We start from the raw sequence: 42,333 nt of genomic DNA, 5'->3' as shown, positions 1-42,333 counted from the left end.
AACTTTTTCAGATAGTGGGGGGCTAGCCCCCCACTATCTGAACTAACATCTATAGAATTATCAAAGAACAATATTTTAATTGGAAATTACCTCGAAAGAGGACTATAAACTTACTATACGAGGAGATGATAAAATGAATATTTATGATTTTGAAGTTAAAACAATGAATGGAGACTTACAATCATTAAGTAATTATAAAGAGAAAGTATTATTGATTGTAAATACAGCTAGTAAATGCGGCTTTACACCTCAATTTAAAGAATTACAAGAATTGTATCAAACGTATAAAGATAAGGGATTTTCTGTATTAGGATTCCCAAGCAATCAGTTTTTAAATCAGGATCCAGGAACAAACGAGGAGATTATGTCGTTTTGTGAAATAAACTATGGTGTAACATTTCCGATGTTTGCTAAAATCGATGTAAATGGAAAAACGGCTGATCCACTATATCAATATTTAACAAAAGAATCACCTGGTACGCTCGGAGTAAAGGCGATTAAGTGGAATTTCACTAAATTTTTAATTGATCAGGATGGAAAAGTTATTGGGCGATATGCACCAAATACAAAGCCATCCGAATTAAAAGAAGACATTGAAAAGCTATTGAATCATTAAAATAAAAAAGGGATTCTGCTCGAAATTTAGTGGAGACGTAATTTTACTTCAAGAAAGGCAGAACCCCGTTTCTTATACATATTTTTACTCTATTAACGATAAGAAAATAAGCGGATAAAACCTGATTTTTTTTGTTTCGTTTCCTTTTCGTTTATGAAATTTTGTTTTGTTTTTCTTGATTTAGCAGGATTATCTTCTTTATCTTGGTGGATAATCGGATTTTCTAATCGTGTTATTTTTTTTTCTTGGCTGACAATATGTTCTTGCTGAAGTTCAATATGCTCCTGTTGTTTTTTTAATTGTTGCACTAATACTTGATTGAAATTTTTTTGAAGTTCTAATTCTTCTTTGATTGTTTGTAAATCTTGAAGAATTTTTTCCGTGGCATCGGTGGCAATTGGGATAGAGGTAGGGACAGGGCATGTAAGCTCATCTTCAATTTGTCTTAAAGACAGTTGCTTTTCATTTCGCAGTTGTTTCACCTTTACTAAAATATCCAAGCTTTTTTGATCAAAATAGCGATAGCCATTTTCTCCAATAATAACTGGGATAAGGGTTTTTAACTCTCTTAACCAGTTTCTTAGAACCCCAGGACCTTCATCAATATATTCCGCTGCTTCTTTCACACTTAATAATTTTGTTTGTTCATCCTTAATAGAAAGTTCTTTTGTTTGTACACTTAACATTCTACACACCCCTCAATAATCATAATCAAAGCAAAACCATTGGCAAGAAGGACGTTTAAAGGCCTTGTCTTTATATCTTTCGAGAAAAGAGAAAAATATCCTTTGACGAGCTTTGTCTAGTTTTGTTGGATATCATATTTAATTATCAGAAAAATTATTATTGCAATATCTTTACAAACATTCTTAATAATAATACGATAAGAAAGGAACGTTGGAAAAACATTCCTATATTAATGAAAGGAGGAGGTACTATGCGAAACCACAAAGAAGTATCGATGCAAACAAAAATTCAAAATAAGAGGGATGAGGGTTCTTAGTGGAAAAGATGCAGGATGAAACACAAACAATAAAAATCGTTAGCTATCATGATGGGCTTGCCAAAAGTGTTGCTGATATGTGGACAAAGAGTAAGGAATCTTGGGGAGGTTCAGGTAAAACAGAGGAGCAAGTGCTCGAGCAGCAGCAAAGTTCCGATAATCTTGACACTTTCTTAGCTGTGTTGGGAGAAGAAGTGGTGGGATATTGCGGATTTTCTGTTTATAAGGAAGATGTTGGAGCGCTATATGTACCGTTGTTAAATGTTCGCCCAGATTATCATGGAAAGAAAATAGGTAAAAAGTTATTATTACATGCCCTTAACATGGCAATAGACAAAAAATGGCCAAGGCTTGATTTATATACATGGGCAGGTAACTTAAAGGCAGTTCCTTTATATAAGCGCTGTGGTTTCTTTTGGGAGGATAACGATAAAAATACTCACTTAATGAACTTTATTCCAACTGTTCGCAATAATGAATTAATCAATCATTATTTAAAAGACATGGATTGGTATGATGATTTAAAAAGAAACCTGGAAATTAGACCAGATGGAGAAATTGTTAATGGATTTACACACTATGAATATGTTTGGCAAAAAGAACGGGAAAGTGTTGTAGTTAAATTCGAAAAAACAGGTAGAGGAATCAGCTATATTGAAACAAAGGATTTTCAGTTGGAATTAATAATGGAAAATCATGAGTGTATAGAAGAAATAGAACAGCAAGTATCCTTGAAAATTAAAAATAAAGGAGCAAACCCAATTTCCTTGCAAGCTAGGGCTGATAATGATGGCAGAATTAGCTGCAGTTTCTCCAACACATTTACAGTAAAGGAAAAGGAAGAGTTGATTGTTCCATTTCCTTTTGTAGTAAAGGTAGGAGAGGAGCCTGTAGAAGGGAAAACTTTCCCGTCGTTAAAAGTTGATCTCAGCATAAACGAATTGGAAACAAGTTTACAATTGGGGATATTGCCTAAGTCGCCAATTTCTATTGAGACAAAAGAAATAGATGCCATTTTAGCTAAAGGAATGAATACTTACTTAGATTTGGAACTCCAAAACAATTTAAACAAAGACATTAGCGCTAACCTAATGATACCGATGAATAAACATATTCAATTTGATGGGGAGAAGTATTCTTTCACTCTGGCAAAAAAAGAGAAAAAGTGGATTAGAATTCCTGTTGAAGTGAAGAGTTGTGGCTGCTTTAAAGAATACTTTCAATGTGAAATGATGGGTAATGACAATAAGCTATTAAGTATTCAGAAAGAGATAACCCTTGCATTAAAAGGGATTGGTGAACAGTTTGTAGTGGAAAATGATAAGAGCTGGAAGGTATATAACGGTCCACATCAGCTTTCTATAAGTAAAGTTGATCACACAACGGAAATTGCTGATACAGATTTCACTCTTTTTGCACCAGCAATCGGAAAGCCTTTTTCTAGTGAACTGTCTAAACTAAAGCCGTATTTGGTGAACACAGATAAAGCTGGAAACAGTATTGCAATAAAATTATTCTTTAAGTCTAGCGATTTTCCTGGTATGGAAATTATTTTAACGAATGAACTTTTTGCAGAAGGTTTAATAAAGCGTTTGGTAACAATTAATAATAATAACTTGGTAGAAAAAGAAATAAGCCTACAAGAAACATTCTATGATTCTTGGCATAATTTATTTCTCCCTTTAAAAGGAGAAGTTGTGTCATTTTGTGAATTAAATACTGTACTTCCATTTGAAATCGCATCAAAGGATATAACGGGTAATTGGTATTTTTCTACTCCAACAGTGTTTCCTTTTGGAGTAGCATGGGATAAAGACGCTCGCATAAAAATGGATAATTGGAAAATGCATATAGAGTCTACACACTTCCTTCAATCAAATGAATCAGTCGATTTCCCCCCTATTTGCATAAATATCGGTGCTTATCGCAAATGGCAAGAATGGCAGCTAGCTGCGGAGGGAATGAAGGACGAACACAAAAGAAAAGTTGTAAAGGAATTAATCATTGAATATAACGATGGAAATATGATTTGGGATAAAGATGAAGATGTTAAAGTATCTCTAAAAAACTTTAGAAATCAACCAATAATTGGTGATGCTACCTTTAGAATAAATCATAATAAGGTCGATTGCGTTCAGATCAATACAGAGCAATCAGAAGTTTACCGAGTAAACCATCAAAATGCCATACAATTAGGTCTAAATAAAATGACTACTACTATAGCGTCAGCAACAAAGGATATGGACACAGCTCATTTGTTTTTTGTTTCGAATCAAAAAGGGATAACTACACATCTTTTAGAAGAAGAAGGATTAGCTGTTTATCAGGTTTCCAACGGAGTAGTGACATTTAAAGCTTCTCCTGCCTATTATCCCGGTGTTTATTCCCTTGAAGCGAACGGGAAACACTGGCTGGAGCACTCTTTTCCAAAACCGATTGCAAAAAGCTGGTGGAATCCGTGGTGTGGTGGCATAAAAAATGGTCCACCAGAGTTAAATGTCTTTTCTTTATTAAAAGAACATACAATATGTGAGTTTACTAGTCTAAAGGATATCCATCACAATGTCTGGTCTGGAATAAAGCTGGAAACAACGATTAATCATCATCAAAAATGGAAGGGTTTAAAGTATGTGCAATATTATGTAACAATGCCAGGCATACCGTTAGTTATTACATTTGTAGAAATAATGAATGATGCTGGAAAACGTATGGCGGAAGAAGATTGGCATACCAATCTATTTATGGCATGTAACGAGGAAGAAAAGTGTGTGCTTCATATAATGAGCGATTCGGTGGCAAATAAGCGATTTATCGTTGCTGACGAAGAGCAGGAAGCAAATGTAAAGGATAATTACTACTTATCATTAGGGGAAGATAAGTTTTACTTTATCACAAGTGAAGACGCAAAGGATGCAGAATATTATAGTAATAAAGATGCGATACAGTTAATTTCCTTTGACAAATGTAAAAGAAAAACAAACCGCCTATATACAGAACCGAACTATTTACTGTTTGCGAAAGAGGAAATCTCTACCAGTCTATTAAAACAAGTAAGAAGAATTGCATTTTAAGAAAGGGAATATTTTTAATGAAAATAATTGATGCACATATTCATTATTCGAATATAGACACATTCAAAGATACTGCAAAAAATCTTTCCTTAGTTGATTATAGCTTTGAAGGAGTTAAAGAGGAGATGGAGAAGGCAAAGATTGTCCTTGCAATTGGAATGGGCGTTACAGAAACTCCTGAAATGGGTTTTCCTGATTACCATGCGCAAACGCCGATGGGACTTGATTTAAGTGCAACTCTTCCTGAAAATATAGTCTACTGTGCTGGCGTAAATCCATATGATATGGATATGTCAGCAATTCAACGTTTGGAACAAGAGATTCAAAAGCCGAATGTTGTCGGAATGAAAATCTATTTAGGATATTATCCATTTTATGCTTATGATGATGTTTATGAACCAGTTTACAAGCTTGCAGAAAAGTATCATCTTCCTGTCGTTTTTCACACAGGAGATACGTATTCTGAAAGAGGGTTATTAAAATATAGTCATCCTCTTGCAATTGATGAAGTGGCAGTAAAACATCGTAAGGTGAATTTTATGATGGCTCATTTCGGTGATCCATGGACGTTAACTGGTGCTGAGATTATTTACAAGAATTCGAATGTATATGCAGACCTATCTGGTTTAATTGTTGGAACAAAAAAAGAATTGGAAGAAGCACATGAAGGAATATTTCTTGAACATTTGCGTCATGCATTAGTCTTTTCCCATTCCTATGATAAATTGCTTTTTGGCACAGATTGGCCATTAGCGCCATTTGGTCCTTATATTGATTTTATTAAAAAACTTATACCAGAGACCTTCCATAAAGATGTATTTTATCGGACAGCCTTGAAAGTTTTTCCGAAAATTAAACCGTTTTTAAAGGATGAATAAAAATATCATACAAAAAAGAAAGCAGGAGGAGAATGGATAAAACATTCTTCTCCTATTTTTTGTTTAGAACAAGTGATATTCTTTCTTATTCGAATAACTGCGTTTCATGATACAATAAGTTAAATAGAAGCATAGCTGGATGTGAGAATAAGTGGATATTATATACCAAGTAGAAAATTTGGTGAAAATTGAGATGGAAAAAGATGCGAGTGGACATGATTGGTATCATGTCGATAGAGTTCGAAAAATGGCTTTATTCCTTTCGAAAAAAGAGGGAATAGGCTATTCGATTATTATCGAGCTCGCGGCATTATTACATGATATTTCAGATGAAAAATTGAATAAATCAAAAGAAGAGGGGCAAAGGAAATTAGCGTCTATACTTGATACTATTCCGGTAGATAATCAAGATAAAGAGGTTATTTTATCCATTATTTCTTCTGTCGGCTTTAAAGGCGGAAACGGAATACCTCCAAGTAGCATAGAGGCGAAAATAGTCCAAGATGCAGATCGTTTAGATGCGATTGGGGCCTTGGGAATCGCGAGAACTTTTGCTTTTGGTGGAAGCACTGGAAGTCCTATATATGATCCCGCTTTACCAATAAGAGATAAGATGACGGAAGAAGAATATCGGAAGCATAATTCTTCCTCTATTCATCATTTCTATGAGAAGCTATTAAAAATAAGAGATTTATTACATACAGATAGTGCCAGAGAAATGGCAGAAGCAAGGCATCTGTTTATGGAAACCTTTTTACAAGAATTTTATAAAGAATGGAATGTACAGGATGAAGAGTATTTTAATTGAAAATGTAACAAAAACATATGGAGAGAAAAAACTATTTGAAAATATATCTTTTTCGATAAGTGAAAAAGAACGAGTCGGTTTAATCGGGATAAACGGTACAGGAAAATCATCTTTATTAAAAATAGTTGCTGGAATGGATATTGCAGATAAAGGAGAGATAACTGCACCGAAAGATTATCAGATTGCCTATTCTGCACAAAGTCCTGAATTAAACCCTGAGCTTAGTGTCTTGAACCAAGTATATGCTGGTGATGCACCTGTATTAACGCTTATAAAAGAGTATGAAGCCCTGTTGATCCAAATCAACAATGACCCTGAAAATGAGAAATTCCATGAAAAGCTTTTTGTTCTGCAAAAAAGAATGGATGCTTTAAACGGCTGGGAAGTTCATACAAATGCAAAGACTGTTTTAATGAAATTGGGGATTGAGCATTTTGATAAAAAAATCGGCGAATTATCCGGAGGACAAAAAAAACGTGTTGCGTTGGCACAAGTCCTCATTCAAGAGCCAGATTTACTTATTTTAGATGAACCAACAAATCATCTCGATTTTGAGGCTGTGAAATGGCTGGAGGATTATTTAAGTCGATATACCGGCGCCCTTTTACTAGTAACACATGATCGTTACTTCTTGGATCGTGTAACGAACAGAATGTTTGAACTGGACGGAGGGAATCTTTATAGCTATAAAGGGAACTATGGAGATTTCTTGCAGGCTAAAGCTATTCGCGAGGAAAATGAAGCGGCGACGATTGAAAAACAAAAGAATTTATTTAGAAGAGAATTGGAATGGATTAGAAGAGGAGCAAAGGCTCGTTCCACAAAACAGAAAGCAAGAATTCAACGTTTTGATACTTTGGACGATAAGCTAGCGAATGTTAAAGGAAAAGATAAATTAGATATTTCGCTTAAAGGGAGCAGATTAGGAAAACAAGTATTTGAATTGGTTGATGCTAGCAAGCGTTTTGAGGATAAAATCATTTTAGATCACTTTAATTTACTTGTGAAACCTGGAGATAGATATGGGATAATCGGTAAAAACGGAACAGGAAAATCGACGTTCCTAAATATTTTGGCGGGCAATTTATCTCTTGATGCTGGTGAAAGAATTATTGGTCAGACTGTAAAGGTTGCATATTATACACAAGAAAACGAAGATATGGATACTTCCAAGAGAATGATTGAATATTTAAAAGAAACTGCAGAAGTAATAGAGGCTTCAGATGGAAAAGTCATTACAGCTGCTCAAATGCTAGAAAGATTTCTATTTCCCCTTCATACACATGGGACCATTATTGGAAAACTTTCTGGTGGAGAAAGAAGACGGCTTTATCTATTGAAAATTTTAATGGGAGAACCAAATGTACTATTATTAGACGAGCCAACCAATGATTTAGACACACAAACATTAATGGTTCTAGAAGATTATTTAGGCGACTTTAATGGTGTCGTTATTACCGTATCTCATGATCGCTATTTTCTAGATAAAGTAGCTGAACAGCTATTAATATTAAAAGGAAATGGTGTAACGGACACATATTATGGCAACTACAGTGAATATTTAGAGGTTGAGCGAAAAGAAGAACAACAAACAAAAGAAAAATTCGACACACCGAATGTCAAGAAAGAGCCAAAAGCGAAAAAAGTAAAACTTAGCTATAATGAACAAAGAGAATGGGAAACAATAGATGAAGATATTGAAAAGGTAGAAGAAAGACTAGCAAACATTGAAACAGACTTAGCCGAGACAGGCAGTGATTTCGAAAAAGCTGCTGAATTAATGAAAGAGCAAGAACAATTAAATGAGAAATTAGAATATCTTATAGAACGATGGAGCTACTTATCGGAAATAGCGGATAAGTCGTAACAACAGGAAAAATGTCTTGGAAAGAGTCGTAAAGAGTGGAATTTATGAACAAATGACCTAGCTGTATGCAGGTGAAAGAAGAATGTTTATTCAGGCCGAGGATGTACTTTTTTTGAAAATAACGATAAAAATCCGAAAGCTATTTCTTTTTTGAAAAGGAAAAAAGCATGATAATATAAAGGATGTAAGAAGGGGGAATGGAATGTGAGGATTATTTCTATTGAACCAACACCAAGTCCAAATACAATGAAGATTAATTTAGACCAAGAGTTGCCAATGGGAAAAAGCAATAATTATAAGGCTGAAACAGTAGAAGATGCACCGGAATTAATTCGAAATATCCTTTCCATTGAAGGGATAAAAGGGGTCTATCATGTAGCTGATTTTTTAGCAGTTGAAAGAAATGCTCGCTATGATTGGAAGGAATTGCTTTCAATAGTGCGCAATGTCTTTGGTGAGGATGAAGTAACCCAGAATCCACAGGAGCTAAATGAGCATTACGGAGAAATTAAGGTCCAAGTTCAAATGTATAAGGGCATACCAATGCAAATTAAATTATCGGATGGTAATGAAGAAAAGAGATTTGGCTTGCCACAATCGTTTATTCAAGCCGTTTCAGCAGTGCGTACGCCTGAAGATAATGTTGTGATGACAAGAAAATGGAAAGATTATGGTGTGCGATATGGCGAGTTTGAGGAAATTGGTAATGTTATGGTGGAAGAACTCGTTGCTGCATATCCACAAGAAAGATTGAATACAATCATCGAATATGCTATAAATCCTCAAACGGAAGTAAGTGGAAATGCTGCCAGAGTAAAAACAAAGCTTACTTTTGCCGATTTAGAGGATCCTGATTGGAAAGTAAGATATCAAAAGCTTGAACAAAGTGAAGATCCAACAGTTGCCGATATTCCTGTTTTAACAAAGGCGCTTGATGATGAAAAACCATCGATTCGCAGACTTGCAACTGTATATCTTGGAATGATTGAAGATCCCGCTGTTCTACCTTCCTTGTATAAGGCGTTGAAGGACAAAACAGTTACTGTCAGACGTACTGCAGGTGATTGTTTATCAGACTTAGGATTCCCTGAAGCAATGGAAGAAATGATGGAGGCATTGTCAGACAAGAGCAAGATAGTTCGTTGGAGAGCAGCTATGTTTCTATATGAAGTTGGTGACGAAAGAGCACTTCCAGCATTGAAAGCTCATGAAGATGATCTAGAATTTGAAGTTAGCCTGCAAATAAAATTAGCAATTGAACGAATCGAACTAGGTGAGGAAGCAAAAGGATCGGTTTGGAAACAAATGACAGAGGCGCGGAAATAACGCTGTTAGTAATGCTAATGCTTTTTTGATTGCAGGAAGAGCATTTCTAATGTATATTTATGGGATATAAAACATAGAGGAATTGGAGGAATTAATTATGTCAATGGCATATGATGAATACATGAAACAAGTAGTAAAGCCAATGAGAGCAGAACTAACACAAGCAGGTTTTGAAGAGTTATTAACAGAAGAAGCAGTGGAGCAATTTATAGAAACAAATAAAGGGACTTCCTTAGTAGTAGTAAATTCAGTTTGTGGATGTGCAGCAGGATTAGCAAGACCAGCTGTTACACAAGCAGTACTTGCTTCAGAAAAGAAACCAGATCATTTAGTTACCGTATTTGCTGGGCAAGATAAAGAGGCTACAGCAAAAATGCGCGAATACTTCGGCGATATTGAGCCATCCTCTCCATCTATGGCACTTGTTAAAGACAATAAAGTCGTTCACTTTATTCACCGTTACGATATTGAAGGAAATTCCATGGAAGCAATTATGGAAAATCTAGTTTCAGCTTTTGAACAATATTGCTAAACAAAGAATGTTTCATGAGAGAGGCGGGCTTGCCACTTTCTCTCATGAACCTTCTTTTTTTTTATCATGTTACCATCCTTCAATAAACAGGATTAAACACTCTTTATTGTCCTTATTTAAACTTCAATATGATTCTCCTCTCTTGCTTATCCTGCATTTGAGAAAAGAGAGGGGGGAAATCCAATGTTCCTAACCATCCGAATGGTTCCACTAACATTCTAAGAGTATAAGGAAGAGGCTGGGAAATAAGCACTTCAACCAACAACAAACACGAACTATAATGTAATTAAATTACAAAAAAGTTCTTTTTTGTTTTTTAGAAAAAGGTTTAAAAACGAAGTGTAATGGAGCGGAAGACGCTCGACTACTGCGGGAAATAGAGACGCTTTAGACCCCGCAGCGCATGCGAGGAGGCTTAGCTTCCTCCCCGGCGCATCGAGCGTCCGTAGCGCAATGGAACGACTTAGTTTTTACACTTAACTATATTAAAAAACATAGATAACCATCATGAGAAAGTAGTTTTATTTAAGAGCTAAATTAAAGATTGTTCGTCTTTAAAGACTAGTTATTTAGTTTTGTCCCAGCCTCAGTTTTCCTTTATTAGAAAAATAAAAGTATGATAAATAGGAGAACAACATGATTATAACTACTGCAGGTAGAACGAATAAGGAAATGGAAATTCTCGCAAATAAAATTGCCGAAATATTTCAATGTAAATTCGTAGAACGAAACAAGGCTTCAATTGATTACCTTAAAGCGTATTATATGATGGATATATTAATCATCGGCAAAAATCGTTTTGAATATTATCCATTAAATACAGCACAACCATTCTTTTTTCATCCGAATTCGGCGGTATTCCGGATCAAAAGACTTATCAATCAAGAACATGATCCCTTTATCCAAGCAACTAATTTATCGAAAGGGATGTCCTTTTTAGATTGTACGTTAGGACTTGCTTCAGATAGCATTGTTGCTAGTTATGCCGTTGGAAGCAATGGGTATGTAGAGGGATTGGAAGTGAATGAGATAATCGCTTTCCTTGTAAAAACTGGTTTAAAGGAATGGAAGACAAGTCATTCGACAATCGATAATGCGATGCGTAGAGTCAAAGTTAAGCATGTTAACGCATTAGAGGAGCTTATCAAAAAAGAAGAAAATAGTATGGATTGTGTTTATTTGGATCCTATGTTCGAAGAAGAAATTTCTTCTGATGGTATCCATTCATTAAAAAAGCTAGCATATTATGAAGAATTGACAGAAGAAATTATCAATCATGCAAAGAGGGTTGCAAAACAAAGGGTCGTTTTGAAAGATCATTTTAAAAGTAGCAGATTTGATCGATTTCAATTTGAACAGCTAAAACGTAAGTCAGCCAAATTTCACTATGGAATTTGGCTAAAAAAAGAATAATGAAAAAATAATCTATCTATATAGGATAATACTAGATGATTTGATAAGAAATAATATATACTTAGACTATCAATATTATTTTATTACATTTTATTCTCATCAGGATGAACGGAAAGCGAGGTGTAATAAATGCCTAATTGGATTCGTAAAAGCCTGGTTGTATTTGTTTCTATTTTAACTTTTGGCCTTGTGTCTCCATCACCATCCACATTTTTAAATAATAACAGTGATAACGATAAGAAACCAATTGATGAAAGAGAAATGTCTTTTGCTAGAGAAAGTATAGAAGAGGCTATACTGACAGATAGTAAAGGCATATCAAGAGAAGAGTTTATTAGTGATATGCTTAAACGAGCAGAAGAGCAAAGTTACTTAAAATTCGGATCGAAAATCAAACCGGTAATTGAAGATGAATTTCGACTAGTCGTTCTCCCAAATATGGAAAAAGCAATTAGTGAGGTAACGAGTATTTTTCCGGAAGAGGAGTTAAGCTATTTGAATGTGACTGAGCTTCCATCATCAGGAACAAGTGAGCGGATATTTCATATTTCAAGACAAAATGAGGACATTATTCGTTTTCATGTAAGAAGGGATCGACCACCACAGGAAGGGTATTATTTTAACTTCCATTATCATACGTATCATGATCAATTCCAAACACATTATACACTTGGGGAAATTTATTGGGATAAAAATACTCCCCCTAAGTGGATGAGTTAGAAGAGTTGGCTTTACTTGTAGCAATTGTTGCTTGTGAATGAAAGAAGTTGAAACTTTTCTTTTCTGATTACGTATAGAAACTATAATGAAAAAATTTGGAGGTAGTTTAGTTATGGCAATTAGTTTATCTAAAGGACAAAAAGTAGACTTAACAAAAGGAAATCCTGGATTATCAAAAGTGATTATTGGATTAGGCTGGGATGTAAATAAGTATGATGGCGGAAAAGATTTTGATTTAGATGCCTCTGTATTTTTACTTGGAGAAAATGGAAAAGTAACAAATGATGCTGATTTCGTTTTCTATAATAATCCATCAGGTGGAAATGGTTCCATCGTTCATTCAGGAGATAATCGTACAGGTGCAGGTGATGGAGATGATGAACAAATCATTGTTGAATTAAAAGAAATTCCTGCTAACATTCAACGGGTTGCATTTACCATTACTATTCATGATGGAGAAGGAAGAAATCAAAATTTTGGTCAAGTTTCTAATTCTTATGTTCGTATTTTAAACGAGGAATCAAATGAAGAGTTAATTCGTTACGATTTAGGCGAGGATTTCTCTATCGAGACAGCATTAGTTGTTGGAGAATTATATCGTCATAATAATGAATGGAAATTTAGTGCCATTGGAAGTGGATACCAAGGCGGTTTAGCTGCATTAGCTACTGATTTTGGTCTGGAAATTGGCTAATTTTATCAGCATATTATAGGGGGAAGCTCTTTTCATGGGAATATTTGAGACAATTATTGATACATATGCCCAGTTTTTTAATTGGGAAATGTGGGGAGAAGTATTAACTGACCCAGTAAGTTGGGGTTATATTGGAACATTAGTAATATTAGAAGGCCTGTTATCTGCGGATAATGCATTGGTACTAGCTGTAATGGTTAAACATCTACCACCAGAGCAAAGAAGAAAAGCATTGTTTTATGGCTTATTAGGTGCGTATTTATTCCGCTTTATCGCAATTGGAATTGGTGTTTATTTAATCGAATTCTCATGGGTGAAAATACTCGGAGCTGCATATTTAGCATATCTCGCTATTAAGTATTTCATGGATCGAAGAAAAGCAGCGAATGAAACAGAAGATGAAGAAGAAAATAAAGGCATTAATAAAAATGGGATTCTAATCCGTACATTTGGTCTATTTTGGGGAACAGTAATTTCTGTTGAATTAATGGATATTGCCTTTTCTGTAGACAGTGTTTTAGCTGCATTCGGTGTAAGCAATCAAGTATGGGTATTATTAATTGGTGGTATCCTTGGCGTTCTTATGATGAGAGGTGTCGCAGGTGTTTTCCTTAAATTAATCGATAAAATTCCAGAGCTGGAAGCAACTGCATATATCCTTATCTTAATTATCGCAGTTAAGATGCTGCTAGGAGTATTTGATATTCATATTGATCATATTTATTTCTTTGGATTATTAGTTATAGCATTTGGTGCAACCTTTGTTGTGCATTTTAGAAATAAGAAAAAAGCAGAACAACAGGGCGAAGCATAATTATTTGAGGATATTTCTAGTAGCATTACATTAAGATAACTAGAGATATCCTCTTTCCCTAAGACTCTTTTCTAATAGATTGTTGTTTTTAAATCGGTTAAATGACTATAAGACTTAAGATTTAAGAGCAACAATTTGGAAGAAAACAGCCTTCCAAAAAAGTAATCTTATTTTTTCTCCTCCGCCTATTACCTGCCCAGGATATCCTTCGCATTACTTACGATAGGCAATATGGAACATCCTAAAAAAACGCCATGATAAAGTAAATATTTTCAAAAAAATAGTTTTATTGTAAGATATAATTAATTATCCTACTATAAAATTCGATTCTTATTTTTGAATTTTCAGAATAATTATTAAAAAGTTGTTAATATCATTGAATGGAGCAAAGGAAATGAAATTATTCTCTGACTTAAATGAAAAACAAATGGAACGTCTTTTCTTTAAATTACCAGAAGAGGTGTTTAGTACTTCGGAGAAGGAAGTATTATCCTATGCACTTGCTTCCACTTTATACATGCCTGCAACAAGACCGAATATTTTCCACGATTTATTAACAAAAAAACACGCAGCTTTAACATCCATGGTAATTTGTCTAGAGGACTCCATAGGTGATCACGAAGTGGAGATAGCTGAACGTAAATTAGTCGAAGAATTAACAAACATATATCAAGCGTTGGAGGACAGCATTCTTATAAAAAATGAATTACCATTGATTTTTATTAGAATACGCTCTGTATCTCAGTTTTTAAATCTAATGGATTTGCTTGGTGAAAAAATTAGTTTATTAACTGGTATCGTCATACCTAAGTTTGAAGCGGCAGTGGGAGAGATCATTTTAAAAGAATTAGAAAAATATAATATGCTAGGGCATTCTTTATATGCGATGCCGATTTTAGAAACAAAAAAAATAATTGAAAAAGAAACTAGAATGGATGAACTTCTTTCCATAAAGAAAGTACTAGATGAATATAAGCATCTCATTTTAAATGTGCGGATTGGCGCTACTGATTTTTGCGGATTGTATGGTATTCGTAGAAATGCAGAAACGACTGTATATGATGTTGCGATTATTCGAGATTGTATTTCGGATATTGTTAATGTATTTACACGTGCGGATAGTGCATATGTTGTTTCTGGACCAGTTTGGGAATATTTTACAACGAGCGAGCGAGTTCTAATTCCGCAATTGAGAGAGACACCATTCCGAAAGCGGTATGGAAAAGCTGGAATGAATATGCGAACACAGCTCATAGATAAACATATGGATGGATTAATTAGAGAAGTTATGATGGATATTACGAATGGTTTAACCGGAAAGACAATTATTCATCCTACACATATAAAACCAGTGCAAGCATTAAATGTTGTTTCCTATGAGGAATATTTAGATGCTTGTAATATTATAGAAAGTAATAATGGGGAGATTGGTGTAGTAAAAAGTAGTTTTTCAAATAAGATGAATGAAATTAAGCCTCATTTCTACTGGGCACAAAAAATTATTTTAAAATCAAAGGTTTACGGGGTGTTTCATGAAGGATTTACATACATTGACTTACTTAAACAAGAAAATTTCATTACCAATCATTCATAATTTACAGATGGACATCATCATCGAAGAAAATCCATTTCATCTTCCACTAGAAGATTTTTTTAAAATGGCAGCACGAATCAATAAGAAACGGGCATTTTTATTTGTTAGTAAACTATTAGGCAAGCATTTACCGATTGAGCCAAATAAAGGGCTCCTTACTGGATTTATGTTGGCAGCACGTTATGAAGAAATTATTACTGGCACTATTTCTCCCCAAAGAGAGGAAATAATGGCTATTTATCGTGATTCAGCTTCACAGTTTTTGGACAAGCCATTTATTTCAAGTACACAAGCAAATCCTATTATAATCGGCTTTGCAGAAACTGCAACGGGATTAGGTCATTCTTTTTTTCGAGCATTTAAACAGGCTACTTTTTTCCACACAACTAGAGAAAACGTAAATGAGCTAGTGCCAATCATTACTTTTGAAGAAGAGCATTCACATGCAACATCTCACCGTTGTTATGTTGAGGAAGACACTCTTAATAATCTACGAGAAATTATTTTAGTAGACGATGAATTAACGACAGGCAAAACAGCTATAAACATTATCCGAGATATTCATCAGAAATATCCTAGAGATAAATATACGGTTGTATCCATTCTAGATTGGCGTTCCAAAAAATGGCAGTTAGAGATGGAATCCCTTGAACAGGAATTGCAAATTAAGGTTCAAGTCGTCTCTTTACTTAAAGGTAGCTTTGAGCTTATTGGTGTTCCTCTTAATCTTGTTTCGCAAACGGAGATAACTGAAACAAATAGAAAGAAACCGCAACTTGAATATATTAGTCTCGAAAATTATGTGAAAGAGCGAATCGTCCCAATCACTTCCACAAGTTTGGCAGGGATAAGAAATGACTATGGGTACTTAAAGGATACAGGAAGATTTGGCATCCATGTGGAGGAACTCACAGACGATTGGATTAGACTCGCAGCAAATGACCTGAAGAAAAAGCGTGTGGGTACTACGCTTTGCATTGGAACAGGGGAGTTTATGTATATTCCAATGAAGCTAGCAAGCTATATGGGAGAAAATATATTTTATCAATCAACGACTAGAAGTCCTATTTATCCCAATAATGAAGAGCATTATGGGGCTAAAAATGCATTCTGTTTTTCAAATCCAGAAGATTTGGATATTGTGCATTATTTATACAATATTGATGCTAAGCAATACGACGATATCTTTTTATTTTTTGAGCGCAAGGTTAGTGAGGATAGATTAGCGGAGTTGCTGGCTGAATTAACAGCAGTTCAAGTGAAAAAAATAAATATTGTATACTGTAGCGGGAGGTAAATCATGAAAGCAAACATAGATCATCTAGTAAGGTTCGGTTCTTATGATAAAGAGGATGTTATATTTCTATTAAAAGACTTAAGTGATGTTACATTAGAGGGCTCAACCGAGGAAAGGGAAAAAAGGGTTCAAGGTGGAGAGCATTATAGTGAAACATTACCAATCGAATACAATCCACCTGAACATTATTTGCAGCTTTTTTGGGAGACGCTCGATGTTTATAAAGACAAAGTAGCCCTTTGTACCGCAATTGTTGCAGAACAAATTTATCACAAACATGGTAAACAAACAGTATTGGTTTCCTTAGCACGAGCAGGAACACCTATTGGAATCTTAATTAAACGCTATTTGAAATGGAAATATGACGTTTCTCTTCCTCACTACAGTATTTCTATTATAAGAGATAGAGGAATAGATGAAAATGCAATTCATTACATGCTGCAAACACATAATGGTTATGCCCTGCAATTTATTGATGGATGGACAGGAAAAGGAGCAATTTCAACTGAATTAACGAAAAACTGTGAGGAGTTTTACCAAAAGTATCAGATTCGATTAGATGATACATTAGCAGTGCTTGCTGATCCAGGATACTGTACAACACTTTATGGAACGAGAGAAGACTTTTTGATTCCAAGTGCTTGTTTAAATTCAACAGTGTCAGGACTAGTAAGTCGCACTGTGTTAAATGAAGAGTATATCAAAAAAGATGATTTTCATGGGGCGAAGTATTATCAGGAATTAGAGCCATATGATGTATCGAATAGCTATTTAGACGAGATTACAGAGGCATTTCCAAAAGTAAATCCACTCCAAATAGAGGAATGTATTCGTGCAAATGAACTAGATCAAACCGTTGATTTTAAAGGAATGAAAGATGTTCTGACCATTAAGGAAGAATTCGGTATTGATAGTACCCATTATGTAAAACCAGGTGTCGGTGAAACAACAAGAGTATTGTTACGAAGGGTGCCATGGAAGATATTAATGAAGGATCCAGATAGCCCTTATGTTCAACATATCGTCTTATTAGCACAAGAAAGAAACGTAGAAGTAATTCCATATCCTAATATGAGCTATACATGCTGTGGATTAATTAAGAAGGTAGTGCGAAAAGGATGAATCTATTTGCATCAGATTTAGACAGAACGTTAATTTATTCAAAACGTGCATTACATGAAATGGAAACACCTTGGAATGAATCGATGATTGGTGTGGAAGTGAAAAATGGTGAACCTGTTTCTTATATGACAAAAGATAGTTATGATTTATTGAAGGAGATTGCTACTAAGCATTTTTTCGTTCCTGTTACGACGAGAACTTATGAACAATATAAGCGAATTTTTATTTTCAATGAAGAAATGCCAATGACATACTGTGTTACAAGCAATGGAGCAAAAATTCATTATAAAGGAGAGCTTGTAAAGGAGTGGGCACAAACCATTCACACCAGATTAAAAGAAGATTGTATGGAGAAAGGTGAATTACTACAAAAGCTACAGATTTATTCTTTACATGGCGAGTTGAAAATTGCCGATAATCTTTTCTTTTATTATGTATTAAAAACAAATATAGACGAAGATATCAAAAGAGAGCTAATCCAAGTTGCAATAGAAAATGGATGGAATATATCTTTACAAGGAAGAAAGCTTTATTTTATGCCAAAGCCTATCTGTAAGGGGGAGGCAATTAAATACATAATAGAAAGAGAAGGAGTGGAGAAATCAATTGGCGCAGGTGATTCCTTATTAGATTTACCATTTCTAAATAATTGTAAAATAGGTTATATTCCAAGACATGGAGAGTTAACTCTAGAAAAAATAAAAAATCCAACACAGCATCTAACCATTCAAAAAGGAGCATTTGCTGGTGAAGAAATCGTGAGAAATGTGCATAAACAGTTTATTTGTTAAATAGGAATAAATAGGATTAGAAGAAAGAGGCGAATGGAAAACACTCGCCTCTATACTTTATCCAATAGTAATGGATGGTTAGAATGGTAATATGAAACGATCATAATGGTTATTCCCTTTATAAGAGTAAGTATACTTATAGTTCATCTTCTGGCGGATCTTTAATCCATTTAAGCAATAAACAATAAATGGAGATGAAAAATAAATAACAGCAAATAAATACAATAACCCCGAATAAAATAGATTCAAAAAATATAGCCATAAAAAAACTAATCATTAGAGAAATAAAGATTAAATCAACAAAAACATACATATTTGATGATAGAACATTTTGTACATAAATTAAATCTGTTTCAATTTCATGATACGTGTATTTTCGAAAAAATGATCTCATAGTTAGCACCTACTCGCCTAATGTACTGTATTATATGCTCGAGTAAAAGATTAGGTGCTTACATCACGATTGAAAGAGAGAAGTGAAAAACCTTGTCCTTTCGCCTAAAAAATGAAACCTTTTTATAACATTTTCGTAAAGAATTATTAAGTAGAATATTTAGTCATAGCGTAAAGCTATGCTATGATAAAGGTAGACAGTTATCATTGGTTTAAAATTAGGAAGTGGAGAAAATGAATAAAGACTATTATACAATCAATAATGTTATCCTTCCTTTGTCTACGGAAAATTGGTTTGATATTCTATTAAAGCCAGTTAAAGAACGACCGCTACACGATACGAGTAATCGCATTTTTACGTTCGGTCAGGCTGTAGTAAAATTACTTGGAATACCAGTAGACGAGGATGAATATTATAATCAGCTTTTCAATTGGATAAATAAAGATAATACAGGCTTACATTTACTGACAGATGAATCGCTTGATCGGACGATTGATAATCAGCATTTTCAATCTATTCAAAAAGTATTTAATCGGATGCAGGAGCAAAATTTATCCATTAATCGTTTTGTTGCTTTTCTAGATGGAGAAAATGTGTTGATAAAATCCTCTATTCCTGCCATTCATAGAAAATTGAGAGAGAGCTTTATTAAAGTCATTCAGCATTTTTCAGAAGTGGAAGAAAACGGCTTGAAAAATAATGATTTAAGAAGATTAGTAGTTGATATAATAAAATGGTCCATCAATCATTTACAACCAGCTATAGAAGAAAGCCAATTAAATGAAAATATGCCTAAATTTCTTTGGTATGGTGATGCCAATAAAAGTCAGTCTTACTTTATTTACTTTCTTCTTACCTTTGGTTGTGACATCGTCATTGTACATCCTAATGGGGATGACATTCTAGAAAAATTAAAATTGGATAAGGAATTATTTTTTCAACATCAATACCCACGAATGAAAGAACCTGAAAGTTTTCCTAAAGAAGAACGAAAAAGAACAGCAACTGTAGCATATCGAGCGTCAAGGGAGATTGAGAGTATTCTTCACCATGAAGGTTCCAATCTTTATAAACCGTGGCAATTTAGAGAATATCTACCGATTTCCATTACATTAAAAACGACGTATGATGAAATCTTTCTTCTTGAGAAAGAACTGGCAATGATTCGTCCAAACTTTGATGTTAAAAATGGAGAAGTGCATATCCCGTCTGTTTTTGCTAAAATATTTGGTGTAAGTAAGAATCGAAAAGAGTACTGGGATCGAATCCATGCTATCGTGAATAAAGAGGAAACTTTATTAATTCGAAGTTTTCCGTTCACAAGAGCTATTATTAGTGATTTTCGATACCATTATCGTGGTGCACTTGGAACAGATGGTTTACTTGATCCAGATAAGATGATGGTAGCACATTATTGGAAGTATAAACAGTTGCCAGCAGGTTTGCAGAAAGGAATAGCTGCTGCTATATCAAGAGTTTGCACAAGGCCATCTCTGAAGAAGCTGGCTAATGAATCAGACGAAGATGTAGCGATTTTTCTGTTTTCACAATGCTTATTAATACCGGACGATTTTTTGAAAATGTTGCAAAAGTTTGATTACGCACAAGAAGTACCAAGTATCGTACTGTTTAAAACAGAGCAAAATGGTGTGTTTACAAGAGAAGATGCAGCCTTGCTGCTATTAATGAACACACTTGGGGTAGATATTATTATTTATAATCCTGCTGGCCATGTAGACATGGAGAACTATACAAAAGATACATTATTTGATGTACACTGGCTTGAGGATATGGTGTTTGACATGGAATATAAAGAACCATCCTTTTTAAAAAGGGGTATATTTAGCGGATTTTTAAAGAATAGAAAAGGAGAATAAAAGATGAATATGCAACCATCAAATGTAAATAATGCAGACAATCAAGTTGCAGAGATATTAACAGAAGAAAAAGTGTCGGAAATAAAGTTAGCGCTTAGAAATGAGCCAGAAGTACAGAAATTGGCACAGTCGATTGACGAAAAGGATCAAATTCAAATACTCGAATTCGGGAAGGAACCTGCAACGCAAATCTCAAAATTCTCTGATAAAATCCTTAATAATATGAGAACTACTAAAGTAGAAGACTCTGGCGAATTATTGAAACAGCTTGGTAGAATCATGGACAAATTTGACAAAAAGGATTTTGAAGAGTCATCAAAGGGTTTTTTTGGCAAACTGTTTAAAAAAAGTGAAAAAATAATGGAAAAGCTTTTTGGAAAATACCAGTCTATGGGACAAGAGATAGATAAAGTCTATGTAGAAATTTCAAAATATCAAAATGAAATGGTTGATTCTACAACGATGCTCGATGAAATGTACGAGCAAAATTATCAATATTATTTAACATTAGAAAAATATGCTGTAGCAGGAGGCATGAAATCGGAAGAATTAAAGACCCATGTACTTCCTCAACTTGAGGCGAAAGCAATTGCTGGTGATCAATTAGCAGGAATGCAGCTTGATACCTTGAGAAATGCAATAGAGCTCTTAGATCAGCGTGTTTACGATTTGGAAATGGCAAAAATGGTTGCCTTACAAACTGCTCCTCAAATACGCTTATTACAAAGAGGAAACACTAAATTAATTGGTAAGATCAATTCAGCATTTGTGACGACTATACCTATTTTTAAAAATGGTCTTATTCAAGCTGTTGCAGCCAAAAGACAGAAGTTAGTTGCAGACAGCATGAGTGAATTGGATAGAAGAACAAATGAAATGCTGGTGAAAAACGCTCAAAATATCTCCCAGCAAAGTGTAGATATTGCAAGGCTTGCAGGCAGCCCGAGCATTAAGATTGAGACAATTGAAGAATCATGGAATATTATTATCAAAGGAATGCAGGAAACAAAAACGATTGAAGAAGAAAATAAACGCTTAAGAGAAGAAGGAACAAAAAAATTAGAAGAATTGCAAAATAACTTCAAGCAAATGAAGCTTCAAGGGTAATTCAGACTTCATTTATGAGCCAATTTATTAAAGTATTTGACTAACAGTGTTGATTGTAGTGACTTCATTTTATTCTATAGGTAGTTAAGTTGAAAACATAGGGTTGGTTAAGTAAGTACGTCTTTCTTCCTTATGAATGCCTGTTTTCTCTGCAATCAACACATTTCTTTTAATAGCAAATTTCTTTTGTAAGTTAGCATGGATTAATATTATTTCATTTATTGAAAGCTTTAAAAAAAGTTTGATAACAAATATTACTACCATACATAGGAGTGAGAATCATGGCAATTAATTTACAAAAAGGACAAAGAGTTGATTTAACAAAGGGAAATCCAGGATTAAGTAAAATTTTAATTGGTCTTGGCTGGGATCCAGTTCAGCAAAATAAAGGCGGAGGGCTATTAGGATCTTTATTTGGTGGTGGTTCGACAGCAAGTATTGATTGTGATGCTTCTGTCATTATGGTCAATGAACAGGGGAAGGTTCAAGCAAATAATGATGTTATCTATTTTGGAAATTTAAAAAGCCGCGATGGTAGTGTCCACCATTCAGGAGATAACCTAACAGGTGACGGTGATGGGGATGATGAACAAATAAATATTGAATTAAATAAGGTGCCATCACATATTCAAAAGTTAATATTTGTTGTAAATATATATGATGCAGTGAAAAGAAGACAACATTTTGGCATGATTCAAAATGCTTTTATTCGAATCGTCAATCCTTTATCCAATCAATCGCTTATTCACTACAACTTGACAGATGATTATGCAGGTAAGACTAGTTTGATAGTCGGTGAATTATATAGACATGGACAAGATTGGAAGTTTGCGGCAATTGGTACAGGGACAAACGCAGGTAGTCTAGGTGAAGTAGTTAAATCTTATTCCTAATTTTGTCAACTAGGCACAAAAAAGCTGCTGTCTATAAATCAATCTATTATTCAGATATGGGGGAATAGAAATGAGTATTAATCTTTCTAAAGGACAACGAATTGATTTAACAAAAACAAATCCAGGGTTAACTAGAGCTATCATAGGGTTGGGATGGGATATTAACCAGTACGATGGTGGAACTGGCTTTGATTTAGATGCGTCAGCTTTTATGGCAAATGAAAACGGCAAGGTTATTAATGACGAGGATTTTATTTTTTATAATAATCTTGTCCATCCAAGCGGTGGAGTGGAGCATACTGGTGATAATCGCACGGGTGAGGGAGATGGAGATGACGAACAAATCATTATTGATTTTACGAAGATTCCTCTTCACGTTAATAAAATCGGCATTGCTGTTACTATTCATGATGCAGAATCAAGAAGACAAAACTTTGGACAAGTTTCCAATGCGTTTGTACGTGTCGTAAATGAAGATAATAATATAGAAATCCTACGCTTTGACTTAGGAGAAGATTTTTCTGTTGAGACAGCTGTTATCGTTTGTGAGCTTTACAAACATAATGGGGAATGGAAATTTAATGCTATTGGAAGTGGTTTTTCAGGAGGACTTGCCGCCCTGTGCCGTAATTATGGATTAGAAGTGTAACTAGAATTGTAAGTCTTTAAAAAGAGTCATATCCCAAAAGAATGACAGCAGAAGAATTGCAAAAATATTCTTCTATCCATTCTTTTGGATTTTTTTATGAAGATTTTAGGTAATTTTATCTAGTTTTTGAGATTCCTAACCTATGCTATAATTTTAATAGAATAGGATTCTCCTCTCTTTCTTATTTTTAGAAAAAAAACTAGAGAGGTTAGTTGTGGGGGATATGGATGAGATGGCTCAAAAGAATAGCACCATTATGTATGATAGCAGCAACGAGCATTTTGATGGGAAACTCCCAGCTTCCGAATAATGAAATATACTTAAAAAACTTATCTGAACTAACCATTATTAAGGCGAATTTATCCCTAGAAGCAAAAGAAAACTTAGGAAATATGATAATTTTGCCAGAAGAATCTTATGATCAAGAAGAAGCAGCTGCAATAATTGAAAGATTAAATCAATTGCCTTCTACTCTATTAAATAAGGTGCAATCTAGTGGAATAAAAGTAAAATTATTTACTGGAAAATTAACAGATAATAAGACAGCACAGAAATTTGCTGGAATTATTCCAAGGGGCTACACCTCTCAAAAGACGTGGGATGATGTTCCTGGTATTGGTGGCGGGAAAGTGGTTCTTGTAAAAATAGGTGCGAGTGAAAAGGGACAAGGGCACAGCTCTGTTAATTTAGAATATCATGAATTGGCTCATTCCATTGATTATAAAGTTCTAAACAATGCGAGCAAAACAGAAGCATATAGATTAGTTTGGAACGAGGAAAAAGGGAAGTTATTTCCTAATAGACAATACTTTCTTCAATATGCAGAAGAATATTTCGCAGAAACATTTGCCATGTTTTATATGGGAGGAAAGGAAAAGGAAACACTTTCGCAACTAGCTCCGAAAACATATCAGTATATCGCTACAATACAATAAGCTTGTAGGGAATCGCAATTTAATATAAAGGGTGTATAAAATGAGACAATATTTAGATCTATGTAAGCATGTTTTAACAAATGGTGTAAAAAAAGAAGATCGAACTGGAACTGGAACTATTAGTACCTTTGGATATCAAATGAGGTTTGATCTTTCAGAAGGATTTCCATTAATTACAACGAAAAAGCTGCATTTACGCTCCATAATTTATGAGTTGCTTTGGTTTTTAAATGGCGATACAAATGTGAAATATTTACAAGATCATAATGTTCGAATTTGGAATGAATGGGCAGATGAGCAAGGTAACTTAGGCCCAGTTTATGGACATCAATGGCGCTCTTGGACGACAAGAGAAGGGAACACAATTGACCAAATATCTGAATTGATTCATGCAATCAAGACAAATCCAGATTCTAGAAGATTAATTATTAGTGCATGGAACGTTGGGGACATGGAGAAAATGGCTTTGCCACCATGTCATTGTCTTTTTCAGTTTTATGTTGCAGATGGTAAATTATCTTGTCAACTGTACCAGCGTTCAGCAGATGTATTTCTTGGAGTGCCTTTTAATATTGCTTCTTACGCTCTGCTTACACATATGATCGCCCAAGTTTGTGATTTAGAGGTAGGAGAATTTATTCATTCCTTTGGAGATGTTCATATCTATACAAATCATGTTGAGCAGGTAAAACTTCAGTTAACGAGAGATCCAAAGACATTACCACAGTTGAAAATGAATAAAGATGTAAAAGATATTTTTTCCTTTAAATATGAAGATTTTGAAATCGTTAATTATGAAGCACATCCCCATATTAAAGGGGTGGTCAGTGTATGATTTCCTTAATTGTTGCAATGGATAGAAATAATGTTATTGGTGTCAATAATCAATTGCCATGGCATTTGCCAGAGGATTTAAAGTATTTCAAAAAAATAACGACAGGGCATCCAATTGTGATGGGGAGAAAAACAAGGGACTCAATCGGCAGAAATCTTCCAAATCGTGAAAATGTCGTTATTACGAGAAATCAAGGGTATATTTGTGAAGGATGTACAATATTCTATTCGATTGATGAATTTTATAAATGGAGTAAAGCCCATCAGGAGGAAGAAATATTTGTAATTGGTGGAGCTGAGCTTTTTGCAGAAACATTAAGCGAAACAGACCGATTATACATTACACGAATCGACCATGAATTTGAAGGAAATACCTTTTTTCCTGCTTTAAATTGGCATGAATGGAAACTTGTAAGTGAACAAAAAGGGATAGTAAATGACAAAAACTTGTATCCTCATGTGTTTTATGTCTATGAAAGAGCAGAATAATAAGAAAAAGGAAGGCGAATTCGCCTTCCTTTTTCTTATAGAAAGATTGTAGTAATCTTTTATATTAATTAAACATAGAGATATACACAAAAATACATTAAAGCACTGCCAGCTAAAACAAAAATATGCCAAATGGCATGAAAGTAGGGGATTTTTTGCATGACATAAAATACACTACCAACAGTATAAAGCAGGCCACCTCCAATGAGAAACAGGAAACCAGTCATTCCAATTGCATGATAAAGTGGCACGATTGCCATCACAATTAGCCAGCCCATAATAACATAGAGGATTGTTGATGTTACAATATATTTTTTGACATAGTAACATTTAAAGACAATCCCAATAATAGCTAATGCCCAAACAATCCCAAAAAGGGTCCAGCCTAAGCTACCACGAATGGCAACTAAAACAAAGGGAGTATATGTTCCTGCGATTAGAAGATAGATGGATGAATGATCCAATATCTCGAAAAAATCCTTTACTTTTTCATGGGTAATACTATGCAATAATGTGGAGCATAGATAGAGGATAATCATGGAAGCACCAAAAATGGAAAAACTTACAATTCTCCATGGGTTAGCAGTTTCAGCTGCATTTAAAATAAGCATTACTAAAGCGGGAATACTCATAAGTAATCCAATACCATGGGTTATACTGTTGGCTATCTCTTCTTTTAGCGAAAAATCTTTTATTGAAAAATTCATAAATGAAAGTCACTCCTTATTCTTTCATTGTAAGGTATTACTTCCATAAAAACAAACAAATACAGCGATGAATTTATTGGGAAAAATTCTACGCAATCAAAATATATGAAAAAAAAGAAAATTTAAAATTTTATTAGGAGAAAGCGAAAAATTCATGGTATAATGTACGAATTAAAATGGTTAGAAATGAGGGTGTGGAAATGGAACAAAATGTAATGAAAAAATGGGTGCAATTGGAGGATATTATTATTGCATACCAAGGAATTAAAGACATAGTAGCCCATACTCCCTTACAAAAAAATTATCGATTATCTGAAAAATATGATTGCAATGTTTATTTAAAAAGGGAAGATCTACAGCATGTGCGTTCCTTTAAATTAAGGGGTGCATTTTATTCGATGAAGATGCTAGAAATAGAAAAAATGAAAAATGGTGTTGTTTGTGCAAGTGCAGGAAACCATGCTCAAGGTGTAGCATATTCTTGTCGTTATTTAAATGTTCATGGGAAAATTTTCATGCCAGCTACAACGCCTAAACAAAAGGTTACGCAGGTTAAAATGTTTGGGAAGGAAAATGTGGAGATTATTTTAACTGGTGATACATTTGATGATTCCTATGTAGAAGCAGTTGCTTGTGCAGAAGCAGAAGAAAGAGCATTTATTCATCCATTTAATGATGAGAATGTCATTGCAGGGCAAGGAACGATGGCCATTGAAATGATGAATGATATTGATGTTCCAATTGATTATGTTTTTGCAAGCATTGGTGGCGGCGGTTTAATGGCAGGATTAAGTACATACATGAAAAGCGTTTCTCCATTAACTCAAATGATTGGTGTGGAGCCAGCTGGTGCACCTTCGATGAAAGAAGCCTTAATTAGAAATAAGGTAGTAACACTAAATAAGATTGATAAATTTGTTGATGGTGCAGCAGTCAAAAGTGTTGGACAAAAGAATTTTGAAATCTGTAGAGATTATGTTGATGATATTGTTTTAGTGCCTGAGGGAAAAGTTTGTACGTCTATTCTTTCTTTATATAATGAGCATGCTATCGTTGCCGAACCAGCAGGAGCTTTGCCAGTTGCTGCCCTCGATTTATATAAAGAAAAGATAAAAGGGAAAAACATTGTACTTGTAATTAGCGGTGGAAATAACGATATTGATCGTATGCAGGATATTAAAGAACGTTCTCTACTATATGAGGGATTGTTATATCACTTCATTGTAAATTTCCCCCAAAGAGCAGGTGCGCTTAGAGAATTTTTAGATGATGTGTTAGGACCCGATGATGATATTGTCCGGTTTGAATATGCCAAAAAGAATAATAAAGAGAATGGTCCAGCGCTTGTTGGCTTAGAGCTGAAGAATAGGGATGACTATAAAGGACTAATTGAAAGAATGGATAAAAAAGGTTTTCCTTACACGGAAGTGAATAGAGATTCTAATTTATTTCATTTGCTCGTCTAACATCTAAAGTAATCGGTAATGGCCATGCGTGAGAAATTTAATCATGCATGGCCATTTTTTTAACTATTTTTAACATGAAACAAGGACAAGTAGAAATAATTTTCTAAATGCGTACACATATTTTATTCTTAAAGAAACATCAAGGATATGTGATAAAATTCACAGGTTACGAAAAGTATAATTTGTGGTATAGTGAATAGTATATGCTCAAAAAATAAAATCAATAGAGTGAGCATAGGAAAATCCTAAAAAATAAATGTATAATAAAGTAAGCGTTTTAATGAAAAAATGAATGACAAATAGGGACGTGTGAAATGAAAAAAATTAAAATTGTAACAGATTCAACAGTTGATTTATCGAAGGAAATATTAGAAAAATATGAAATTGAGGTAATATCTTTATCAATTTATATTAATAATAAATCATATTTGGATAGGGTGGATATTACCCCTGCTGAATTTATTGATAAAATGATGGAATCAGATGAATTGCCTAAAACTTCACAGCCTTCTGTTGGCACTTTCATTGAAAAATATGATGAACTTGCTGATAAAGGGTATGATATTATATCCATTCATATGACAGGCGGTATGAGTGGGACGGTAGAATCAGCTAAAAGTGCGAGCCAATTAACAAAGGCGAGTGTCTTTGTAGTAGACTCTGAGTTTATTTCAAAGGGGTTATCTTTTCAAGTATTAGAAGCTGCAAAAATGGTGCAAAATGGACATAATGTAGCGGAAATATTGCAAAGATTAAATCATGTGAAAAAGCATACGAAACTTTTTGTAGTAGTCGATACATTAGAGAATTTAATGAAGGGCGGAAGAATTGGAAAAGGAAAAGCTTTTCTAGGCTCTTTACTAAATATTAAGCCAATCGCGACGCTTGAGGAAGGTGTATATACACCTATTGCAAAAGTTAGAAGTCGCTCCCAAGCAGTAAAGTATTTAGTAGGTGCATTTGTAGAAGACAGTCTTGGCAAGAAAATTAAAAGTGTAGGAATTACACATGCTGGTAGTCTTGAAGTTGCCATTAAATTGAAGGAAGCAATAGAAAAGGCCACTGGATTTAATAAAGTGGATATAGATTATACTACACCTGTTATTTCAACACATACAGGACCTGGAGCTATTGGTTTCAGCTACTATATTGAATAGCAATCTTACCAACTTGATAAGATTTTAGATGCATTTATAAAAGAGGCTGGGACATAAGTATTTCAATCAACAACAAACACGAACTATAATGTAATTTAATTACATTATAGTTCGTGTTTGTTTTTTAGAAAAAGGTTTAAAAACGAAGTGAAATGGAGCGGAGGACGCTCGACTCCTGCGGGAAATAGAGACGCTTTAGACCCCGCAGCGCAGCGAGGAGGCTTAGCTTCCTCCCCGGCGCATCGAGCGTCCGTAGCGCAATGGAACGACTTAGTTTTTACACTTAACTAGATTTAAAAACATAGATAACCATCATGAGAAAGTAGCTTTATTTAAGAGATAAATTAAAGATTGTTCGTCTTTAAAGATTAGTTATTTAGTTTTGTCCCAGCTTCTTTTATTCTGACAATAGTGGAAAAAAAGGAAATAAATCTTCTATGACAGGTGAACGTATTTGTAGAAAATGGGAGAAATGAAACTAGAGAAGTGGATTCAGGCTGCGACTCTTAGCAACAAACTTTACAAAACTTAGCCTATTAAATAAAAAAATGGAGTAATTAAAGGGAATTTAAGCGAAAATGTCGAATCAAGTTAATAATTATATTTACGTACACTTATAAGTAAAGCAGTGTATTTAATTGTGAAATTGTGTGTTAAAAGCATTAGATATAACCTTATTGACTGATACAGACCAAGGAATATAAGAAATAGGTGGCCAGTATGATAAAAAAAATATGTAATATTCCGTTTGTGAATAAAAAACAAGTAGTATCTTTTTTTCTGCCTTTTTTCCTTTTAATTCTTTTTATGACATTCATTTTTTATTTTCATTATCAAGATTTAAAAATACATGTTGAAAATGATGGAGAAGAAGTTTTAACTTCATTAAGTAAAAATGTTTCTTTTCAAATGAAATTATGGAAAAGTAATACTTCTAATCAAATTTTACAAAACGTGATCCATTCAACTGATTTTAACAATAAACTTTCAGAGATGCCGGAGAATATATATATATCAATAATAGAAGAAAATGAAGAACAGGCTCCTATAGCAGTTATTTCTCCCCAAGATTTAAAATTGGAAATCAATTATGTTAATACTTTAGCAGATAAAGCAATGGACGTTTACAATAAATCAATTGCATCGCATGATATGCAGCATAGTAGCATATACAGATTAAAGGAAGAGTATTATATGAGTTCCTTTACACCTATTAATGATGAAAATGGACAATTAGTCGGAATTATAGGGATGGACACGAAGATCAATGATCAATTCATTTTTTTTAAGAAGATAATCATTCAAACTGGTTTGTTTATTTTAATAAGTTATTTAATGATTTTTCTATACTTAAGAAGGTGGTTAAATAAAGTTCTTCGTCCTATAAATCAAATGATGATAAGTTTAAATGAATTAAGTTTCGGGAACTTCGAAGTAAAAATGGAATTAAGTGGAAATAAAGAATTGCAAAGCTTAATGCGAAATTTTAATGAAGTCGTTGATAATCTTGCCTCTCTTTTTTACAGATTGATAAATACGGCAAAGGAGCTTGGTACAATATCTAAGGATTTTCAATTAACAACAATGGAAGAAGCACTTAAGCAAATGGATAATATTGTCGAATCGATGAAGATGAATCGTGAGCTGCAAAAGGCAGAGAAAATGAATGCCGTTGGCCAGCTTGCGGCATCTGTTGCCCATGAGATCAGAAATCCAATGACGGTTGTCAAAGGTTTTTTACAAATATTTCATGCGAAAGAACATATGAGTGAAGAAGAAAGAACCTATATTAAATTGATGATTGAAGAAATGAATAGGGCCGAAACAATAATTAATGATTATTTATCACTAGCAAAGCCTGACGTTGAACAATCAAAGAAGATTGACGGAGCAGATTTAGCAAATAAAGTCATCGATTTAATGCATTCTTATGCAATGCTAAGTAAGGGAATTCACTTTAAGAAGAATATACAGCAAGTATACATAGAAGCTAATAATAATGAATTGAAGCAGGTATTAATAAATATTTTAAAAAATGCAATCGAAGCGATGAAAAATGGAGGGACTATAACCATTAATCTATATTCAACAATGAATGATGGCGTGTTTGAAATAGAGGACACTGGAATTGGAATGACAGATGAGGAGGTAAATCGGTTAGGAACAGCTTTTTATTCATTAAAAGAAAAAGGAACGGGAATGGGATTAATGGTCTGTTATCAAATGGTAGAACAAATGAAGGGCCGGATTGAAGTACAAAGTGAGAAGGGAAGAGGGACAATATTTAAGATTTATATTCCACTTTCTAAAAAGGATAGTCATAGTTGAGTTTAGACATGCAGCAATTCTACTTTAAATAAAAACGCTAAAATAAGAAGTGAAAAAGAGAGAAAGCGTTTCACTTTTTTTAAAATCGAATAATATGAATATAGGTAGGCTATTGGTAAAAAAATAAGTGCATAAAATAATTTCGAAACCTTATCAGTATGCTATACTATAAAAAATGAAGGTAGGTGAAAGAATGAAAAAACCATTTACCTTCCTTGTTTTATTATTCTCTCTTTTGATGCTTGTTTCCTGCTCTAATCAGACGCTCTATATTAAGGAAAAAGATGTTGTAGTGACCGAAAAAAAGGACATTCCGGTAAGTTTTTTACCACAGGAAATGTCCATAGTATCTGTTGGAGATTCCCTTACACAAGGTGTTGGTGACAGCACTGGAAAAGGAGGGTATGTTCCTTATCTGCAAGATTTACTTGAAGAAACAAAGGGAGTAAATAAAGCAGATTTTGTTAATTATGGAGTACGAGGCAACAGGTCAGATCAATTATTAAAAAGAATTAAAACAGAGGAAGTAAGCAAAGCAATCCAAAAAGCAGATGGAGTCATAATAACTATTGGTGGAAATGACATTATGAAAGTAGTAAGAAATAATTTCACCAATTTACAAGTGGAATCCTTTAATGAACAATTGAATGAATATGAAAATAACCTATACGAAATACTGTCAAATGTACGGACTAGCAATTCTAATGCAGTAATTATATTGGTAGGAGTATACAATCCTTTTATTAAGATGTTTTCAGATATAAAAGAAATGAATAAAATTGTTACAGATTGGAATAACACGAGCGAAAAAGTATTAGCAGAATATGATCATACTTATTTTGTAAGTATTGAAAGTATTTTTGAAAATCCGACATCAGATTTATTGTATGAAGATTATTTTCATCCTAATGACCAGGGATATAAGCTCATAGCAGAGGCTATCTATAATAAAATGTTAACAGCTCCGTTAGCGGATATACTAGAGAATTTGCAAACAGAAGAGAATTGAGGAGAAAAGGTTGTTTAACAATAAATGGAAAGTAGCTTTTTTAACATTATTAGGTGTTCTATTACTTAGTATTATTATTTTAGCGATTATGATATTTAGACCTGTTGAGAAGTCAACAATCGTGAAGAAAGAACAGCGAGAAGAAGTTCCTTTTGCGGTAACGACAAATCGTGAGGATTTAACCAAGTTAATAAATCACTATTTAGAACAAGAAGGATTAAATGGCCCCATTCATTATGAAATAAATATAGCAGATCAAGTAGAGTTATATGGAACATTACCAATTTTTAATACTGATATTCAAATGAAATTAACATTTGAACCAATAGCATTGGAAAACGGTGATTTATTATTAAAACAAAAAGAAATTAGCATTGGTCAGCTGCCATTGCCAGTTTCATACATCATGAATTTTATCGCTAACCAATACAATTTCCCAGAATGGGTTGATATTCAACCGAGTGATGAAGAAATATATGTTCATTTAACCGATATGGACTTAAAAAATGGGATGCAAGTTGAAATGAGTACGTTTGATTTAGAACAAAATAATATTCAATTTAACTTATTGCTGCCAACGGAATAGAAACTTAAAAAAGGCTAATCCTTTAAACGCTCATTGGAAATTTGTTTGTATGAGCTTTAAGGATAGCCTTTTTTTGTTAACAGGAAAAGAGAAGCAATTCACTACTTTTGTCTTCCACTCCATTAACAATAAAGGCCGTATATGCTTTATCAGCTTCCAGCCTTATCGCAGGAAATGCTTGGATTACTTCCTTTGTTTGTGATTTTCTTGCTTCTAAAAAGACGGTCATTGGATACAATCCTAAGTAAGAAGTTGCCCCTTTATAATGGATGGAGGGAAAGACGACATCCCCTTTTTGAACGGCAATATCAATTGGTGGTAAGTTGTCTGCAAGTTGAACAAATCGTAATTTTGTTTCATTAGGAGGTACTACTGGATATTCAGGATAATCATGTAGTTTAAGCTTATTATCTACTCCACCAATTGCAAAAGTATGATAAACATTACTCTCTACATTTATTTTCTGACTACATAATGTATCAATCATCTTTCCAGTTTCATAAATATCTATTTGGTATTTTCCTGCAGGTATGGTTAAATCATTGCTCATTGTTTTAAAGGAGACGTCTTTAAACATACGCATCCCATTTAGGTAAATATCGACATTTTCGGTAGCCAGGGAACCATGTAATATTCTTATTTTTCCATATTCCTTTTGACGTTGGATATCTGGCACTATTGCAGATTTACTTTCATGATTAAAAGCACTTTTCAAGCTTTGAAGATGTTTATGATAGTAATAAACATGTAATTCTGGATTAGTATATTTATAATAATCACTTAATACATTATACATACCAGCTTCTTGTATTGAGTGATTTTGATCTTGGGTCATTCTACTCACTCCTCGGAATAATAATTTCAGTGTATATGAAATACCATATTTAAGAATCTTTCTGAGAATAGAATATGCCAAAGATTAGGGAAAGTGCCTAAGGAATAAGGAGAAAATAGCTTTACAATTAGTTAGAAAATTTATATAATAAAGATATTGATGAAAGGAGGCTGATGTATTATGAGCAAAATTATTTTATTCCACGTAAATAGCTTATATAGCATACAGCCCAGACGGTTACAACCATAAGTTCGTATTAAAGTTCCTATTTTTTTAATAATAGGACTAATCGATTTATTATGGTGGATTTTTAAATGTTTGTTAAAACCATGGGCTGTATCATGGTTTTTTATTATGTAAACATTTGGAGGTCTATTGATGGAGTTAATAAAAATTGGGTATAACAATAAGATAAAAGAACAATTTGAAAAGGCAGCAAAGACAAATCAAATAATCGGCAGAATTTCGCTAGAGCATAAAAGGATGTATCGAGTATGGGCCGTTTTTGGAGAGCTATTATGTGAAGTATCTGGTAAATTAGCTTTTGATGCTCAATCAAGGGAAGAATATCCTGCTGTAGGAGATTGGGTAATCGTTTCTCCAAGAAAAGAAGAAAGAAAAGGAACAATTACTGCTATTTTGCCGAGAAAAAGCAAATTTTCTAGAAAAGTTGCTGGTAATAATACGGAAGAGCAAATAGTTGCAGCAAATGTTGATACAATCTTTTTGGTCCTTTCGTTAAATGAAGATTTGAATGTAAGAAGATTAGAAAGATATTTAACTTTAACATGGGAGAGTGGAGCAAATCCTGTTATTGTTTTAACCAAAGCCGATCTAGCTGTTGATATAAAAGAAAAAATAATGCTAGTAGAAGGTGTTAGTTATGGTGTCCCTATTGTTACAATAAGTGTTGTAAATAATTTGGGATTAGATGAACTGCAAACATATCTTCTTCCAGGAAAAACGATCGCCTTACTAGGTTCTTCAGGTGTTGGTAAATCGACTTTAACTAATTATTTGATTGGGTTTGAAAAGCAGGAAGTACAGGAAATTAGAGGTTCGGATGCAAAGGGAAGGCATACTACAACTAATCGTGAGATGGTATTATTACCTAACCATGCGATCTTAATTGATACACCAGGAATGAGGGAACTTCAATTATGGAATAGTGAAGATGGCATTTCTAACAGCTTTTCGGAAATAGAACCGCTTTCATCTAGTTGTAAATTTAGAGATTGCCAGCATGAAAAAGAGATTGGCTGTGCAGTAAAATTAGCGATTGAAAAGGGAGAATTGAAGGAAGAAAGACTGCAAAGCTATAAAAAATTATTGCGAGAATTAGCTTTTTTAGAAAGACGACAGGATAAGAAAGCACAGTCTGAAGAAAAGAAAAAATGGAAGAACATGACAAAGCAATCCAAAAAAAGATAATTTTCCACCATTAAAAGGTAAAGTCCTAGCATAATTAGTGCAAGGACTTTACTTTCCACTAAAGCCATTATTTTTGCATATTTCTCTCTTAAACATTAAGCTAATAGTGTGAAATGATCAAGATAAGGGAATATAAAGAGAAGAATGTTTTTTAAAGGGGCTGTTTTAATGGAAAAGAAAACGGAATTAGCAACATTTGCGGGGGGTTGTTTCTGGTGTATGGTTAAGCCATTTGATCAAGAGCCTGGAATTATAAAGGTTGTTTCTGGTTATACAGGAGGCCATAAAGAGAACCCAACTTATAAAGAAGTATGTTCAGAGACTACTGGACATTATGAGGCTGTCCAAATTACATATGATCCGAGTGTATATTCGTATGAAAAACTGCTTCGTATATACTGGCAGCAAATTGACCCAACAGACGCCGGTGGACAGTTCTTTGACCGTGGTCTTTCTTATCAAACGGCGATATTCTATCATACGGAAGAACAAAAGCAATTAGCGGAAGAATCAAAGCAGCAATTAGAGGCAAGTGGAAAGTTCAATAAGCCGATTGCTACAAAAATACTGCCTGCTTCTACCTTCTATCCTGCAGAGGATTATCATCAAGCATATTATAAAAAGAATCCTGAACATTACAATCGTTACCATATCGGTTCAGGACGTGCAGCCTATATTCAAGAGAATTGGAGAGATAAGTAATGGAAAAAGACAAATTAAAGGAAAAATTATCCCCTATACAATATGAAGTTACCCAAAATAATGGAACAGAGCCGCCGTTTCATAATGAATATTGGAATGAATTTTCAGAAGGTATTTATGTAGATGTTATTTCTGGCAAGCCTTTGTTTAGTTCTCTCGATAAATACGATGCTGGTTGTGGCTGGCCAAGTTTTACAAAGCCAATTGATGAAGAAGAATTAATGGAGAAAAAAGATATTAGTCATGGGATGATTCGGACAGAAGTAAGAAGTAAAGAAGCTGATTCTCATTTAGGTCATGTATTTAATGATGGACCGAATCCAACAGGTTTGCGATATTGTATGAATTCAGCTGCAATGAAGTTTATTCCAAAAGAAGAATTAGAAGAAAAAGGATACGGAAAGTATTTGCGATTATTTGAAAAATAGGAAGACACAGGGATAAAAGTATTCCAACCAAATATAAACCCGAACAATTATACGGAGATGTTAATTGAAATTTCGTATAATTGTTCGGGTTATTTTATTTTTGAGGTGGTCTGTGTTTGTGAACCGGCTGATGCTTAAGATCGTGCGCTACAGAAAGCAAAAGTCTATAGCTAATGGAACGCATTTTTCTCTACTTGACTTTTTAAACCATAATAAAATATTTGATATCAGCTGTTGTCCAAACCTCATTTTTTTCCTTTAAATAAAGCTAATTCGTAATGATGGAAGAAATTTGGATAAGTTGTTGATCTGTAATATTATATCTAGATTTGTCAGCAGAAATTTGAAATTTAACAGTATGATCTTTATTGGTTAATCCACTTGTTACATATAAAGACCTTTCTTTCTTAAATGGCCACCATGTTGAAATAGTGGTTTCATAGTTATCATCAATAAATACATCCATCTTTCCACCTTTTTCACTTCTAATCACGTTTACACCTAAAAATGATCCAGAGAATTGATATTCTATAGTGGAACCAATTTGATTTGAGGTATAATAACCTTTTTTATTTTGAAAAGATGGATCAATAGAGCGATAAGAATAATTCGTATTCATTTCTAAACTACTTACCTCATTCACAGGGATGGAAGAAGTAAGCACTTTTTTATCTTTGCGTATTGCTGTATCGATTGTTTGGATTATTTCTTGAGCATATAAATAGTAGCCATAATCATTTGGATGTACAAGGTCATTTGTTAATCGTTCAGTAGATAGCCGAGAATTTCGAAATGGAATTCTCATATCGATGTTTGTAGCATAATAGTCTTTTGAAAGCTGTTTAATAACATCAATAAATTCCTCGTTATCCAAACTACTTTCGGTAATGGTAATTAACTCAGCATGGGGAAATCGGATGACAATTTCATCTAATAAGGATTGATATAAGAAATAAAATTGCTTGTTATCCATATATTTACGATCATTTTCTCCAAAAACAATGAAGACTAGATCTATATCTTTAGACAAGTTATTCTTCAATTTATAAAGTCCTTCAAATGCTGTAGCACCGCTTTGAACAACTAAATGCCTAGAAAAGGCGCCACCGTATTTTTTCGTTAAACCTCTTTCTACTAGTTGAAACCATTTATGTTGATTATTGCTAGCACCTGAGCTACGTCCTATACTATCGCCGACAATTAAGTAGTTCACCTTTTTACCATCGGCTATTTTTTCATAGACATTTCTTTCCGGTTTTTTCGAATGAATTAATAAATACAGCATGCCAAGAATGGCGATAAAAATAAGAGAGTAAATAAAATATTTAATTCCTTTCTTCATCTTTCTTTTTTATTTTCCCTCCTTATATAATAGAGATCCTTTTTTATTCTGTTCATTAAATTACCCTACTAAAGGATAAGCTAAGCATTTCTACTGACAAAAGAATGACTTTTTATAAAATAGACAAACAAATAGATTTTCTTTGGAAATTGGCCGTATCGCTTGCACCATTATTTCCATTTATGTATAGTATACGTTATATCTATTGATCGAGGAAGGTGAGATCTTGACTAAATCCTTTTATCATTTTCTAATGAAGTTTCGGCACCCTGAACCAAATGATCAAATTAGCGAATTTGCAAATGACGCTTATCTTGATCATGATTTTCCTAAAAATAGCTTTGATTATGACGAAATTAGTGATTATTTAGAATTAAATGGGCACTATCTTCCAAGTATGCGCGTTTTTGATGAGGCTTGGGAGCAATACTTATTTCAAGAAGAAAAGAAAAATTACAGCTATTGAAAACATCCGGCAAGAATTTGTTTGGGTGTTTTTTGTTGGGTTTTTTTCAAAGTAACTGCCTTTTTCTAAGAATTATATATCCTAAATGAAAAAAGGAAGAGCTACTGCATGTACTTAAACGTAAGAATGTATTCTTCCTATTGACATACAGACATATAATGAATAAAAAGTTTTAAAGTAAAAGGAACTACTGGATTTTAGGATACATGAATTTTTATGAGCGAATAGCAGATAAGTGCATATGATAATAGAAACAAAAGCGAAAGTGAAAGTGTAGACGAACAAAAAAGGATGAAAATTAAATGGTGACTGAAGATAGGATTATATTCCTTTAATATCCCCCATCTTCATTTGATTACATGTTCTACTCAAGAGTGTGGGGGAAAACCGCATAAGTAGGCAATGCCACACAATCTTGTTTAGAGAGGATCAGTAATTATGACGAATCGAAAAAAACCTAAATTCAAAATTGGTGATACAGTTGTAATCACGATATATGGTACAGTAGGTAAAATTACCGATGTGAAATATTTAGATCAAATGCATGTATATGAAGTAAATAAAAGTGAAGGATTATATTTAGAATCCAGTCTACAGATGCTGTCTGAATATGAAGGAGAAATAATGGATTCAGAGAAAATCGATATAGAGTATCGCTTCTTTATTGGTGATTTAGTGAAAGTAAAAGGATATGGTTCAAACCTTTTTAAAATTATGGGATTTCGGACAGAGATTTGGAGATATAAGTCAGATGCTTGGGAAGACGTCATTTACGAGCTTTCTAGAGTTAGTGATGGTGAATGGTTAGAGGCAGGAGAAGATGAATTAACGTTAGTGGCAGATGCAGATAGTGCTGATTCATTTATACAAAAATTAGGGCTTTTATATATAATGGATAAAAAACAAAAGTCCATCGATCTTAAAAAATCAAGTAGCTCCTTCCATCAGACAGAAAAAGAATTGTTAGAAAGAACAAAGGAGAAGAAAGAGCTTATTGATGGTTTGTTAGATATATATAATGATTACAGAATTCTTTATTCGTTATTTAAAGACGCTGAGTATGAACAAGTAATGAAGTTAACTCTTCGTAAATTGAAGCTATTAAGCAACAGATCGGATAAGGACAATGGAACCAAAAATTTAGAATAATAGGTAGATAAACATCGGTACACTGCTAAGTAGAAGTAGGGTAAAGAGCTTTTTTAAAAGGGAATGAAAAATAGTAAGGATCTCACTGTTTTCATTATTCAAATCTACTTTTATATCTTCGACTATATATTGGATTTTATTCATAATAGGATGCCTCCCTTTTTTTACTAAAACTATATGTATAAGCTCTAATAAACATGTCTATTTTTTAAACTTATCTGGAGGATATTTTTTAATTGCGTTCATTATTTGGCATTGTAGATATTTCTTCTTGAAATAAAGTCAGTTTTATCAGATAATTTTATTATGAAAGCATTTTTTTTTTAGATGTCACATATATTCTTTAAAAAGGGGGCGATAGGCTTGAAAGAAATCGACGTGATTATAGATACTGAGGAAATAGCAGAGTTTTTCTTTCGTGAGCTATTAAAAAGGGGATTCGTTCCTACTGAAGGTGAAATGGAAGAATTGGCTGACATTACATTTGAATATTTATTGGAAAAATGCATAATTGATGAGGAACTTGATGAATAAAAAAATAAGAATGGTGAGGTTAAATCCTTGCCCTTTTTTTATGTAAGTAAATGAATTTTTGAAGCGCTGACTTTCTTCTCCCTATTTAATGGAGAAGAAAGTCAGCGCTTTTTTAAAAACTATCTTTTCCGACCTGTTGCAGAATATTCTTTTCCATGTGCTTCGTGCTCAGCAATAATCGCTTCTTTTGGTATATGATTATTTTTCTTTGGAGAATTTATACGATTTCGATGCTTTTTTCCCATTATAATCCTCCTCTTAAGCATTTATCATTATCATTTACTTGCTTTCAAACAGTTAGATAATCTGTTTTCCTTCCTAGTAGAGGAAAACTAATTTTAGTATAACCTTTTAAAAAACAGTTATGCTAAAATTAAATATGTTTTACAGCATATTAGAATATGATATAGTACAAATAGTGAAGTTTTCATAAGTATGATATATTTGAGTAGGAATATTGAAAAGAGTATCAATTGGAGGAAATACTAATGAGTGTACATATTGGTGCAAAAGAACATGAAATTGCAGAAACAGTTTTACTACCAGGAGATCCATTAAGAGCAAAATACATTGCTGAAAATTTCCTGGAGGACGCTAAATGCTATAATGAAGTCCGTAATATGTTTGGATACACTGGAACATATAAAGGGAAAAGAATTAGTGTACAAGGGACAGGAATGGGTGTTCCATCTATTTCTATTTATATTAATGAGTTAATTAGTAGCTATAATGTACAAAATTTAATTCGTGTTGGTACATGTGGAGCCATTCAAAAGGATGTAAAAGTAAGAGATGTCATTCTTGCGATGAGTGCTTCAACTGACTCTCAAATGAATCGTTTAACATTTGGTGGTGTAGATTATGCGCCAACAGCTGACTTTGATTTACTAAAAAAAGCATATGACAGTGGACTTGAAAAAGGACTATCTTTAAAAGTAGGAAATGTATTTACTGCAGATATGTTTTATAATGATAATTCTGAGTTAGAGAAATGGGCTAAGTATCAAATTCTTGCTATCGAGATGGAATCAGCTGCACTTTATACTATCGCTGCTAAATTTAATCGTAAAGCTCTATCTGTTTTAACAGTAAGCGATCATATATTAACTGGAGAAGAAACAACGGCACAGGAAAGACAATCAACATTCAATGAAATGATCGAAGTGGCTTTAGAAGCTGCAATTAAATAAAAATAGTATAGATTATATAAAGGTATGCTTTGGCATACCTTTATATAATCATTTTAATGAGAAAATATAAAAGGTTTGTAAGGTGACATAAATGAAAAGATCAGTAACCATCCCTGCACTAGCAATAGCAACGCTTATGCTAACGGGATGTGAAAAAGTTGATTTTTCATCCCTCAAAGATAAAATTTCTTTTTGGGACGAAAAAGCGGATGAGCAAGATAGCGGAAACCAGGTTAACGAAGAGGAGCAAGAGAAGGAAGAGCAACAAACTCCTCCTGAAGAGGTCGAAGAAGAAGAATATCCATGGACATTAGAATCGATCTTTTTTAACGAAATTAAAGTTGTAGATGGAAGAAATATTATTCAAAATCCAATGAATATTGTATCACTTGTCAATAAAGAATTTGGATTGCCAGATGGATATATACCAGAAGATTTAGTCCGACCAAATGTGGAATTTTCGTTTGGTAATCAGGATATTGAAAAAAGTTATATGCGAGAAGAAGCTGCTAAAGCCTTGGAAGACATGTTTAATGGGGCAAAGAAGAGTGGCATAACCCTTTACGCAGTTTCAGGTTACCGTTCTTATGATCGTCAAACAGTCTTATTTGGTGCAGAAGTGGACCGAGTAGGAGAAGAAAAGGCGGTACAAGCAGTTGCTTATCCTGGTAATAGTGAGCACCAAACAGGACTAGCTATGGATATTTCAAGCAAAAGTGCAGACTTTTTATTAACAGAAGAATTCGGAGAAACGAAAGAAGGAAAATGGTTAAAGGAAAATGCTCATCTATATGGATTTATACTGCGTTATCCTGAGGGAAAGGAAAGTATAACGCAGTATAAATACGAACCATGGCATTTCCGATATGTGGGGAAAAAATCTGCAAAAGATATATATGAAAATGACTGGACATTAGAAGAATACTTCAAAGTTGTTCGAAAAATCTAATGAAGAATACAGGAAAGGAGTGGGATCCTACATTATTCCTTTTCTGTAGTTCTATAGGAGAAGCTTTCTCATATTTGATTACACTAGTGTTGCGTAAATAGTGTCATAATTTTCAGTTTAATTGTTTACTCTACTTAGAGCCAAAAAAGTAAATACCTTTCTAAAGGCGGCTCCTGTCCATTTGGAAATTTATTTACAATTATACCTGTGCAACGACAACAATTTGTTGATTAAGGAATGGCTTTTCCTTCAATTTTGCGAAGCCAGACATGTGCTGGTTTCCACAATGCTGCCCTTAAATAACGGCTAATTTGCAAGGTTTTCCGCTTA

At 33.7% G+C, this 42,333-nt stretch carries 43 protein-coding genes; 35 read left to right on the top strand and 8 right to left on the bottom strand.

All coding sequences use genetic code 11. The features are described 5' to 3' along the window. The first annotated feature begins 133 nt into the window (after positions 1 to 133). Complete coding sequence (locus QQZ16_RS12700) at positions 134 to 616, top strand: glutathione peroxidase (RefSeq protein ID WP_235251633.1); 483 nt, start codon at positions 134 to 136, stop codon at positions 614 to 616. A gap of 92 nt (positions 617 to 708) precedes the next feature. On the opposite strand, the gene QQZ16_RS12695 is transcribed toward QQZ16_RS12700, so the two are convergent. Beyond that, positions 709 to 1,302: a MerR family transcriptional regulator gene (locus QQZ16_RS12695; RefSeq protein WP_235251634.1), complete on the bottom strand. Its 594-nt coding sequence runs from the start codon at positions 1,300 to 1,302 to the stop codon at positions 709 to 711. Between the two features lie 325 nt (positions 1,303 to 1,627). Here QQZ16_RS12695 and QQZ16_RS12690 point away from each other — a divergent pair, with 325 nt between their 5' ends. The 14 genes from QQZ16_RS12690 to QQZ16_RS12625 all read left to right on the top strand — a co-directional run bounded on the left by QQZ16_RS12690 (position 1,628) and on the right by QQZ16_RS12625 (position 18,546). Next, a complete protein-coding gene (locus QQZ16_RS12690; RefSeq protein ID WP_235251649.1) occupies positions 1,628 to 4,690 on the top strand; it encodes a GNAT family N-acetyltransferase in 3,063 nt (1,020 codons plus the stop codon). A 17-nt stretch (positions 4,691 to 4,707) separates the two neighbouring features. Beyond that, positions 4,708 to 5,568, top strand: coding sequence for an amidohydrolase family protein (locus tag QQZ16_RS12685; protein ID WP_284561379.1), 861 nt, complete (start codon positions 4,708 to 4,710; stop codon positions 5,566 to 5,568). 193 nt (positions 5,569 to 5,761) lie between these two features. Then, on the top strand, positions 5,762 to 6,376 hold the full coding sequence (locus tag QQZ16_RS12680) for an HD domain-containing protein (RefSeq protein ID WP_284561380.1): 615 nt from the start codon (positions 5,762 to 5,764) through the stop codon (positions 6,374 to 6,376). Next, on the top strand, positions 6,357 to 8,243 hold the full coding sequence (locus tag QQZ16_RS12675; protein ID WP_284561378.1) for an ABC-F family ATP-binding cassette domain-containing protein: 1,887 nt from the start codon (positions 6,357 to 6,359) through the stop codon (positions 8,241 to 8,243). The genes QQZ16_RS12680 and QQZ16_RS12675 overlap by 20 nt, the downstream gene beginning before the upstream one ends. 204 nt (positions 8,244 to 8,447) lie before the next feature. Then, positions 8,448 to 9,569 carry a conserved virulence factor C family protein gene (locus tag QQZ16_RS12670; protein WP_284561377.1) on the top strand — a complete coding sequence of 374 codons (1,122 nt, stop codon included), beginning with the start codon at positions 8,448 to 8,450 and terminating at the stop codon, positions 9,567 to 9,569. 97 nt (positions 9,570 to 9,666) lie between these two features. After that, positions 9,667 to 10,101 carry a BrxA/BrxB family bacilliredoxin gene (locus tag QQZ16_RS12665; RefSeq protein ID WP_031538156.1) on the top strand — a complete coding sequence of 145 codons (435 nt, stop codon included), beginning with the start codon at positions 9,667 to 9,669 and terminating at the stop codon, positions 10,099 to 10,101. A 636-nt stretch (positions 10,102 to 10,737) separates the two neighbouring features. Continuing rightward, positions 10,738 to 11,514, top strand: coding sequence for a class I SAM-dependent methyltransferase (locus QQZ16_RS12660; protein WP_235251636.1), 777 nt, complete (start codon positions 10,738 to 10,740; stop codon positions 11,512 to 11,514). Between the two features lie 129 nt (positions 11,515 to 11,643). Next, positions 11,644 to 12,234, top strand: coding sequence for a YpjP family protein (locus tag QQZ16_RS12655; protein WP_031538154.1), 591 nt, complete (start codon positions 11,644 to 11,646; stop codon positions 12,232 to 12,234). Between the two features lie 112 nt (positions 12,235 to 12,346). Further along, complete coding sequence (locus QQZ16_RS12650; protein ID WP_031538153.1) at positions 12,347 to 12,928, top strand: TerD family protein; 582 nt, start codon at positions 12,347 to 12,349, stop codon at positions 12,926 to 12,928. Between the two features lie 34 nt (positions 12,929 to 12,962). Next, a complete protein-coding gene (locus QQZ16_RS12645; RefSeq protein WP_031538152.1) occupies positions 12,963 to 13,742 on the top strand; it encodes a TerC family protein in 780 nt (259 codons plus the stop codon). 394 nt (positions 13,743 to 14,136) lie between these two features. Further along, positions 14,137 to 15,336, top strand: a complete 1,200-nt coding sequence (locus tag QQZ16_RS12640; protein WP_235251637.1) for an HpcH/HpaI aldolase/citrate lyase family protein — start codon at positions 14,137 to 14,139, stop codon at positions 15,334 to 15,336. Then, a complete protein-coding gene (locus QQZ16_RS12635; protein WP_235251638.1) occupies positions 15,275 to 16,633 on the top strand; it encodes a phosphoribosyltransferase family protein in 1,359 nt (452 codons plus the stop codon). The genes QQZ16_RS12640 and QQZ16_RS12635 overlap by 62 nt, the downstream gene beginning before the upstream one ends. Before the next feature lie 3 nt (positions 16,634 to 16,636). Beyond that, on the top strand, positions 16,637 to 17,755 hold the full coding sequence (locus QQZ16_RS12630) for a cysteine protease StiP family protein (RefSeq protein WP_235251639.1): 1,119 nt from the start codon (positions 16,637 to 16,639) through the stop codon (positions 17,753 to 17,755). Continuing rightward, on the top strand, positions 17,752 to 18,546 hold the full coding sequence (locus tag QQZ16_RS12625) for an HAD family hydrolase (RefSeq protein WP_031538147.1): 795 nt from the start codon (positions 17,752 to 17,754) through the stop codon (positions 18,544 to 18,546). Before QQZ16_RS12630 ends, QQZ16_RS12625 begins: the two co-directional genes overlap by 4 nt. Before the next feature lie 136 nt (positions 18,547 to 18,682). On the opposite strand, the gene QQZ16_RS12620 is transcribed toward QQZ16_RS12625, so the two are convergent. Continuing rightward, on the bottom strand, positions 18,683 to 18,940 hold the full coding sequence (locus tag QQZ16_RS12620) for a hypothetical protein (protein WP_235251640.1): 258 nt from the start codon (positions 18,938 to 18,940) through the stop codon (positions 18,683 to 18,685). Positions 18,941 to 19,173: 233 nt separating this feature from the next. Here QQZ16_RS12620 and QQZ16_RS12615 point away from each other — a divergent pair, with 233 nt between their 5' ends. Next, complete coding sequence (locus tag QQZ16_RS12615) at positions 19,174 to 20,817, top strand: YceG family protein (protein WP_235251641.1); 1,644 nt, start codon at positions 19,174 to 19,176, stop codon at positions 20,815 to 20,817. Positions 20,818 to 20,820: 3 nt separating this feature from the next. Further along, positions 20,821 to 21,924, top strand: a complete 1,104-nt coding sequence (locus tag QQZ16_RS12610) for a toxic anion resistance protein (protein ID WP_419181467.1) — start codon at positions 20,821 to 20,823, stop codon at positions 21,922 to 21,924. An 84-nt stretch (positions 21,925 to 22,008) separates the two neighbouring features. Here QQZ16_RS12610 and QQZ16_RS12605 read toward each other — a convergent pair whose 3' ends face one another. After that, the gene (locus tag QQZ16_RS12605; RefSeq protein WP_284561376.1) at positions 22,009 to 22,188 is read right to left on the bottom strand and encodes a hypothetical protein; all 180 of its coding nucleotides are present in this window, start codon (positions 22,186 to 22,188) and stop codon (positions 22,009 to 22,011) included. Positions 22,189 to 22,205: 17 nt separating this feature from the next. On the opposite strand from QQZ16_RS12605, the gene QQZ16_RS12600 reads away from it, so the two are divergent. The 5 genes from QQZ16_RS12600 (at position 22,206) to QQZ16_RS12580 (ending at position 25,724) form a co-directional block, all read left to right on the top strand. Beyond that, positions 22,206 to 22,817 (top strand): TerD family protein, encoded by a 612-nt coding sequence (locus tag QQZ16_RS12600; protein ID WP_031538143.1) that lies wholly within the window; start codon positions 22,206 to 22,208, stop codon positions 22,815 to 22,817. 70 nt (positions 22,818 to 22,887) lie between these two features. Further along, positions 22,888 to 23,466: a TerD family protein gene (locus QQZ16_RS12595; RefSeq protein WP_031538142.1), complete on the top strand. Its 579-nt coding sequence runs from the start codon at positions 22,888 to 22,890 to the stop codon at positions 23,464 to 23,466. A gap of 227 nt (positions 23,467 to 23,693) precedes the next feature. Continuing rightward, complete coding sequence (locus QQZ16_RS12590; RefSeq protein ID WP_235251642.1) at positions 23,694 to 24,401, top strand: anthrax toxin lethal factor-related metalloendopeptidase; 708 nt, start codon at positions 23,694 to 23,696, stop codon at positions 24,399 to 24,401. Between the two features lie 40 nt (positions 24,402 to 24,441). Next, a complete protein-coding gene (locus tag QQZ16_RS12585) occupies positions 24,442 to 25,236 on the top strand; it encodes a thymidylate synthase (RefSeq protein ID WP_031538139.1) in 795 nt (264 codons plus the stop codon). Further along, a complete protein-coding gene (locus QQZ16_RS12580) occupies positions 25,233 to 25,724 on the top strand; it encodes a dihydrofolate reductase (protein WP_235251643.1) in 492 nt (163 codons plus the stop codon). The genes QQZ16_RS12585 and QQZ16_RS12580 overlap by 4 nt, the downstream gene beginning before the upstream one ends. 68 nt (positions 25,725 to 25,792) lie before the next feature. On the opposite strand, the gene trhA is transcribed toward QQZ16_RS12580, so the two are convergent. Beyond that, entirely contained in the window at positions 25,793 to 26,431 is a 639-nt protein-coding gene (trhA, locus tag QQZ16_RS12575) for a PAQR family membrane homeostasis protein TrhA (RefSeq protein WP_031538137.1), read from the bottom strand. Positions 26,432 to 26,631: 200 nt separating this feature from the next. On the opposite strand from trhA, the gene ilvA reads away from it, so the two are divergent. The 5 genes from ilvA (at position 26,632) to QQZ16_RS12550 (ending at position 32,977) form a co-directional block, all read left to right on the top strand. Next, positions 26,632 to 27,897, top strand: a complete 1,266-nt coding sequence (gene ilvA / locus QQZ16_RS12570) for a threonine ammonia-lyase IlvA (protein ID WP_031538136.1) — start codon at positions 26,632 to 26,634, stop codon at positions 27,895 to 27,897. A gap of 314 nt (positions 27,898 to 28,211) precedes the next feature. Further along, positions 28,212 to 29,054 carry a DegV family protein gene (locus tag QQZ16_RS12565; RefSeq protein WP_031538135.1) on the top strand — a complete coding sequence of 281 codons (843 nt, stop codon included), beginning with the start codon at positions 28,212 to 28,214 and terminating at the stop codon, positions 29,052 to 29,054. A 720-nt stretch (positions 29,055 to 29,774) separates the two neighbouring features. Beyond that, the gene (locus QQZ16_RS12560) at positions 29,775 to 31,382 is read left to right on the top strand and encodes a sensor histidine kinase (protein ID WP_235251644.1); all 1,608 of its coding nucleotides are present in this window, start codon (positions 29,775 to 29,777) and stop codon (positions 31,380 to 31,382) included. Positions 31,383 to 31,575: 193 nt separating this feature from the next. After that, complete coding sequence (locus QQZ16_RS12555) at positions 31,576 to 32,391, top strand: SGNH/GDSL hydrolase family protein (protein WP_235251645.1); 816 nt, start codon at positions 31,576 to 31,578, stop codon at positions 32,389 to 32,391. Between the two features lie 10 nt (positions 32,392 to 32,401). Next, complete coding sequence (locus tag QQZ16_RS12550; protein ID WP_031536010.1) at positions 32,402 to 32,977, top strand: YpmS family protein; 576 nt, start codon at positions 32,402 to 32,404, stop codon at positions 32,975 to 32,977. A 76-nt stretch (positions 32,978 to 33,053) separates the two neighbouring features. Here the strand turns inward: QQZ16_RS12550 and QQZ16_RS12545 are convergent, their stop codons facing one another. Continuing rightward, a complete protein-coding gene (locus tag QQZ16_RS12545; RefSeq protein ID WP_235251646.1) occupies positions 33,054 to 33,812 on the bottom strand; it encodes a DUF4397 domain-containing protein in 759 nt (252 codons plus the stop codon). Positions 33,813 to 34,190: 378 nt separating this feature from the next. Between QQZ16_RS12545 and rsgA the strand changes: the two genes are divergently transcribed. From rsgA to msrB, 3 genes are all read left to right on the top strand, one after another. Continuing rightward, positions 34,191 to 35,243: a ribosome small subunit-dependent GTPase A gene (gene rsgA, locus QQZ16_RS12540; RefSeq protein ID WP_235251647.1), complete on the top strand. Its 1,053-nt coding sequence runs from the start codon at positions 34,191 to 34,193 to the stop codon at positions 35,241 to 35,243. 168 nt (positions 35,244 to 35,411) lie between these two features. Beyond that, entirely contained in the window at positions 35,412 to 35,945 is a 534-nt protein-coding gene (gene msrA / locus QQZ16_RS12535; protein WP_031536004.1) for a peptide-methionine (S)-S-oxide reductase MsrA, read from the top strand. Next, positions 35,945 to 36,373 carry a peptide-methionine (R)-S-oxide reductase MsrB gene (gene msrB, locus QQZ16_RS12530; protein ID WP_031536002.1) on the top strand — a complete coding sequence of 143 codons (429 nt, stop codon included), beginning with the start codon at positions 35,945 to 35,947 and terminating at the stop codon, positions 36,371 to 36,373. The genes msrA and msrB overlap by 1 nt, the downstream gene beginning before the upstream one ends. 268 nt (positions 36,374 to 36,641) lie before the next feature. Here the strand turns inward: msrB and QQZ16_RS12525 are convergent, their stop codons facing one another. Then, positions 36,642 to 37,715 carry an SGNH/GDSL hydrolase family protein gene (locus tag QQZ16_RS12525; RefSeq protein ID WP_031536000.1) on the bottom strand — a complete coding sequence of 358 codons (1,074 nt, stop codon included), beginning with the start codon at positions 37,713 to 37,715 and terminating at the stop codon, positions 36,642 to 36,644. A gap of 226 nt (positions 37,716 to 37,941) precedes the next feature. On the opposite strand from QQZ16_RS12525, the gene QQZ16_RS12520 reads away from it, so the two are divergent. Continuing rightward, positions 37,942 to 38,181, top strand: a complete 240-nt coding sequence (locus QQZ16_RS12520) for a YozE family protein (RefSeq protein ID WP_035416077.1) — start codon at positions 37,942 to 37,944, stop codon at positions 38,179 to 38,181. A 438-nt stretch (positions 38,182 to 38,619) separates the two neighbouring features. After that, positions 38,620 to 39,330, top strand: a complete 711-nt coding sequence (locus tag QQZ16_RS12515; protein ID WP_031535996.1) for a hypothetical protein — start codon at positions 38,620 to 38,622, stop codon at positions 39,328 to 39,330. Here the strand turns inward: QQZ16_RS12515 and QQZ16_RS12510 are convergent. Continuing rightward, complete coding sequence (locus QQZ16_RS12510; RefSeq protein ID WP_155986736.1) at positions 39,322 to 39,474, bottom strand: hypothetical protein; 153 nt, start codon at positions 39,472 to 39,474, stop codon at positions 39,322 to 39,324. The two genes, QQZ16_RS12515 and QQZ16_RS12510, sit on opposite strands and share 9 nt — an antisense overlap. 219 nt (positions 39,475 to 39,693) lie before the next feature. Here QQZ16_RS12510 and QQZ16_RS12505 point away from each other — a divergent pair, with 219 nt between their 5' ends. Beyond that, positions 39,694 to 39,864 carry a YozD family protein gene (locus QQZ16_RS12505; RefSeq protein ID WP_065429127.1) on the top strand — a complete coding sequence of 57 codons (171 nt, stop codon included), beginning with the start codon at positions 39,694 to 39,696 and terminating at the stop codon, positions 39,862 to 39,864. A 119-nt stretch (positions 39,865 to 39,983) separates the two neighbouring features. On the opposite strand, the gene QQZ16_RS12500 is transcribed toward QQZ16_RS12505, so the two are convergent. Beyond that, positions 39,984 to 40,109, bottom strand: coding sequence for a hypothetical protein (locus QQZ16_RS12500; protein ID WP_016203953.1), 126 nt, complete (start codon positions 40,107 to 40,109; stop codon positions 39,984 to 39,986). Positions 40,110 to 40,352: 243 nt separating this feature from the next. Here QQZ16_RS12500 and deoD point away from each other — a divergent pair, with 243 nt between their 5' ends. Both deoD and QQZ16_RS12490 read left to right on the top strand, forming a co-directional pair. Continuing rightward, on the top strand, positions 40,353 to 41,054 hold the full coding sequence (deoD, locus tag QQZ16_RS12495; protein WP_235251648.1) for a purine-nucleoside phosphorylase: 702 nt from the start codon (positions 40,353 to 40,355) through the stop codon (positions 41,052 to 41,054). 91 nt (positions 41,055 to 41,145) lie between these two features. Next, a complete protein-coding gene (locus tag QQZ16_RS12490; RefSeq protein WP_031535992.1) occupies positions 41,146 to 42,003 on the top strand; it encodes a M15 family metallopeptidase in 858 nt (285 codons plus the stop codon). Positions 42,004 to 42,333: the final 330 nt, after the last annotated feature.

This window comes from Bacillus sp. T2.9-1 (assembly GCF_950097965.1).
GTDB lineage: Bacteria > Bacillota > Bacilli > Bacillales > Cytobacillaceae > Niallia > Niallia hominis.
The sequence above is the reverse complement of the archived record's forward strand: the minus strand, read 5'-3'. Positions and strand labels throughout refer to the sequence as shown.

Coding starts and splice junctions, on each gene's coding strand:
- QQZ16_RS12700 (WP_235251633.1), top strand. CDS start 134: ATGAATATTTATGATTTTGAAGTTAAAACAATGAATGGAGACTTACAA.
- QQZ16_RS12695 (WP_235251634.1), bottom strand. CDS start 1,302: ATGTTAAGTGTACAAACAAAAGAACTTTCTATTAAGGATGAACAAACA.
- QQZ16_RS12690 (WP_235251649.1), top strand. CDS start 1,628: ATGCAGGATGAAACACAAACAATAAAAATCGTTAGCTATCATGATGGG.
- QQZ16_RS12685 (WP_284561379.1), top strand. CDS start 4,708: ATGAAAATAATTGATGCACATATTCATTATTCGAATATAGACACATTC.
- QQZ16_RS12680 (WP_284561380.1), top strand. CDS start 5,762: ATGGAAAAAGATGCGAGTGGACATGATTGGTATCATGTCGATAGAGTT.
- QQZ16_RS12675 (WP_284561378.1), top strand. CDS start 6,357: ATGAAGAGTATTTTAATTGAAAATGTAACAAAAACATATGGAGAGAAA.
- QQZ16_RS12665 (WP_031538156.1), top strand. CDS start 9,667: ATGTCAATGGCATATGATGAATACATGAAACAAGTAGTAAAGCCAATG.
- QQZ16_RS12660 (WP_235251636.1), top strand. CDS start 10,738: ATGATTATAACTACTGCAGGTAGAACGAATAAGGAAATGGAAATTCTC.
- QQZ16_RS12655 (WP_031538154.1), top strand. CDS start 11,644: ATGCCTAATTGGATTCGTAAAAGCCTGGTTGTATTTGTTTCTATTTTA.
- QQZ16_RS12650 (WP_031538153.1), top strand. CDS start 12,347: ATGGCAATTAGTTTATCTAAAGGACAAAAAGTAGACTTAACAAAAGGA.
- QQZ16_RS12645 (WP_031538152.1), top strand. CDS start 12,963: ATGGGAATATTTGAGACAATTATTGATACATATGCCCAGTTTTTTAAT.
- QQZ16_RS12640 (WP_235251637.1), top strand. CDS start 14,137: ATGAAATTATTCTCTGACTTAAATGAAAAACAAATGGAACGTCTTTTC.
- QQZ16_RS12635 (WP_235251638.1), top strand. CDS start 15,275: ATGAAGGATTTACATACATTGACTTACTTAAACAAGAAAATTTCATTA.
- QQZ16_RS12630 (WP_235251639.1), top strand. CDS start 16,637: ATGAAAGCAAACATAGATCATCTAGTAAGGTTCGGTTCTTATGATAAA.
- QQZ16_RS12625 (WP_031538147.1), top strand. CDS start 17,752: ATGAATCTATTTGCATCAGATTTAGACAGAACGTTAATTTATTCAAAA.
- QQZ16_RS12620 (WP_235251640.1), bottom strand. CDS start 18,940: ATGAGATCATTTTTTCGAAAATACACGTATCATGAAATTGAAACAGAT.
- QQZ16_RS12615 (WP_235251641.1), top strand. CDS start 19,174: ATGAATAAAGACTATTATACAATCAATAATGTTATCCTTCCTTTGTCT.
- QQZ16_RS12610 (WP_419181467.1), top strand. CDS start 20,821: ATGAATATGCAACCATCAAATGTAAATAATGCAGACAATCAAGTTGCA.
- QQZ16_RS12605 (WP_284561376.1), bottom strand. CDS start 22,188: ATGGTAGTAATATTTGTTATCAAACTTTTTTTAAAGCTTTCAATAAAT.
- QQZ16_RS12600 (WP_031538143.1), top strand. CDS start 22,206: ATGGCAATTAATTTACAAAAAGGACAAAGAGTTGATTTAACAAAGGGA.
- QQZ16_RS12595 (WP_031538142.1), top strand. CDS start 22,888: ATGAGTATTAATCTTTCTAAAGGACAACGAATTGATTTAACAAAAACA.
- QQZ16_RS12590 (WP_235251642.1), top strand. CDS start 23,694: ATGAGATGGCTCAAAAGAATAGCACCATTATGTATGATAGCAGCAACG.
- QQZ16_RS12585 (WP_031538139.1), top strand. CDS start 24,442: ATGAGACAATATTTAGATCTATGTAAGCATGTTTTAACAAATGGTGTA.
- QQZ16_RS12580 (WP_235251643.1), top strand. CDS start 25,233: ATGATTTCCTTAATTGTTGCAATGGATAGAAATAATGTTATTGGTGTC.
- trhA (WP_031538137.1), bottom strand. CDS start 26,431: ATGAATTTTTCAATAAAAGATTTTTCGCTAAAAGAAGAGATAGCCAAC.
- ilvA (WP_031538136.1), top strand. CDS start 26,632: ATGGAACAAAATGTAATGAAAAAATGGGTGCAATTGGAGGATATTATT.
- QQZ16_RS12565 (WP_031538135.1), top strand. CDS start 28,212: ATGAAAAAAATTAAAATTGTAACAGATTCAACAGTTGATTTATCGAAG.
- QQZ16_RS12560 (WP_235251644.1), top strand. CDS start 29,775: ATGATAAAAAAAATATGTAATATTCCGTTTGTGAATAAAAAACAAGTA.
- QQZ16_RS12555 (WP_235251645.1), top strand. CDS start 31,576: ATGAAAAAACCATTTACCTTCCTTGTTTTATTATTCTCTCTTTTGATG.
- QQZ16_RS12545 (WP_235251646.1), bottom strand. CDS start 33,812: ATGACCCAAGATCAAAATCACTCAATACAAGAAGCTGGTATGTATAAT.
- rsgA (WP_235251647.1), top strand. CDS start 34,191: ATGGAGTTAATAAAAATTGGGTATAACAATAAGATAAAAGAACAATTT.
- msrA (WP_031536004.1), top strand. CDS start 35,412: ATGGAAAAGAAAACGGAATTAGCAACATTTGCGGGGGGTTGTTTCTGG.
- msrB (WP_031536002.1), top strand. CDS start 35,945: ATGGAAAAAGACAAATTAAAGGAAAAATTATCCCCTATACAATATGAA.
- QQZ16_RS12525 (WP_031536000.1), bottom strand. CDS start 37,715: ATGAAGAAAGGAATTAAATATTTTATTTACTCTCTTATTTTTATCGCC.
- QQZ16_RS12515 (WP_031535996.1), top strand. CDS start 38,620: ATGACGAATCGAAAAAAACCTAAATTCAAAATTGGTGATACAGTTGTA.
- QQZ16_RS12510 (WP_155986736.1), bottom strand. CDS start 39,474: ATGAATAAAATCCAATATATAGTCGAAGATATAAAAGTAGATTTGAAT.
- QQZ16_RS12500 (WP_016203953.1), bottom strand. CDS start 40,109: ATGGGAAAAAAGCATCGAAATCGTATAAATTCTCCAAAGAAAAATAAT.
- deoD (WP_235251648.1), top strand. CDS start 40,353: ATGAGTGTACATATTGGTGCAAAAGAACATGAAATTGCAGAAACAGTT.
- QQZ16_RS12490 (WP_031535992.1), top strand. CDS start 41,146: ATGAAAAGATCAGTAACCATCCCTGCACTAGCAATAGCAACGCTTATG.